Source organism: Tepidamorphus gemmatus, assembly GCF_004346195.1.
GTDB classification, from domain to species: domain Bacteria; phylum Pseudomonadota; class Alphaproteobacteria; order Rhizobiales; family Tepidamorphaceae; genus Tepidamorphus; species Tepidamorphus gemmatus.
Genome location: NZ_SMAK01000004.1, coordinates 114013 through 170340, shown reverse-complemented (window position 1 = coordinate 170340; position 56328 = coordinate 114013). Strand labels below are relative to the sequence as shown.

The window sequence follows — 56328 nt, the reverse complement described above, 5'->3', positions numbered from 1 at the left end:
TCGCCGTTGTCGCGTTTCTCCTCTACGAGGCCATCTCGAACGCTGCCGAGAATCTGCGGCGTGCCAATATCGCCTCGGGATTCGGCTTCCTGAACGCGACGGCCGGATTTTCCATCAACCAGAAGCTCATCGAATATTCGGAAACCTCGACCTACGGGCGGGCCTTCCTCGTCGGGCTGCTGAACACGCTGATCGTCGCCGCGATCGGCATCCTTCTCGCGACGATCCTCGGGTTCATCATCGGAATCGCGCGGCTGTCACGCAACTTCATCATCAACCGCATGGCCTATGTCTATGTTGAGGTCGTGCGCAACCTGCCGCTGCTCCTGCAGCTGCTGTTCTGGTACAATGCGGTGTTGACCCCGCTGCCGGCGCCTCGCAACAGCATCGAGCTGCCCGGTGGCATCTTCCTCAACAACCGCGGAATCGTCATGCCGACGCCGGTGCTTGAGTCGGCGATGGCGATCGTCGCGGCGGTAATCCTGGCAGGCGTGGTGGCCGCGTTCGCCTATCGGTCGTGGGCGCGCAGGCGGCAGCTCGAAACCGGGATGCAGTATCCTGTTTTTCGGGTGGCGCTGCTTCTGGTGATCGGGCTGCCCGCGCTGGCGCTGGTACTGACCGGGTTCCCGATCAGCTTCGAGGTGCCCGAACTGCGCGGCTTCAACTTTGCCGGCGGCACGCCGATCTATCCGGAATTCTTCGCGTTGCTGATTGGCCTCGTCACCTATACCGCCGCCTTCATCGCCGAGATCGTCCGGGCCGGTATCCTGGCCGTCAGTCACGGCCAGACCGAGGCGGGGGCGGCGCTCGGCTTCCGTCAGGGAAAGATCCTCAGGCTGATCGTGATCCCGCAGGCCATGCGGGTGATCATCCCGCCGCTGACCAGCCAGTATCTCAACCTGACCAAGAATTCGTCGCTGGCGGTGGCGATCGGCTATCCCGACCTTGTGCAGGTGTTCGCCGGGACGGTCCTCAACCAGACCGGCCAGGCGGTGGAGGTGATCCTGATCACCATGGGCGTCTATCTGACGATCAGTCTCGTCACCTCCGCCTTCATGAACTGGTACAACCGGCGCGTCGCGCTGACGGAACGATAGGGGCGCGCGATGGACAGGAGCCGTTACGCCTACGTCCGTACCGAACCGGCGCAGACACTGCCGCCGCCTCCCAGCAGTACCGGTGTCATCGGCTGGCTGCACCGCAACCTGTTCGGCAGCTGGCTGGACACGGTGCTGACGTTGGTGGCCCTGTACATAATCTGGCTGGTGGTGCCGCCGATCGTCAATTTCGCCTTCGTCGACGCGGTGTGGACGGGCACGAACCGCGAGGCCTGCCTCGGCCCTGAGGTCGGCGCTTGCTGGGCCTTCGTCAAGGCTCGGCTCGGCTATTTCATCTACGGGCTCTACCCGGTCGAGGAGCGCTGGCGTCCGGACCTGGTGTTCCTGCTTGGCGCCATCGGCATAGCCTGGCTGCTCTGGCAGAATGCGCCGAAGCGCGCCTGGGGTGCGGCATTCTTCTTCCTCATCTATCCGGTGGTCGCCTATTTCCTGCTCACCGGATTGCCGGCGCTGGGACTGCCGGTCGTCGAGACCAGCCGCTGGGGCGGGATCCTGGTCACGCTGGTCTGCTCGGTGGTCGGCATCGTCTTCTCGCTGCCGTTGGGGATCGTGCTCGCGCTCGGCCGGCGCTCCAGGATGCCCGTCGCCCGACTGGTCTCGATCACCTTCATCGAGTTCGTCCGCGGCGTCCCGCTGATCACCGTGCTGTTCATGGCCTCGGTGATGCTTCCCCTGTTCATGCCGGGCGGGGTGACCATCGACAAGCTGCTGAGGGCGCTGATCGGGATTGCCCTGTTCGCCTCCGCCTACATGGCCGAAGTGGTGCGCGGCGGGCTGCAGGCGCTGCCCAAGGGACAGTACGAGGCCGCCCAGGCGCTCGGGCTGAGCTACTGGAAGATGATGGTGTTCGTCATCCTGCCGCAGGCCCTGACCATCGTCATTCCGGGCATCGTCAATACCTTCATCGGCCTGTTCAAGGATACCACGCTGGTGTTCATCGTCGGTATCTTCGACCTTCTGAAGACGATTGATGCGAGCCTGACCGATCCGGCCTGGGCGACGCCGGTGACACGCTACTCCGGCTATGCCTTCGCGGCGGTGTTCTATTTCGTGTTCTGCTTCGGGATGTCCCGATATTCGATCTACATGGAGAAGCGGCTCAGTGCGGGCCGCAGACGTTGAGGTGCCGAGACATGGCTGATCCGACGACCGCGGGCCCCACAGTGCCGCCCATTCCCGCCGACGAGCCGATGGCCCATATCCATGTCGATTCCTCGAAGATGCAGATTGGCGACGAGGTCGCCATCGAGATGATCGATGTCCACAAATGGTACGGTGACTTCCACGTGCTCAAGGATATCAATCTCAAGGTCCATCGTGGCGAACGCATCGTGATCTGCGGACCGTCCGGCTCGGGCAAGTCGACGTTGATCCGCTGCATCAACCGGCTCGAGGAACATCAGCGCGGCAAGATCATTGTGGACGGCATCGAGCTGACCAACGATCTCAAGAAGATCGACGAGATCCGACGCGAGGTCGGCATGGTCTTCCAGCACTTCAATCTGTTTCCTCATCTGACCATCCTCGAGAACTGTACGCTCGCCCCGATCTGGGTCCGCAAGATGCCCAAGAAGGAGGCGGACGAGCTGGCCATGCACTTCCTCACGCGGGTGAAGATTCCGGAGCAGGCGCACAAGTATCCAGGCCAGCTTTCCGGCGGCCAGCAGCAGCGCGTCGCCATCGCCCGTGCCCTGTGCATGCGCCCGAAGATCATGCTGTTCGACGAGCCGACCTCGGCTCTCGATCCCGAGATGGTCAAGGAGGTGCTCGACACCATGGTCAGTCTCGCAGAGGACGGCATGACCATGATCTGCGTCACCCATGAGATGGGCTTCGCCCGGCAGGTGGCGAATCGGGTGATCTTCATGGATGTGGGCCAGATCATCGAGCAGAACGAGCCCGAAGCCTTCTTCGGCGACCCGCAGCACGAGCGCACCAAGCTGTTCCTGAGCCAGATCCTGCACTGAGCATCGCGGCCGGCGGGGCTGCCTCGGACGAAGATCACGGCGTCGCGGCAGTCGGGCTGACGACCGATCAAGAGGGTGCTTCCGACACGGCGCCGGTCGGGGCTGCTATTCGCGGCCGGTCGCCACCGGCAGGTCGTCGCGGCCGCCCCATTCGGCCCACGAGCCGTCATAGACGGCGGCCTGGCGATGTCCGGCCGCGTTGAGCGCCAGGACCAGGATGGCGGCGGAGACGCCCGATCCGCAGGAGGCGATCACCGGCTTGCTGCGACCGACTCCGATCCGGTCCATGAGGGCGAGGATCTCCTCACCGTCCTTCATCGTGCCGTCGGCCCGCAGCAGTTCCGACCATGGCAGATTGATCGCTCCCGGCATGTGACCGGCGCGCAGTCCAGGCCGGGGCTCGGGCTCCGTTCCCTCGAAGCGTTCGGCGCTGCGGACGTCGATCACCGCCTCGTAGCCATTGCGCAGCGCGCGCATCACGTCGTCAGCATCGCGCACGGCGCCATGGTCGAGCCGGGCCGTGAAGTGGCGCTCGAGTCGGCTGACCCGCCCCGACTCAAGTGGCCGGTTCTCCGCGATCCATTTCGGCAGGCCGCCGTCGAGGACGGCGACGTCCTTCACCCCCATTGCACGGAACATCCACCAGACGCGCGGCGCCGAGAACATGCCGGCGCCGTCGTAGACGACGATCCGCTGACCGTCGCCGATGCCGAGCTTGCGCATCCGGGACGCGAATTTCTCCGGCCGCGGCAGCATGTGCGGCAGCGGGCTGTCGGTGTCGGAAACATCGTCGATGTCGAAGCGCACCGCGCCGGGGATGTGTCCGTCGAGATATTCCGCCTCCGGGTCGCGGTTCATCGCGGGCAGGTACCATGACCCGTCGACCACAACGAGATCAGGCGCGGCCAGCTGATCCTCCAGGGACTGCGTCGATACGAGAAAATCCGATCGTGCGCCTGCCATGCCTTGGCTCTCTCGATACTTGTCCAGCGACGTCTATCTCTACCCCGTCATCCGGCAAACCGCGAAGCGGTAATCGCGGGCGCTGTGCCGGCGGTCGGCCGGACTTGTCCTGGCACTGCGCCTCTCTGGCGCCGGAATGCCCGCCGATCGGCAGATGCGAGCCTCAGGGACATCAGTCCCTCAGTGAAAGCCCACGATTGGCGTGCCAGTCTTCGATCGACTCGTCCGGATATTCGGGGAACGCGGTATCGAACTGCCGAATGTCGGGTTCGACCCAGCTTGCCTTGTGGTCGAGCATGATGTGTACCCGTTCCGGTGGCACTGGCAGATCGGTATCGATCGCAGAAGCGTGCGGGTGGACCAGCTCCGGCCAGCGCGGATCCCACAGCCACAGCGCGCTGCCGCATCGGCTGCAGAAGCGGCGCTCGGCCGGGCTGCGCTCGCCGTCGATCATGGCGTGGTAGATTGCGATCGACGCCTCGCCCTCGATGCGCAGGCTGGCCGCGTCTCCCATCAGGTTGATGGCGTAGCCGCCGCCGCCGGCGGTCTTGCGGCAGACCGAGCAATAGCAACGCAGGTAGGGATAGGGCGTCCGCGACTCGACCTTGAATCGCACGGCTCCACAATGACAGGAGCCTTCGAGCAGCATGGTCAGGCTCCGTCCGCGAACGCGATGCGAACGCGCTTGTTGCGGGCACCTTTCGACTCGATGCGGGAGACGATCATGCGGCCGATCTCGCCGGTGCGCGCCACATGGGTGCCACCGCACGGCTGCAGATCGACGTCGCCGATCCGGATCAGCCGGACCCGTCCGCTGCCGCGCGGCGGCTGGACGCGCATTGTCTTGACGAGTCCCGGGTTGGCGTCGAGTTCGGCATCGGTGATCCATTCGCTGGACACCACATGGTCGCCGTCGATCAGGGCCTGAAGGCGGGCCGTGAGTTCCTCCCGGTCGGGCATGGTGCCGTCGACATCGAAATCGAGGCGGCCGTAGTCGTCGGCGATCTGGCCGCCAGTGACGGGGAAGGGCATGGCGACGGAGAGAAGGTGCAGGGCGGTGTGGATGCGCATCCTCCGGTGGCGCAGCCGCCAGTCGATGACCGCCTCTACCTCATCGCCTGGCGCCGGCATGGCAGTCGCGGCCTCCGACGCCGGGACGTGAATGATTTCCCCAGGCGTCTCCCCCTTGACCGCCGTTGCGATGTCGATCTCCGCTCCTGCGTGACGAAGCACGCCGCTGTCGCCGGGCTGACCGCCGCCGGTGGCGTAGAAGACGGTCCGGTCGAGCACGATGCCTCCGCGCTCGGTGATGGCGGCGACGCGTCCTGTGGTGGTGCGCTGATAGGCGTCGGCTAGGAACAGCGGCTCGGTGACGGGCACCTCAGGCTCCTTGGGCGACGAAGGGGATGTCAATCTCCGTCCGCCGTTCCAGCCAGTCCGGCACGGGCAGGTTCCTGGAGCGCAGGAACTGCGGATTGAACAGTTTCGACTGGTATCGGGTGCCGTAGTCGCACAGGATCGTGACGATGGTGTGCCCCGGTCCCATCTCCTTGGCCAGGCGGATCGCGCCGGCGACGTTGACACCACTCGATCCGCCGAGACAGAGGCCTTCGTGCTGGAGAAGATCGAACACCACCGGAATTGCCTCCGAATCCTCGATCAGATAGGCGGTATCGACGGTGATGTCCTCGATGATCGGGGTCACACGTCCAAGACCGATTCCCTCGGTGATGGAACCGCCCTCGCTGGCCTTGGCTTCCCCGGTGGTGAACAGCGAGTACATCGCCGCCCCGCGCGGATCCGCGCAGCCGATCCTGATCCTCGGGTTCTTCTCCTTCAGATAGAGCGAGGTTCCGGCGAGTGTCCCCCCCGTGCCGACCGCGCAGATGAACCCGTCGATCCGGCCGCCGGTCTGTGACCAGATTTCAGGCCCGGTGGTCAGGAAATGCGCCTTGCGGTTGTCGAGATTGTTCCACTGGTCAGCGAACAGGACGCCGTTGGGTTCGCTCTCGCGCAACCTGTCGGCGAGGCGGCGCGCGACATGCTGATAGTTGTTCGGGTTGGCGTAGGTGACTGCCGGCACCTCGATCAGTTCCGCCCCCGCAAGCCGGAGCATGTCCTTCTTTTCCTGGCTCTGGGTATCCGGGATGACGATGACCGTCCGGTAGCCGCGAGCGTTGGCTACCAGGGCGAGGCCGATGCCGGTATTGCCGGCCGTGCCCTCCACGACTAGCCCTCCCGGTTCGATCTCGCCGCGCTTCTCCGCCTCCAGGATGATCTGGCGCGCAGGCCGATCCTTGACCGATTGGCCAGGGTTCAGAAATTCTGCCTTGCCGAGAATCGTGCAGCCGGTCGCTTCAGAGGCGCGCTTCAGCTTGATCAGCGGGGTATTGCCGATCGAATCGACGATTCCGTCGCGAACATCCATGTCAGCGGGACTCCCCTGATTGGCGCCGGCAGCGTCCGGAGAACCTAGCGGGGCCCCCGGGTGGGTTCAAGCAGCCGATCCGTCGCGACGCGTCCTCGTCCTGACTGAGGCGCGTTGCGCGGGCAGGGCCAATGCCTGTAAGAGCATCTACGAAGCTTGAGGAGGAAAGTCCGAATGCTGTTGCGCCAGTTCGCTCTTGCAACCGTCTTGGCCACGGCCCCGCTCATGTTCACCTCCGCCGGCGTCCGCGCCCAGTCGGCCGGCGACGAGCCGCGCTACATCACCGGTACGATCGACTGCCGGGTCGCCATCCGGCCCTACGAATCGACCGTCTGCTCGAACGGCGTGCTGGCGGCGATGGACCTGCAGATGCAGACCCTCTACCAGGTCGTCCAGCAGCTGGTGCAGCCCCAAGTCGCAGCTCAATTGGCTGCCGGCCAGCAGGCGTTCTTCAGGGTGCGGGAGGCCTGTGCCGATGATGCCACCTGCATCGGCCAGAGCTATGCGTCGCGGATCCAGGAAATCGACGCTGTTCTGCAGGAGCTTATCGCCCGCGGACCCTACTGATACCGCCGGCTCTCGCGGCACTGGCGCGAAAGAACGGGGCGGCGCAAGACCGCCCTAGTCTAGACGCACCAACGGAGGGAGGTTGGACGTCGCGCAATTTGCACCACTCCTTGCGCGCGGCTGGCGCTGTGATCCGTACTCTGCGATCGCGAGGATCGTTCCTGTAAGCGTGATGACGGCGCCCCGAAACCTCCGTATGTCACTGTGATCCGATTCGTCGGCTGAGTAATGCCCGGATTGGCGGATGTTCACGGATTGCAGGTCCTGTGGCCGGCCAGCCACAGATCGAAGGTTCTGGACGGCCAGCTACTGGAAGGCGGTCTCCGCAAAGCTGCGCAGCTTTCGCGAATGAAGCCGCTCGCGCTCTTGCGTCCGCAACCGCTCGATGGCCGCCAGACCGATGTCGAGATGCTGGCCGACCCTCTGACGGTAGAACTCCCCGGCCATTCCAGCGAGCTTCAATTCACCGTGCAGGGGCTTGTCGGAAACGCACAGCAGGGTTCCATAGGGAACGCGGAACCGGAATCCGTTCGCCGCGATCGCCGCCGATTCCATGTCAAGCGCGACGGCGCGGGACTGGGATAGCCGGCGGATGATCGCTCCCTGGTCGCTCAGCTCCCAGTTGCGGTTGTCGACACTGGCCACGGTTCCCGTCCGCATCACGCGCTTGAGTTCGTAGCCGCTCAGCCCGGTCACCTCGGCAACCGCCTGTTCCAGCGCGACCTGCATCTCTGCCAGGGCCGGGATGGGCACCCAGACCGGCAGCTCCTCGTCCAGAACGTGATCCTCGCGCACATAGCCGTGGGCGAGCACATAGTCGCCGAGCTTCTGCGTGTTGCGAAGCCCTGCACAGTGGCTGAGCATCAGCCAGGCATGGGGCCTCAGCACGGCCACGTGGTCGGTGATGGTGCGGGCGTTGGACGGACCGACCCCGATGTTGATCAGCGTGATGCCGCTATGGTCGGGTGCGACCAGATGATAGGCCGGCATCTGGGGAAGGCGCTCGAGGCCACCGGGCTGCTCGGGTTTGCCAAGCCGGGCATTCCAGGTGATTGCCTCTCCCGGCTCGACGAAGCAGTCATAGGCGTCGTGGCCGTCCGCCATCCAGCGGCGTGCGGTTTTCGCGAAGGCTTCCACGTAGAACTGGTAGTTGGTGAAGATCACGAAATTCTGGAAGTGCTCCGGCCGGGTGCCGGTGTAGTGCGTCAGCCGGTGCAGCGAATAGTCGATGCGCGCTGCCCGGAACAGCGCGAGCGGGGCCGGCCGACCCGGCTGCGGGTGATACGTGCCGTTGACGATGGCATCGTCCATGGCGCCCAGATCCGGGGTGTCGAAGACGTCGCGCAGCGGCGTGTCGGGCATGGCTGCGCGATGCGCGAGATCTGCCTCGATGTTGATGTCGCGGCGATAGGCGAAATGCAGCGGGATCGGCTCGTCCGATTCGCCGATCTCGACCGGCTGACCGTGATTGGCGATCAGCAGGCCGATCTGTTCGATCAGGTAGTCCTCGAACAGGTCCGGGCGCGTCACTGTCGTCTCGTAGACACCGGGGCTGGCGACGAAGCCGTAGGAGAGCCGGGAGTCCACCCGCACGTGGCTGTCGTTGCGGATCCGTACATAGGGGTAGGTCGCGCGCACCCGCCGCTGCGGGATGTCACCGTCGAGATAGGACTGGAAATGGGATCTCAGGAAGCCGGTGTTGCGGTCATAGAGCCATTGCAGCTGCGAAACGGCAGCGCGCGCGTCGGTGAAGGCGCGCGGCCCCGACGGCTCTGGCGTCAGCGGTGGGACGTCGAGTTGCATGGCGCCGAGGATGGTCGGGGCGGGCGGCAAGTCAAGCCGCCAGGGGTGCGGGCGCCCGTCAGTCGGCCGGGGCAGGGGGCTGCGCGGCGAGCCAGCGCTGCTCGTCGAAGCGGTAGATCTGCCCGTTGCGGGTCGTCTCCGGCAGAACGGTCGCCACGATCGCCGGGGCGACGTCGGCCGGCGTCGGCAGACCGGACAGGTCCTGGCCGGGAAAGGCGTCCTTCTGCATCCGTGTCTGCACACGTCCGGGACTGAACAGGTTGGCCCGCATGTTGGTCTGGCCGATTTCGGCGGCCCAGGTCCGAACGAGCATTTCCAGCGCCGCCTTGGTCACCGCATAGCCACCCCAGTAGGGCGTCGCCTTGTGGGCAGCACCTGACGTCAGGAACACGGCGCGACCGGCGTCGGAGCGGCGCAGCAGCGGGTCGAGAGAGCGTATCAGGCGCCAGTTTGCGGTGAGATTCACCTCGATGAGTTCGTTCCACTGGCGGCTGCGGATGTGGCCCACCGGGGTCAGCGGTCCCAGAACGCCGGCATTGCCGACAAGGATGTCCAGCTTGCCCCAGCGCTCGTGAATGGCGCCGCCGAGGCGGTCGATCGCTTCCAGGTCGCTGAGCTTGAATGGGACCAGCGTCGCGGTGCCGCCCAAAGCCCTGATCTCGTCGTCGAGTTCCTCGAGCGCACCCGTCGTGCGTCCGAGCGCCAGCACATGCGCTCCCTCGCGGGCCAGTTCCAGCGCCACCGCCCGGCCAATTCCGCGTGAGGCGCCCGTGACGACCGCGATACGGTCCTGCAATCTGCGTGTCATGGCACTCGTCTATGCGGTCTCGGCCAGCAGCGAGAGATGGTGGTCGCCCTCGGACCCGGCGAGGTCGGTGAGCGGCGTCGGGTAGTCGCCGGTGAAGCAGTGATCGGTATATTGCGGATGGTCCGGATCGCGGCGATTGTGGCCCATTGCCCGGTAGATTCCTTCGACCGACAGGAAGGCGAGGGAGTCGGCACCGATGAAGGCCCGCATCTCGTCGAGATTCATGTTGGCCGCAAGCAGCTTGTCTCGCTCCGGGGTATCGATCCCGTAGTAGTCGGGATGGGTGATGGGCGGGCTGGCGATCCGCATGTGCACCTCGCGCGCGCCCGCATCGCGCATCATCTGCACGATCTTCACGGAGGTCGTTCCCCTGACCAGGCTGTCGTCGATCAGGACGATCCGCTTGCCCGCGACCTGGCTGCGGTTGGCGTTGTGCTTCAGCTTGACGCCGAGCGCCCGGATCTGCTGGGTCGGCTCGATGAAGGTCCGACCGACATAGTGGTTGCGGATGATGCCAAGCTCGAACGGCGTCCCGGACGCCTGGGCGAAACCGATTGCGGCGGGCACGCCGGAATCCGGTACCGGCACGACGACGTCGCAATCGGCGGGCGACTCGTGGGCCAGTTCCTGGCCCATCCGCTTGCGGACCTCGTACACGCTGCGCCCGCCGACGACCGAATCCGGTCGGGCGAAATAGATGTACTCGAAGATGCAGGGTCGGGCTGCCTGCTGCGGGAAGGGTCGGTGCGATTCGATCCCGTCCCGGGAGATCACGACCACCTCGCCGTTGCCGATGTCGCGCACGTAGCGGGCGCCGATGATGTCGAGCGCGCACGTCTCCGAGGCAAGGATCGGCGTGCCGTTGAGGTCGCCGAGTACAAGGGGCCGGATGCCAAGGGGATCGCGGGCGCCGATCAGTTTCTTGTTGCTCAGGGCGACGAGGGAGTAGGCGCCTTCGATCTGCTGCAGCGCGTCGATGAAGCGCTCCACCAGCTTCTGCTTCGGCGAGCGGGCGATCAGGTGCAGGATCACCTCTGTGTCCGACGTCGATTGGCAGATCGCTCCCTCGCGGATCAGCCGCCGTCGCAGCGTCAGCGCGTTGGTCAGGTTGCCGTTGTGGCAGACGGCGATGCCACCGCCGGCGAGGTCGGCATAGAGCGGCTGGACGTTGCGCAGGATCGTCGCGCCCGTCGTTGCATAGCGGCAATGGCCGATTGCGGAGTCGCCCGCGAGCCGCTCGATCACCGAACCGCGTGAGAAATGGTCGCCGACAAGGCCCATCCGGCGCTCGGTGTGGAAGTGACGGCCGTCGAAGGAGACTATGCCGGCTGCCTCCTGCCCGCGATGCTGCAGGGCATGCAGGCCGAGCGCCGTCAGCGCGGCGGCGTCACGATGGCCGAACACGCCGAACACGCCGCACTTCTCGCGAAGCACGTCGCCCTCGGTGTCATCAATCGCAGAACTGAGATAGTCGATCGTGCCCGTGTCGGGGATAGGCATCCGCTGCTCCGGTCGGGTCCGCACCACGTGGCGCGGGTCACGCGGTCAGTTATCGCTGCCGCGGGTCGTGTCAAGCAACTGGTTCAGGCCCTGCCGTTCCGATGGCTGGTAGCTCTGCTCGGTGTCTTCCTCGACCGGTGGTTCCTCCGTGCCGCCGGGCGCGGGTGCGTCCGCCCCGCCGTTGCGATTGCGGATCCGGTCTAGGATCGCCTTCTCGGGATCTTCCGGCAACATGGCAATGATCGCATCGCCGGTCTGCTTCAGGATCGGCTTCGATCGCGCCCCGCGGATCCAGTCGGGCTGGTTTTCTTCGGGCACCAGCCAGGCCAGGAACATGTAGGCGATGACCACCAGCAGCAGGCCGCGCGCCAGCCCGAATATGAAGCCGAGCGTCCTGTCGATCGCGCCGATGCGGCTGTCGAGGATGAAGTCGGAGATCCGCATCGTGATGAACGACACCACGATCAGCGTGATCAGGAAGATGCCGACGGCCAGCGAGATGTCGGCCAGCCAGTTCGGCTGCAGCATCTCGCGCACCTGACCCTGGAAGCGCGGAAAGAAGTACAGTGTCGCGACCGCCGCCGCCACCCACGAGGCGATCGACAGCACCTCCCGGGTGAGCCCGCGCACCATGGCGAGCAACGCCGAGATCAGCATCACTGCGATGACGATGAAATCGAGCCCCGTTACCACCATAGCGTCGGGGAGCCTCCGTTGCGGGCCGATAGAGCCGCGGCTAGTTAATCCGAATCATCGGCCGGCGCAAACGACTCCTTGAGCGCGATCACCGGAAATTCGGCGAGGCGATGCCGCGCTGCGACAAGGCCGGATCAGGTTTTGCCGGTGCTGCGGCCGGCGGCGATCCGCGCCACGAGACCGGCGAGCGTGTCGACGCAGACGAGGCTGACGCCGCCCGCTCCCGCCTCCGCCTGATTGCCGACCGGTGCCACGGCTTCCGCGAAGCCGAGCTTGTGGGCCTCCCTGAGCCGCGCCGCCCCGTGCGGCACGGCCCTTACGGCGCCCGACAGCGACACTTCGCCGAAGAACACGGCTTCGGGCGGCAACGGCGCCTGGGCGAGGGAGGAGACCAGCGCCGCGGCCGCGGCCAGATCGGCCGCAGGCTCGATGATCCGCAATCCGCCGGCGACGTTGAGATAGACATCGTGGCCGCCGAGCTTCAGCCCGCAATGGGCATCGAGCACGGCGAGCAGCATCGACAGCCGGCTCGCATCCCATCCTACCACCGCCCGGCGCGGGGTGCCGAGCGGGGATGGCGCGACGAGGGCCTGGAACTCGACCAGCACCGGTCGGGTGCCCTCAATGCCGGCGAATACCGCCGATCCCGGTGTCCGCGAATCGCGGTCGCCGAGAAACAGGGCGGACGGGTTCGGCACCTCGATCAGCCCCTTGCCGGACATTTCGAAGACGCCGATCTCGTCGGTCGGCCCGAACCGGTTCTTCACCGCCCTCAGAATGCGGAAGCGGTGGGCGCCATCGCCTTCGAAGTAGAGCACCGCATCGACCATGTGCTCGACGACGCGCGGTCCGGCGATCTGGCCGTCCTTGGTGACATGGCCTACCAGCACCACGGTCGTGCCCATCCGCTTGGCGAACCGGATCAGCGCCTGCGCGGCGCCGCGGATCTGGGTGACGGTGCCGGGTGTCGATTCGACCTGGTCGGTCCACATCGTCTGGATCGAGTCGATGATCATCAGGTCGGGCGGGGCACCTGCGGAGACCGTCGCAACGATGTCCTCGATGCGGGTCTCGGCCGCGAGCGCGACGGGGGCATCGGACAGGCCGAGACGCGCAGCGCGCAGCCGAACCTGGCCGACCGCCTCCTCGCCGGAGACGTAGACGACCCGCCGACCAGCTTGCGCAACCGCGGCCGCCGCCTGGATCAGGAGCGTTGACTTGCCGATGCCGGGGTCGCCGCCGATCAGTATCGCCGAGCCGCGCACGAAGCCGCCGCCCGTGACCCGATCGAGTTCGCCGATGCCGGCGAGTGTGCGTGGCGCATCCTCGCTTGTGCCGGCAAGCGCGACGAGTTCGATAACCCGGCCCTTGGCGAACGGCCTGGCCGGTGCCGCCAGCACCCCGCCGCCGCCTTCCTCCACCAGGCTGTTCCAGGTTCCGCAGGCTTCGCAGCGGCCGGTCCATTTCGTGCTGATCGCGCCGCAGGACTGACAGACGAACTGCGCCGACCGACGCGCCATGGCTTGCTCCTCAGGCCTCGATATAGTCGCGGCGATAGCGGTGGCCGAGGCCCGTCAGGATCTCGTAGCCGATGGTGCCGGCCCGTGCCGCGAGATCGTCCACGGTGAATCGATCTCCGAGCAATTCCGCCCAACTTCCTGCCACGATTCGATCTTCCGGGATGTCGGTAACGTCGGCTGCGATCAGATCCATGGAGATCCGGCCGACCAGCGGCGCGGCATCCTCGCCGAAATAGACCGTCGCGCCCGCCCTCAGGTCGGTGCTGCCGGCAGCGCGCATGTAGCCGTCCGCATAACCGGCCGACAGGATCGCCAGCCGGGTGTCGCGCCGCACCGTCTGCGCGGCGCCGTAGCCGACGGACGAACCGGCGGAAATCGTGCGCAGCTGAACGACGCGTGCCTCCAGTCTGACGACAGGTCGCATCGGGTTGGGCCGCCCGGTGACCGCGAGGCCGCCATAAATCGCGATGCCGGGCCGCGTCATGTCGTAGTGCAGCGCCGGATCGCTCAGCAGTCCGGCGGAATTGGCCAGGGATGCTGGTGCCGGTGGCAGCCGGTGGCGGAGGATCTCGAACCGGTCGCGCTGCTCGCGTGTCAGCGGATGGTTCGGCGTGTCGGCGCAGGCCAGGTGGCTCATCACGAGCGACACTTCGAAGACGCGGGCAAGATCGTCCGGCGGGGGCAGGGCGAGGCACTCCTCGCGGCTCAGCCCGAGCCGGTTCATGCCCGTGTCGATGTGCACCGCTGCCGGCAAGCGCGCGCCGGCGGTGCGGCAGAATCCGGCCCAGTCGGAAATCTCGGCAAGCGAGCCGAGGACCGGCCGGGCACCGGTCTCGACATAGGCCGGACCCGTGTGCGGATGGAAGCCGCCGAGCACGTAGATCGTCGCGTCGGGAGCCGCGGCCCGGACCCGCCGCGCCTCGGCGAGCAGCGCGACAAAGAACGTGCGGCACCCGGCCGCGGTCAGCGCGGGGACGACCGCGTCGATGCCCAGGCCGTAGGCATCCGCCTTGACGCAGGCCGCGGTCTCGGCGCCACGTGCGCGCGCCGCCAGATTGCGCCAGTTGTCGGTGATCGCGGCAAGGTCGATCGTCAGACGCCCGGCCGCTTCGAGCGCCTCGGCCGGCCAGGACGCGCGGCCGGCAGGCATTCTCATCCGAACCGTTCCGGCAGCCGGGCGTCGTTCGCCAGGTTGTCGAAGCGTGTGAACTCGGCGAGGAAGGCCAGATTGACGGTTCCCGTAGGGCCATGCCGCTGCTTGCCGATGATCACCTCGGCGAGTCCGTGGGCGCGGGCCATCTCATCCTGCCAGGTCTCGAACTCCGGGGTGCCCTCGCGCGGCTTCTTGTTCTTCAGGTAGTACTCCTCGCGATAGACGAAGAGCACCACGTCGGCGTCCTGTTCGATGGATCCGGATTCGCGCAGGTCGGCGAGCTGCGGCCGCTTGTCCTCGCGCGCTTCGACCTGGCGGGAGAGCTGCGACAGCGCCAGAATCGGTACATTCAGTTCCTTCGCCAACGCCTTGAGACCGGTGGTGATCTCGGTGATTTCCTGGACCCGGCTGTCGCTTGCCCGCTTGCTGCTGCCGGTGAGCAACTGGAGATAGTCGATCACCAGCATGTCGAGGCCCTTTTGCCGCTTCAGCCGGCGCGCCCGCGCGGCGAGCTGGGCGATCGACAGGCCGCCGGTGGCGTCGATGTAGAGCGGCACGGACTGCAGGCGTTGAGCGACATCGACCAGCCGGTCAAACTCCTCGCGGGTGGTCTTGCCGCGTCGGATGTTCTCGGAGGAGACGGCCGCCTGTTCCGAGATGATGCGCGTCGCGAGCTGTTCGGCCGACATTTCCAGCGAGAAGAAGCCGACGATACCGCCATCGATGGTCTCGACGCGGCCGTCGGGCAGCTGCCGTCCCTTGTATCTTGAGGCGATGTGGAAGGCGATGTTGGTGGCGAGCGCGGTCTTTCCCATGGCCGGCCGGCCGGCCAGGATGATCAGGTCGGAGGGCTGGAGCCCGCCCATCAGGTCATCGAGATCGCGCAGCCCGGTGGCGATGCCGGAGAGATGGCCGTCGCGCTGATAGGCCTTGCTGGCCATGTCGATGGCATCCTTGAGCGCTTCTCCGAAGCGCAGGAATCCCGAACCGTACTTGCCGGTCTCGGCCAGCTCGAACAGGCGCTGTTCGGTGATCTCGATCTGCTTGGCAGGGGTCATCTCGACGCCCGCATCATAGGCCGTGTTCACCATGTCCTCGCCGATCGCGATCAGGCGGCGGCGCGTGGCGAGATCGTAGATCGTGCGGCCGTAGTCCTCGGCATTGATCACTGTGGTGGCAGCGCTGGCGAGCCGGGCGAGATAGGCGGGCACCGAAAGCTCGCCGATAGGCTCTTCCCGCTCGAGGAACGTCTTCAGCGTGACCGGTGTCGCCGTCTTGTTCGCCCGGATCAGGCGTGACACCACGTCGAAGATGCGCTGGTGGACGGGATCGAAGAAATGCTCCGGCACCAGGAAATCCGAGACCCGGTAGAACGCTTCGTTGTTGACCAGGATGGCGCCCAACAGGGCTTGCTCGGCCTCGATGTTGTGCGGGACCGTGCGGAAATCGGCGTCGGGCCGCTGATCGAGCGGACGGGACAGGGCTTGGATCGTCATGGCTCTGAACTATGGGATGCTGCGCCGTGGCGCGAATCCCGCATGCGCAGTTTGCGCGGTTTCCAGCTTCGTTAACAGATCGTCAAGACTGTCGAACGCGACTCTTGACGTCTACTCAGCGGCCTGCGAACGGCCGGGAATCAGCGGCCCGTCGCGCAGCCGCAGGGCATTCTCCGCCTGTTCCATGTAGCCGCGCGTCAGCGGCAGGGCGTTCTGATTCTTCACGAGCTGGATCTGGAAGTTCATCATCCCCTGATGCCGGAAGGAGATCTCCGAGCCGGCAAGATAGAATTCCCACATCCGGCAGAACCGTTCGTCATACAGCCTCATGGCCTCGTCGCGATGCGCCATGAAGCGCCGGCGCCACTCCCGGAGCGTTTCGGCATAGTGAAGGCGCAGTATCTCTATATCGGTAACCTTTAGGCCGGCCCGCTCAATGGCCGGCATCACCTCCGACAGGGCAGGGATATAGCCGCCGGGAAAGATGTATTTCTGGATCCAGGAGTTGGTGTCGCCTGGCCGGCCGAACCGGCCGATCGAATGCAGCACCATCACGCCGTCATCGGCGAGGAGGTCGCGCACCTTGCGGAAGAACTCGTCATAGTGGCCGACGCCGACATGCTCGAACATGCCCACGGAGATGATCCGGTCGAACCGCTCGTCGAGCTTGCGATAGTCGGACAGGCGGAACTCCACACGGTCCGCCATGGCCTTGCTGCGGGCCCGCTCGTTGCTGACCGCATGCTGCTCGGTGCTGAGCGTCACGCCGACGACCGAGACCGGGTGCGTCTCGGCGATGTAGAGGCCGAGACCGCCCCATCCCGAACCGATGTCAAGGACCCGCTGGCCGGGGGAAAGCGCGAGCTTGGAAACCAGATGCCGCTTCTTCGCGAGCTGCGCCTCTTCCAGCGTTGTGGTCGCCGTCTCGAAGTAGGCACACGAATATTGCAGGTCGGGATCGAGAAACAGCCGATAGAGCCGTCCGTCGAGATCGTAGTGATGCGCGACGTTGCGGCGCGCCCGACCGGTCGGATTGAACTGGCGCAGCCGGCGCGTGAGATACCGCATTCCGCGCAGGGCCAGCACCCACCAGGGCAGCGCGCCGGTTTCCTCGTGCCGCAGAACGATATCGAGGAAGTCGTAGATCGTCCCTTCCTCGACGACGAAGGTGCCATCCATGAAGCATTCGCCGAGCCGCAGCTCGGGGTTCATCAGCACCGATCGTTCGGCCGCGGCGGACGTGAAGCGGACGTGGACCGGGGTGCCGGTGCCGTCGCCGAAGCTATGCGTGATGCCAGCATGGTCGGTAACGCGGAGGTTTCCCTCACGCACCACCTTCGACAACGCATATTCGAGCAGGCTGCCCATGTCCGATCCGCCGCTTCCCCCAGAGTCCCAGCGGTTGCGGATTAAAGCATCAAGCGCCCCGGACGTTCAATCGGCCAGGGCGCTCGGATGTCGTCAACGCCACGTAGACCTGCCGGTGTTCCCGTCGGAACAGGCGGGTGTCGGCGAGGCTAGGCGGAGTCCTCGTTGCTGGCCGTCTCCTCGAAGAAGGCTTCCTCTTCGATCGGCGCCTCAACGTCGTCGGTCTCGGGAAGCGTCACGTCCTCGCCGCGCGCCTGGCGCTCGGCCTCTTCCGGGGTGCGGGCGACGTTGATCCTTACCACCGCCTCGACTTCGGGGTGAAGGCGGACCGGCACCTCGAAGACGCCGAGATTCTTGATCGGGGTGTGCAGCACGACCTGGCTTCGCGCGACGCTGAAGCCTGCCTCGGTCAGCGCCTCGGCGATGTCGCGCGTCGAGACGGAACCGTAGAGCTGTCCGCGCTCGCCGGCCGAACGGATCATCACCACCGTCTGGCCGTCGAGACGGGTCGCGACGCTCTGGGCCTCGCTCCTGAGTTCGAGATTGCGCGCCTCGAGCTGGGCACGCTGCGACTCGAACAGCTTCCGGTTCGCCTCGGTGGCACGCAGCGCCTTGCGCTGCGGCAGCAGATAGTTGCGCGCATAGCCGGCGCGAACGCGCACCTCGTCGCCCATCTGGCCCAGCTTGGGGATGCGCTCGAGCAGGATGACTTGCATTTCGGTCTCCTTGGGGAATGACTAGAGGTCTCGGAGAGTGGCTGGACGCGCCATGCCGCCCCGTGGAGTGCGCCTCCGCGGGGCCTCAGCGATAGCGATGGCCGGGTCGATGTCTCTCGTCATCGTCTCAGCTGTCCCGCCTGATCTGGCGGTTAGAGCCGGCTCCCGGAGACGGGCCGGCCCAACCGGCCGCACGGCAACTGCCGTGCGGGCTCACTTCACGACGTACGGCAACAGGCCCAGGAAGCGGGCGCGCTTGATCGCCTTGGCGAGCTCGCGCTGCTTCTTCGCCGAGACCGCGGTGATGCGGCTCGGCACGATCTTGCCACGCTCGGAAATGTAGCGCTGCAGCAGCCGGACGTCCTTGTAGTCGATCTTCGGGGCGTCGGCGCCGGAGAACGGACAGGTCTTGCGGCGGCGGTGGAAGGGCCGGCGGACCGGCAGCTGCGCGATGTTCGGGATGCTCATGGTTCAATTCCCCCTTCGCGGCCGGCCTCGTCACGGAACCGGGAGGGGCGGCGGTCGCCGCGATCCCCGCGGTCGCCCCTGTCGCTCCGGAAGCCGCCCGGCCTGTCGCCCCGATCGCCGCGGCGCTCGCCGCGGTCATCGCGATCACGCCGGGCCAGAATGGCCGACGGCCCCTCCTCGTGCTCCTCGACGCGGACCGTCATGAAGCGAAGGATGTCGTCGCTGAGGCTCATCTGCCGCTCCATCTCGGCGACCGCGCTGTGCGGCGCGTCGATGTTCAGCAGCGAATAGTGGGCCTTGCGGTTCTTCTTGATACGGAACGTCAATGGGCGGACGCCCCAGTATTCGGTCTTGGCGACCTTGCCGCCACCCTGCTCCAGGATCGACTTCAACTGCTCCGTCAGCGCCTCGACCTGCTGCGCCGACATGTCCTGGCGCGCCAGGAACACGTGCTCGTAGAGTGGCATCTTTCATCCTTTCCGTTTCGATCGGCCGCCTAAGGCGCAAAGCCTCTTCGAAGCCTCCGGAAAGGCGTTCGACAAGGATCTCGAGAGCGGAGACACGGGAAGCCGGGCACCATGCCCTGCCGCCCATCAGGGGACGGCCTTCCGTTCAGCCTCCGGCCACAGGTCGACCGGATCGCGCTGATATACGGCAATCGCGTCAAAAGGCAAGCATCGCGTTCAGCGACGCGCGTCACTGCGGGGCGGGGAGTGGCGTCGGGTCGACGGTAGACACGACGCGCTCGGCGCTTGACATGTGCAGCCTGCCGTTGTCTGTGCGCCCCGGTTCGGGTTCATGTCCCCGTTCGGGGCCGGGGCACCCGCGGACATCATGACGAGATCGACGACGTCGGGACCGCTTCCATGAGCATTGCTTTCGTCTTTCCCGGGCAGGGCAGCCAGACCGTCGGCATGGGGCGGGCGCTGGCCGAAGCCTATCCGGCCGCGCGCGCGGTGTTCGACGAGGTCGACGAGGCATTGGGCGAGCGCTTGTCGGCGGTGATCTGGGAGGGGCCTGAGGACCGGCTGACCCTTACCGAGAATGCCCAGCCGGCCTTGATGGCGGTCAGCATGGCCGTCGTCCGGGCGCTGGAGGCCGAGGGCGTGCGGCTCGCCGACACTGCCACCTTCGTAGCCGGCCATTCGCTCGGCGAATATTCGGCGCTGGCCGCCGCGGGCGCGATCGAGCTGGCCGATGCCGCGCGACTGTTGCGCACCCGCGGCCGCGCGATGCAGGCGGCCGTTCCGGTCGGCGAGGGGGCGATGGCGGCGCTGCTCGGTCTCGACTACGAGACCGCGCTGACCGTTGCCGAGGAGGCCGCGCAGGGCGAGGTCTGCCAGGCCGCCAACGACAATGCCCCGGGCCAGGTGGTCGTCAGCGGCGCGAAGGCGGCGGTCGAGCGCGCCTGCGAGATCGCGCGCGGCAAGGGTGCTATGAAGGCGATGCTGCTGCCGGTAAGCGCGCCCTTCCATTGTGCCCTGATGGCGCCGGCCGCCGAGGTGATGCGCGCGGCGCTGGCGGCAACGGCGGTCAGCGCGCCGGCGGTCCCGGTGGTCTGCAATGTGCTGGCCGCACCGATCCGCGATCCGGAGGAGATCCGGCGCCGGCTTGTCGAGCAGGTCACGGGTACCGTCCGCTGGCGCGAGAGCGTCCTGTGGATGGCGGCAAACGGCGTCAGCGAACTCAAGGAGATCGGTGCCGGCCGGGTGCTGACGGGTCTTACCAAACGGATCGACCGGTCGGTTGCCGCCGCTGCGGTCGGTACGCCGGAGGATGTCGCGGCGCTCGTCGCGTCGCGCTGCTGAACGCTGTATCGTCGGTCCCGAGTCGTCGGTCCGGAGCGGATTGGAGGTTCGATGTTCGATCTGAGCGGCAAATGCGCGCTGGTCACCGGTGCAACCGGGGGCATCGGCGGCGCCATCGCCCGGGCCCTGCATGCGCGTGGTGCCACGGTGGCGGTCTCGGGAACGCGCGCGGATGCGCTCGCCTCGCTCGCCGCCGAGCTCGACGGGCGGGTTCACGTCCTGCCCTGCGATCTCCGCGATCCGGCGGCCGTCGACGCACTCGCCGGCGAGGCCGAGGAGACGATGGGTCGCCTCGATATCCTGGTGAACAATGCCGGGATCACGCGTGACAACATCTTCATGCGGATGAAGGACGAGGAGTGGGACACCGTGCTGGCCGTCAACCTGACCGCCGGCTTCCGCCTTGCGCGTGCCGCCGTGCGCGGCATGATGCGACGTCGCTCCGGTCGCATCATCGGCATCACCTCGATCGTCGGCGTCACCGGCAATCCGGGCCAGGGCAACTATGCGGCCGCCAAGGCTGGCATGATCGGCATGTCGAAGGCGCTCGCGCTCGAGGTCGCCTCGCGCGGGATCACGGTCAACTGTGTGGCGCCCGGCTTCATCGAGACCGCGATGACCGATGCGCTGAACGACAAGCAGCGCGAGGCGGCGCTGTCGCGGGTCCCGGCCGGCCGGCTCGGACTGCCGGCCGAGATCGCCGCGGCCGTCGTCTATCTTGCCAGCGACGAGGCCGCCTACGTCACCGGGCAGACGCTCCATGTGAACGGCGGAATGGCAATGATTTGAACAGTTTCGGGAATCGAGCCGGAGCCCGGCAACGGAGCCGGGGCGTTCTGGTCAATGCCGGGAAAGTGTGCTACTAGCCGCGAACTTCCGGCAGGGCGAATACCGTCAGCCGGACCGGGATCGAAGGACGGATGCGGCACCCGCCGGAGGCTCTGTCCACCTCGCACGCTTCCCGACAAACTGAATGATGAGACGTAATCGACCGCTAGATCGGGGATGACAGGATGAGCGACATTGCGGAACGGGTGAAGAAGATCGTCGTGGAGCACCTCGGCGTCGAGGCCGACAAGGTCACCGAGAACGCCAGCTTCATCGACGACCTGGGGGCCGACAGCCTCGACACGGTCGAGCTGGTGATGGCCTTCGAGGAGGAGTTCGGCTGCGAGATCCCGGACGACGCGGCAGAGACAATCCTCACCGTCGGCGATGCGGTGAAGTTCCTCGAGAAGAACGCGTCCTAACGGGTCGACGCCGTCCGCGGAGGTCTCCTGTGCAGGGCCCGAGGCGCGGCACCCGATCAGCTGGATCGTCTGAAATGCGTCGTGTTGTCATCACCGGCCTCGGCCTGGTCACGCCGCTCGGCTGCGGCGTCGAGGAGACTTGGTCGCGGCTCATCGCCGGCGAGAACGGAGCCGTCAAGGTCGACGATTTCGACGTCTCCGACATCGCCTGCAAGATAGCCTGCCGGATTCCGCGCGGCGACGGCACCGACGGGACCTATAATCCCGACCAGTGGATGGAGCCGAAGGAGCAGCGCAAGGTCGACGACTTCATCGTCTTCGCCATGGCGGCCGCGACCCAGGCGCTCAATGATGCCGGCTGGGCGCCGACCGCGCGGGAGGACCAGATCCGCACCGGCGTGCTGGTGGGTTCCGGCATCGGCGGCCTGCAGGGCATTGAGGAAGGCGCCATGGTGCTGCGCGACAAGGGCGCGCGGCGGATGAGCCCGTTCTTCATTCCCGGACGCCTTATCAATCTCGCCTCGGGCTACATCTCGATCCGGCATGGCCTCAAGGGACCCAACAGCGCGGTCGTCACCGCCTGCTCGACGGGTGCGCACGCCATCGGCGATGCCGCGCGCATGATTGCGCTGGGCGATGCAGACGTGATGGTCGCCGGCGGCACCGAAGGCGGCGTCTGCCGCCTGGCGCTTGCCGGCTTCTCCGCCTGCCGGGCCTTGTCGACCAATTTCAACGACGAACCGAAGCGCGCCTCGCGTCCCTACGATCGCGACCGCGACGGATTCGTGATGGGAGAGGGGGCCGGCATCGTCGTCCTCGAGGAGCTCGACCACGCCAGGGCACGCGGCGCCCGCATCTATGCCGAACTGATCGGCTACGGGCTCTCCGGCGATGCCTATCACATCACCGCGCCGGCGGCTGACGGGGACGGAGCCTTCCGTTGCATGCAGGCCGCCGTTCAGCGGGCGGGCATCGACGTGTCCGAGATCGATTACGTCAACGCGCACGGCACGTCTACGCCGCTTGGCGACGAGATCGAACTGGGGGCCGTGGCGCGGCTGGTCGGCAACGCGGCTGGCAGGATCTCGATGTCGTCGACCAAGTCGGCCATCGGGCACCTGCTCGGGGCGGCAGGAGCCGTGGAGGCGATCTTCTCGACACTTGCAATTCGCGACAACGTGGCACCGCCGACCCTCAATCTCGACAATCCGTCGGTGGATACGCCGATCGATCTGGTTCCGCATGTGGCGCGGCGCAGGGAAATCAATACGGTCCTGTCGAATTCATTCGGATTCGGCGGCACCAATGCCTCCCTGATCCTCAGGAGGTTCGACGCCTGAACCGGCTGACCGTCGAAAGCCCGCCGGTTCACGCTTTCGCCCAAATGCGCGATACTCTGGCGCCGACGCTTGGTCGCAGCCCGCAGGGAGACTGGACAGGGTGAGCGAGGAACATCGCGACGACCGCACCGTAGGCCGGCGGTTTGCTCCCCGCAGCGCCCGGGAGGCCCTGCAGCCCGAACCTGCTCCGCCTCCGCCACCTTCGCGACGGGCCAAGAGCTCGATCGTCGTGGCACTGAGCGGGATCTTCACCTTCCTGATGCTCGTTGTCATCGCGCTCGGGGCCTTGCTGGTCATCGGCAAGATGCAGTTCGAGGGCAAGGGGCCGCTCGAGACGGCTCGCACCATCACGGTGGCGAAGGGGCAGGGTCTGCGCGAGATTGCCCGCCAGCTCGAACGCGAGGGGGTGATCAGTCAGTATTGGGTGTTCGTCGGCGGGGTCGCGCTGCACAAGCAGCAGAATCAGCTGAAGGCCGGCGAGTATGTCATCCCCGAACACGCCAGCATGGCCGACATCATGGACATCCTGGTCGAGGGCAAGGCGATCCTTCACCAGGTGACCATTCCCGAGGGGCATACCAGCGAACAGGTTGTCGCGCGGCTGCTCGAGGATCCGATCCTGATCGGGGAGATCGACGAGATCCCGGCAGAGGGCTCCTTGCTGCCCGAGACCTACAAGTTCGACCGAGGCACCACGCGGATGCAGCTGATCCAGCGCATGCAGCGGGCGCAGGCGGCTGCACTCGAGGAGATCTGGAAGCGCAGGTTGCCGGACCTTCCGATCCAGACGCCCGAGGAACTGGTGATCCTAGCGTCGATCGTCGAGAAGGAAACCGGCAGGGCTGACGAACGGCCGCGCGTCGCAGCGGTCTTCATCAACCGCCTGAAGAAGGGCATGCGGCTGCAGTCCGACCCGACCATCCTCTATGGCCTGTATGGCGGTCGCGCCTTCCTGGAATACCGGACGATCACGCGCAGCGAACTCGACGCCCCGAACAAGTACAATACTTACCAGATCAGCGGTCTGCCGCCGACGCCGATCGGCAATCCGGGGCGTGCGGCCATGGAAGCGGTCGCCAATCCGTCGCGCACGGACGAACTGTACTTCGTCGCCGATGGCACTGGCGGCCATATCTTCGCGGCCACGCTCGACGAACACAACCGCAATGTCGCGAAGTGGCGTGCGCTCGAACGGCAACGGCGCGAGCGCGATGCCGCCCGCGCCCGCGAGGCCGAGGCCGCTGCCGACGGCAAGGCGGCGGACATCGGGGAGGGCGACGACGGCGGTGCTGCGACCGGCACCCTACGCGGGCTCAATCTCAATGTGACACAGTAGCGGTCGGGCTTCCGACTGCCAGCTTGAGAGGCATCCGTCCTCGGGCTAAGGTCCGCCCGCTTTGCGGAAGCGGCAGGTGCCCGGGCGCCTGCGATATCCTGGACATAAGATCCGATGTCGGTATCGAGCATGACCGGTTTCGCCCGCGTCGACGGCGCGGGCGAGACGGAGAGGTGGCACTGGGAGATCCGTTCGGTGAATGGCCGCGGGCTCGATCTGAGAATGCGGCTACCCGCCGGATTCGAGCGCCTCGAGCCCGTCGTGCGGGAAAGGACCAAGGCGCGGATCGATCGCGGGTCGCTGTCGGTGTCGCTGTCGGTACAGCGACTTGCCTCGGCGGCCGGCGTCAGGGTCAACGAGGCCGTGCTGACCGCGCTGTTGGCCGCCTGTGACACGATGACTGCCTCGGCAAGGGTCGCACCGCCACGCGCCGATGGTCTGCTGGCACTGCGGGGCGTTCTGGAATCCGACGACGATCTGGCCGACGAGCAGACCCGGCTCGACCTTGATTCGCGCCTCATCGCCGGACTCGACGAGGCGCTCGACGAGCTCGTCCGGATGCGTCGCGCTGAAGGGGCGCAGCTGGCCGCGATTCTCGAATCGCGTCTTGCCCGGATCGCCGACCTGGTGACGGAGGCCGAGCAGGTGCCCTCGCTTCGCCCCGAGGCCATCGCAGCGAGGCTCGCCCAGCAGGTCGCGCAGCTCGTCGAGGCCGCTCCCGCTCTGGATCCGGGTCGGCTGCATCAGGAGGCGGTGCTGCTGGCGACGAAGGCTGACATTCGCGAGGAGCTCGATCGTCTGGCCGCGCATATCGCCGCCGCCCGAGATCTGATCGCCACGGGCGGACCGATCGGTCGCAAGCTCGAGTTCCTGACGCAGGAATTCAACCGCGAGGCCAACACATTGTGCTCGAAGTCGAATGACGTGGCATTGACGCGGATCGGCCTCGAGCTGAAATCGGTGGTCGACCAGCTCCGGGAGCAGGTCCAGAATGTCGAATGACGCAATGGGGGCCGGCGGCATCGCCCGACGCGGATTGATCCTGATCCTGTCGTCGCCGTCCGGGGCCGGCAAGACCTCGATCTCGCGGTACTTGCTGCAGGAGGAGAACGAAGCGCAGCCGGGCGCGATGCATCTGTCCGTCTCGGTGACGACCCGCCCCCGCCGCCCCAGCGAAGTGGATGGTGTGCATTACCGGTTCCTGACCGTTCGCCAGTTCGAAACCCTCCGGGACCAGGGGGAACTGCTCGAATGGGCGGAGGTTCACGGCAATTTCTACGGGACGCCGCGCGAACCGGTCGAAGCGGCTCTGGCGGCCGGCCGCGACGTGCTGTTCGATATCGACTGGCAGGGAACGCTGCAGGTTCTGGGCAAGATGCGCGAGGACGTGGTGGCGGTGTTCATTCTGCCGCCGTCGGCCGCCGAACAGCGCGCGCGGCTGGAACGCCGGGCCGAGGACAGTGCCGAGGTGATCCGGCGGCGGCTCGCCAACGCCCGCACCGAGATCGCCCATTGGCCGGACTACGATTACGCCATCATCAACCGCGACCTCGACGAGAGCGTCAAGCAGGTGAGGGCGATCCTGCGGGCCGAACGGGTCCGATGCAGGCGGCTGTCTGGCCTTGCGGATTTCATCCGGACGCTTGACCAGGAGCTGGCCGCCCAGCTCGACTGAGAGCGGCCGCCAGCGCCACATAGCCTCCGACCGGCACGTCCTCGGCGCGTTGCGCGGCATCGATGCCGACGGCCTGCAGCACCATGTCCGGATCCTCGACCAGCGGCCGCAGGCTGGAGCGCAGCATCTTGCGTCGCTGCCCGAATGCTGCGGTTGTTACCCGTTCCAGGACCCGCGGAACGACATTCGGGGGGGCATCCAGCGGCTCGATCCGCACTACCGAGGAGGTCACCTTCGGCGGCGGCGTGAAGGCGCGCCGATCCACGTCGAACAGGATCCGGGACCGCGTTCGCCATTGCGCAAGCACCGACAACCGTCCGTAGATCTTCGACCCGTGCCGGGCGACGATCCGCTCGGCGACCTCGCGCTGGAACATCAGTGTCAGCGAGTCCCACCACGGCGGCCAGGTCTCGCTGCCGAGCCAGCCGGCGAGCAGCACCGTCGCGACATTGTAGGGGAGATTGGCCACGATGCGGGCAGGACCTTCGACCAAGGTCGCGGCGTCGAGCTCGGTCGCATCGGCCTCGATGATCTCTAGCCTGCCGGGAAATGCGGCCGCCAGCTCGAGGAGGGCCGCAACGCACCGCCGATCCTTCTCGATGGCCACCACCCTTGCCGCCCCCTCGAGCAGCAGGGCGCGTGTCAAGCCCCCGGGACCGGGGCCGACCTCGACAACGGTAACGCCTTCGAGGGCACCTGAGGCGCGGGCGATGCGGCGCGTGAGATTGATGTCGAGAAGGAAGTTCTGGCCGAGCGACTTGCGCGCGGCAAGCCCATGGGCGGCGATGACCTCGCGCAGCGGGGGCAGATCCGGAAGGCCACTCATCCGCCGCGGTCCGCCATCTCCGCGGCCATGCGGATCGCGCAGATCAGGCTGGTCGGGTCGGCCTTGCCGGTCCCGGCCAGCTGCAGTGCCGTGCCGTGATCGGGAGAGGTGCGCACGAAGGGCAGGCCCAGTGTGACATTCACCGCGGTGTCGAAGGCAATGGTCTTGATCGGGATCAGGGCCTGGTCGTGGTACATCGCCAGCACGGCGTCGTAGCCGGTGCGAGCGACGGGATGGAACAGCGTGTCGGCCGAATGCGGCCCGCTCGCTGCAATTCCCGCCGCGATCAGCCGATCGACGGCCGGCACGATGACGTCGCGATCCTCCGTCCCGATTTGTCCGCCTTCCCCGGCGTGGGGATTGAGCCCGCAGACCGCCAGCCTTGGCGCCGGGATGGCGAACCGCCGTGCAAGATCGGTGGCGGCGATCATCCCGGTCGAGACGATCAGATCGGTCGTCAGAAGCCGAGGCACGTCGGCGAGCGGCACGTGTACGGTGACCGGAACAACCCGCAGCTGCGCACTGGCCAGCATCATCACCGCCACTGCCGGACCGCCGCGCCGCGCCGCGAGCTGTCCCAGCAGTTCCGTATGTCCGGGAAACCGGAAACCGGACAGATAGAGCGTCTCCTTCTGCACCGGTGATGTGACGAGCGCCCGGCACGCACCATCCTGGACCAGCGCAACCGCGGTGTGGATGGCCTCCAGCACCGCCGGGCAGTCGGCGACGTCGGGACGTCCTGGTTCCCCACTTGCCACGGGCGAATCGAGCGATAACACGGGCAGGGCATCCGCGAAGCGGAGCCCAGCTTCCGGGACTGCGTCGATCTCGACGATCGGGACGTCGATTCCGGCCGCGCGCAACCGTCTGTGAAGGAAACGGGGATCGGCGAGGCAGACGAATCGGCATTGTGCGTCATGGCGCAATATGCGCCAGGCCATGCCGACAAGCTCGGGTCCGATCCCCGCGGGCTCGCCCATCGTCACGGCCAGCGGCCGTTGCTCATGCATCGTCGTGACAGCCGGTCAGCGGTATTCGATGACTGCGGTCTGCCTCAGGTCGATGAGCAACCGGCGGGCAAGTCGCTCGCCCTGCTCGTTCATCATCTGCGACTCGATCTGCTGACGCGCGGCGGCGTTGCTCTGGATCTCCTTGCGATCGCAGACGCCGATCATCTCCACGGCGTTGGCCGTCCTGTTCGGGGCCGACGTCTTTCCGACCGGCACGGACTTGAGCATCTCGGCAACGGCCGGCGGCAGCTCGGTCGAGGCGCGGCGGACATTGTCCTTGACGACGATGTCGCGATAGTTGCGGGCAAGCTCCCTTGCGGTATCGCAGCCGCTGTACTTTGCCCGGAAATCCTCCGCATCGCGGGTCCGTTGGCGAATGAAGTCGTTGGAACTGCCGGAGGGGATGATGAATAGCACCTGCTGCAGCACCATCTCGTGGGCGGCGGTGGTCGCCGCCTCGCCCTTCTTCGCAAGTGCGGTCTCGATATCGCGGTCGCGGATGCGCACCTCCCGCTGGAATCGCGCCCGAACCACGTCCGACCAGGCGATGTCGGCTTCGAGGCGCTTCTTCAGCGTTGCCGGGTTGATCCCCATCTGGTTCAGGGCCTGGGAGAACTGGGCAGGAGACATGTTGACGCGCGAAGCGATGGTGTTGAACGCATTGTCGACCGCGCTGGCCGGAGCGGAGATGCCCAGGCGCCGCGCCTCCTGAATCTTCAGCTTCTCGTCGATCAGTTCGTCGATCGCCGCCTTCTGGACGTTGCCGCTGCGGTTGCCTGTGGCATTCAGCAACTTGACGCGTTGGCTGATGTCGTACTCGGTGATCGGGGAATCGTTGACGAGAACCTTGATCGCGCTGGCGGTGGCGGGCTGCCCGACAACCACGGGGCCCGTCAGTGCGACCGCGCAGACCACGGCGACCAGTCCGGTCCGAAGCCGCCGCGCAGCAGAATTGATCCTGTTCATCGCCCTATCCTGAGTTCACCAGGCGCTTGCCGGTGCATTATGGCAGACGTATGGCCCAGTCCGCCACGAGCTGCCGGCGACGGTCCTGCACGCCTAACGGCTGGGGTCGGAGGCGACGGTCGTCCGGAACCTGCCCTCAGTCAGCGTGCGCAGCGCGAACTGGAACATGATCCGCTCGTCGGGCAGCAGTTCCTGATCGCGGATGTACTGGCGTTCGTAGCCGATCGCGAGGGTCACGCACTCGTTCTCGTACCCGAAGCCGAAGCTCGTGGAGATCCACTGCGGAGAGGTCTGCGGAAGGTTGGACGACTGCGAGCCGGAGATCTCGTAACGACCGCCGGCCCAGATCTTCCAGTTCGGATTGAGGCGCAGGGTGCCGAGGCCCTGGATCTCCTCGCGATCGTCGATGATTCCCTGCTGGGGGTCGGCCGCGATGTTCGAATAGATCACGCTGGACTGCAGCATGCCCACTGTCCCGCTGACCTCGAGATCGTAGCGCTTGGTGGACAGGTCGGTATTGTCCAGACGGAGCCGGTTGACGATCTGCAACGAGGAAATCGGCGAGAAATAGAGGGCAGTCACGAAGTCCGACGCATCTGTCTCAAGGCCGGATCCGACAGGATAGGGGTTCTCGCCGGCGAGGTGATACGACTGCCCGAAGACGGCTCCGATCTGCATGCCGTTATTGGTATGGGTGGTATATTTGACACCGACATTTGCGCGAGTGCCACCGTCCATGCGGTCATAGCCTGAGAATTTGTCGACTTCGAAGAGATTCGTGTCGTCGAAGACGAAGCTCAGTGCATCGTTGTTCGGAATGTCGACATTGTGCTGCGCGTCGGGACGGGCATAGATCTGCGCGATCGGCTCGAATACCTGATATCCCCAGTCGCCCGTCACGAGGATCGGATAGCGGTACTCCAGACCGACAGCCGCCATGCCGCGCACATAGGTATTCTCCCCGTCCGGCAGGAAACGGTCCAGAACCGGCGTGGTGGTGAAGGAACCGTCCAGATATGGATCGTCGACGTCTACCGAATAGACATCGCCACGCAACGAAGCGAACGGCTTGAAAATCTGTCCGCTGTCGTGGACGAAGGTCCGCTCCCAGCTCGTTTCGGCAATCAGCCGCGTGCTCGTTCCCGGCGTGCCGACGAGGCTGCAGGCATAAGGATTGATCTTGCGGGCGATCTGATCGTAGAACACCGGGTTCACGCGGGCGAACAGGTTCAGATTGTTGGCCAGGCCGTACGGGCAGTACTCGGCGGTATTCGAGCTGACACCCTGGAAATTCGGCGCGAACTCCGCGTCGGTCCGGGTCAGGCTGTAGAAGTTGGTATCGAATGACAGCTGCCCGCCGAGAACCGGTTCTCCGAAGATGTAGTTGTAGTCGACGACCGGATGCACGAACGGCTGCGCATTGTCGTTGATCTGCCACTGGTCCGAGAAGATCTGATAGTGGAGGAGGCGCGCGTCGAACCAGTTTCGTGCGCTCTGTCCCGTCAGATACAGCTGGTCGCGGGTCTCCAGATCATCGGTCAGATTGTAGGTGCGCAGGAATGTCTCGTCGGACATCAGCGTACCTTGCCAGCCCCACTTCCAGAAGCTGTTGATCTCGAACCTGCCGGTTGTCTGCAGCGCGCCGCGATTCTCGACCTCGGCGTCAATGGGCTGCAAGGGGTTGAGAACCCCCTTGTTGTAGAGCAGGAAGGCGTCGGGATCGAGCTGGTGGATGCCGGCCCCGACGATTTCGTAGCTGCCCTTTTCGAAGCGCTGTCGCCACTGGAACGAGCCGAGCGGTCCTTGCCGCGTGTACGGCGTGACGGCGACGGTCAGGTCGTAGTCCGGCGCGAGAGCAAAGTAGTACGGGATCTTGACCCCGAGCCCCAGATCCTCGTCATAGATGCTGGTCGGCCGGAGAAATCCTGACCGCTGCTTCACCGTTGGATCCGGATGGCTGAAGTAGGGCAGATAGGCGATCGGCAGTCCGAACAGCTCGAACGACGCGTCCTCGTAGTAGACGGTCTGTTCCTGCTTGTTGTGTATGATCTTCTTCGCTTTGATTTGCCAGAACGGAGGCCGACTTGGATCTTCCTCGCATGGCGCGCAGGCGGTGTAGACACCCCGGTTGAAGACGGTCACGTTGTCGTCGAAGCGCTCGGCCGAGCGCGCGGCGAACCGTGCGTCCTCGGTGGTTACCAGCGTCAGCTCCGTGACGAAGCCGTCGCGGAAATCGTCGGTCAGCTCGACCTCATCGGCATAGATGACGTTGCCGTCCGGCTGGGTCAGCTTGACGTTGCCGCGCGCGAAGACGCGGCCGCTGCGCTGGTCGTAGTCGACACGATCGGTCTCGATCGTGTAGCCGCGATAGTAGATGTCGACCGAGCCGGCAGCTGAGACGATGTCGTTGTCGATATCGTAGATGAGCTCGTCGGCCTCCAGAAGCATGCGTGCATCCGGATCGCTTGCGACCGCCTGATCGAAGGGGGTCATTCCGATCGACTGGGCATGCACCGGCGCGCCTGCCACGAGCAGGCCCGACAGCATGGCCACCGACGCGGCCAAGACGAGGCTGCGCGGCCTGGCGATGATCTGACGGTCGTCGATACGCTGACCGGAGGCCATCTAGCCGTCTTCCTGATACAACAACACTGTCGTCCCCAGCAGCATGGTCACAAGAGCCGGCGTCCATGCAGCCGCTACCGGCGTGACCGCCCCCGCGGTCCCGAGGTCCCTCACGAAGTTGGAAACCACATAAAGCACGAAGCCCGCGACCACGCCACCCAGAATCATCCGCCCGATATTGCCGAAACGGAACACTCGGAGCGATACCGTGGCCGCGATAAGCACCATCGCGCACAGGAGTAAAGGCCGTGCTAAGAGCGACTGGTACTGCAGCCGGTACTGGACGGCCGGCAGGCCGGCCCGTTGCGCGATCTCGATCTGGCTGGGCAGGTCCCAGAACGAGATCGACTGCGCAGATGCCAGCCGCTCCGACACCTGCTCGCGGGTGAGATAGGTGCTGAGCAGATAGGACTTGTGGTACTCCGGCGGCCGGCCGGGCTGGATCAGCCAAGCCGCATTCAGGCGCCAGCGTCCCTCCTCCAGAACCGCGTTGCGCGCCTCGACGCGCTCGGCGAAGCCGCCATTGCTGTCGAAGACGATGGCGGTGACGTGCCGCAGCTTCAGTCCGTCGGCCGAGGCGCGGCGCGCGCGCAGCACCGACTGCCCGTCGACACCATCCTGGCGCAGCCACAACGAGACCCCGGCGCCGCCGAACGGAACCGCCGAATCGCCGAAGGCCTCCTCGAACAACGCCTCGTGCCGTGCCTTGAAGTTGGCGGCGAGGGGATTGTAGAGCGTCGTGGCGGCGATGCCGACGATGAGGGTGATGAAGACAACCGGTGCACTGAACTGCCACACCGACACGCCGACCGAGCGCGCGACGACCAGTTCCAGGGACTTCGTCAGCATCAGGAAGGTCGCCATCGCGGCGAACAGCACGGCAAAGGGCAGCACAAGCTCCGAGAGCGAGGGGAGCCGGTAGAGAGACAGCAGCAGAACCGTGCCGAAGCTCACGTCATGGTTGCCCGCCCGGCGCAGGTTCTCCACCGAATCGATCAGGAAGATGAGTGCGAGGCAGGTTCCGAACACACCGGCCAGATTGAGCACGTAGCGCCGCGACACGTAGCGCATCATCGTGCTGGTGCTCATCGCGCCGCCCTCCCTTCGCGCAGCGGAGCAAACCGCTGGACGGCGCGCGCGACGGCGCCCGCCATCGCGCGGATGTTGCGCATGGCGCCCGACCACGTGAAGTCCTCGGCGCCGAGCCGCATGTTGGGCAGCGACTCGAGCAAGCGGGTGAGGGAGCGCCCGTGACCGAAGGCCATCCAAGCGGCCAGCACGATCGCGGCGGCAGGCAGCGCGTACATCGGCACGACCGCCCAGGCCTCGCGGGCCGCGAGGTTGCTGGCGCCGAAGCCCACGGTACGCAGGGCCGACACCGCGATGATCGCAACCAGTATCGAATGGCCGCGCCCGGTCCGGTTGGTGCGCGGATGACCGAGCGTCGCCAGGGAAATGAAGACGAAGGCCAGCGGATAGAGGATGCTGGAGAGCCGCTCGTGGATCTCGGCACGGAATTTCCCCGGAAACCGCTGATAGTAGCTGTCCTCGGGATTGGGCGAGAGCAGCTCCGACATGCGCATCTCGCGCGGCCGGTATTCGACCGTGCCGCTGCCGACCGTCAGTTCCGACAGGTCGAAGACATACCGGTCGAACCGGATGACCGTTATCTCTTCGGGGCTGCCTTCCTGTTGCTGCATGCTGCCATTGAGCATGACCAGATAGGCCCGCTCGCCGGTGCGGACGATGCGGCCTTCCTCGGCGAGGTACGTCATCATCCGGGCCGGATTGCGTTCGTCGTTGACCAGCAGTCCGAGCAGTGTGCCGTCCGGCGCGCGTGCGCGGATGTGGAAGGTCAACCCCTGCTCGACGCTGGTGAACAGCCCCTCGACGACGATGTAGGTCAGGACGTCGGCGCGGATGTTGGCGATCGTGCTGCGCAGCGCTCGGGCGCTCTCCGGCATCACCACGAGACTGATGCTGCCGGTCAGCAGCGTGACGATCAGGCCGAGGATGATGAACGGCTTGTAGATGACCTTGGGTGAGGCGCCGGCGGCGTTCACGACAACGAGTTCACTGTCCGCATTGATCCGGTTGAGCGCATAGACGCACGCGATGAACAGCGCCACCGGAGCGATCACCATGATCAGTGCCGGCAGCGCCAGCACCGTCATGTAGAGGAACAGCCACAGCGTCTGGCCCTTGGTGGTGATGAGGTCGATCTCCCTCAGGGCCTGGGTCACCCAGACGACGCCGGTCAGCACGGCAAGCGAGATCACGAACGCTCCCGCGACGATCCTGAAGATGTATCTTCCGATCGTGTTCATCGCTGCCTTCGTGTCTCTTCATCCGGCCGCCGCCTGGCGGCGGCCGGCATCGCTATCGGCAGTTGGTGGCGAGAATTGGCCCGAAGCGTGGCCAATCCTGCCGGCGCGACCCTCGCTCCGATCCCCCGAATGGTGTATGGGGGGACACGGACGCGATCAAGTGCTTGAAAGAACCTGTAACATAATTGAACCGTAGGTACCAATCCGAGGCGTGCTCGAAATGGCTGAACTGCCCAGAATGAGCTTTGAGAAGCCGGCCCTGCCGGCAACCGGCATCGTCGTGGTGCTCGCGGGGGACGGCGCGGCGTTCGGACCGTTCGGCCGTGCCCTGGACGAGGCCGCCGGCGGCAGTCTGGGCCGGGCGGCGCAGGCTGCCGACTTCAAGGGCAAGTCGAAGAGCTTCGTCGATATCTATGCGCCGACGGGACTCACCGTCGACAGGGTGCTGATCGCCGGCCTCGGAGATCCCGCGAAACTGACCGACGCGGAGTGGAGCGCGCTCGGCGGCGCGGTCTGCGCGCGCCTCGCCGACAGCGCCGAGCTGGCGACCGTGCTGATCGAACGTCCCGATGGTGAAGAGGTCGGCCCCGATGCCGCAGCGGCCTTCGCCTGCGGCGCCAAGCTCGGCGCCTACCGTTTCGACAAGTACAAGAGCCGACGCAGCGACGATGACACGCCGAAGAGGGCCCCGCGCCGGATCATCATCGCCACGGCAGATCCTCGCAGGGCGAAGAAGGCCTTCGCGGTTCTGGACGCCGTCAGCGACGGCACGCTGCTGGCCCGCGATCTAGTCAACGAACCTGCCAATGTGCTCGGGCCGCAAGAGTTCGCCGCAAGGGCGAAGGAACTTGCCGCGCTGGGCGTTGACGTCACCGTGCTCACCGAGAAGGACATGGCACGGCGTGGCATGAATGCGCTGCTGGCCGTCGGTCAGGGGAGCGAGCGCGGGAGCCGCCTGGTCGTGATGCGCTGGAACGGCGCGGGCAAGGGATCGAAGAAGAAGCCCGTCGTGTTCGTCGGCAAGGGCGTCGTCTTCGATACCGGCGGAATATCGATCAAGCCGGCGGCGGGCATGGAGGACATGAAGGGCGACATGGCCGGTGCCGCCTGCGTCGTCGGTCTCATGCATGCGCTTGCCGCCCGCAAGGCCAAGGTCGACGCGGTCGGGGTCATCGGGATCGTCGAGAACATGCCCGACGGCAAGGCGCAGCGGCCGGGCGATATCGTTACCTCGATGTCGAAGCAGACGATCGAGGTGATCAACACCGACGCGGAAGGCCGGCTCGTCCTTGCCGATGTGCTCACCTACGTGCAGAAGGAGTTCAAGCCGGCCTTCATTGTCGATCTGGCGACCCTCACCGGCGCGATCATCGTCGCGCTCGGCCATCATTATGCGGGCCTTTTCTCCAACGACGATGAGCTCGCCGCGCGCCTCACGGCCGCCGGCGAGGCGACCGGCGAGAGGGTGTGGCGAATGCCGCTCGCCAGGGAATACGACAAGCTGATCGACTCGAAGTTCGCCGACATGAAGAACACCGGCGGGCGCTGGGCCGGTTCGATCACCGCTGCCCAGTTCCTGCAACGCTTCATTCAGGAGGGAGTAGCCTGGGCACATCTCGACATTGCCGGAACGGCGATGGAGTCGCCCCAGACCGACACCAACAAGAGTTGGGCTTCCGGTTTCGGCGTTCGCCTGCTCGACAGGCTGGTCGCTGACCACTACGAGGGGTAGTCGCGCCGGGCGCCCTCTGCGGCGCACTCCCGGGGCGGCCGCGGCGGCTCGCCGCCCATCGCGGTGGCAGCCTGCACAGGAGGCCGTGCGATGGCCGAAGTCTGGTTCTATCACCTCGAGCGCAGGCCACTGGAAGCGGTACTGCCGTCACTCCTGGAGAAGTGCCTCGCGCGCGGCTGGAAGGCGGTCGTGCAGGTCGGTTCGGCCGAGCGCCTGGAGGTTCTCGACGGTCATCTGTGGACCTACCGCAAGGACTCGTTCCTGCCGCATGGAACGGTCGCCGACGGCGACGCCCACCGGCAGCCGGTCTATCTGACCACCGGACCGGAGAACCCCAACGAGGCCACGGTGCGGTTCCTCGTCGACCGGGCCGATCCGCCCGATCTCGCGGGCTACCTGCGGGTCGTCTTCGTTTTCGACGGCCGCGACGCCGAGGCGCTTGCCGAAGCGCGCGAGCACTGGAAGCGGGCGAAGGCCGCGGGGCACGAGGTCTCCTACTGGCAGCTGTCCGACACAGGCAGGTGGGAGCGCAAGGTCTAACCCCGCCAGCACGCTATCCGCCGGCCAGTTCCTCGAGCGCAGCGCCGGCGGCGAGCCACTCCTCTTCCGCCCTGGCCAGGGCTGCCGCCGACCGCGCCCGCTCCCGGGCGAGTTCCGCGCCCTTCTCCGGGTCGCGTGCGAAAAGGGTCGGGTCGGCCAACCGCCGGTCCAGGTCCTCGAGCTTCTTTGTGTACGCTTCGACGGCCTTCTCGGCCGATTTCACGCGCTGGCGCAGCGGTTCGAGCTCGCTGCGTCGCTGCGCGGCGCTGCGCCGGCGCGCGGCGGCGTCGATCGGCGCCGACGCCGCGGTCTTGCGCGGTGGTCTGCCGGGTTGCTGGTCGATCTCACCGGACAGGACCAGCCGGCGGTAATCCTCGAGGTCTCCGTCATAGGGCCTGACGGTGCCGCCCGCGACCAGCCACAGCCTGTCGGCGGTCGTCTCGATCAGGTGCCGGTCGTGGCTGATCAGGATGACCGCGCCTTCATATTCGGCAAGCGCCCTGACCAGCGCCTCGCGAGCGTCGACGTCGAGATGGTTGGTCGGCTCGTCCAGGATCAGCAGGTGTGGCGCATCGTGCGTCGCCAGCCCCAGCATCAGGCGTGCCTTTTCGCCGCCCGACAGGTTGCGTGCCGGCACATCCGCCTTGTCGGCCCCGAACCCGAACTGCGCCACCTTGGAGCGCACCACGGACTCGGCAGCCTGCGGCATGATGCGGCGGACGTGGTCGTAGGGCGTCAGATCGGGCGACACCTCGTCGAGCTGGTGCTGGGCGAAGTAGCCGACCTTCATCTTTTCCGCGGCGACGATCCTGCCGCCGCTTGCCTTCAGCCGCTTCGACAGGAGCTTGGCAAAGGTGCTCTTGCCATTGCCGTTGGCGCCAAGCAGGCCGATCCGGTCGTCATGATCGAGCCGGAGATCGAGACGGGTCAGGACCGGCGGCCCGCCATAGCCGACCTCGACACGATCCAGCACGATCAGCGGCGAGGCGAGCGGCTTCTCCGGCGAGGGAAACCTGAAGGGCTGCACGTGCTCGTCAATGATCGCGGCGACCGGCTCGAGCCTTGCCAGCGCCTTCAGCCGGCTCTGCGCCTGACGCGCCTTCGAGGCCTTGTAGCGGAAGCGGTCGATGAAGGCCTGCATGTGTCTGCGCTGTTCGTCAAGCTTGCGGGCCTGCTTCTCGGCCAGCACCTGCTTCTCCCGGCGCTGCCGCTCGAACTGGTCGTACGAGCCGCGATAGGGAACGAGCTTGCCTTGGTCGAGATGGATGATCGTGTCCACGGCCGTGTTGAGCAGATCGCGGTCGTGGCTGATGACGATCAGCGTGTGCGGGTAGCGCGACAGGTAGGTCTCGAGCCACAGCGTGCCCTCGAGGTCGAGATAGTTGGTCGGCTCGTCGAGGAGCAGCAGGTCAGGCTCGGTGAACAGCACGGCAGCGAGCGCCACGCGCATCCGCCAGCCGCCGGAGAAGCTGTGCAGCGGCCGCTTCTGTGCGGCATCATCGAAGCCCAGCCCCGACAGGATGCGCGCCGCGCGCGCCTCCGCCGAATAGGCGTCGATCTCCGCGAGGCGCGCGTGGATTTCGCCGATCCGCGCACCGTCGGCGGTCGTCTCCGCCTCTGCGAGCAGTCGCGCCCGTTCGGTGTCGGCCGACAGCACAAAGTCGATCAGGCGGGTCGGCCCTTCCGGCGCCTCCTGCTCGACGCTGCAGATCCGCGCGCGAACCGGCAAGGATATCGACCCGGATTCCGCCGAGATCTGCCCCTTCAGCAACCCGAAGAGCGTCGTCTTTCCCGTGCCGTTACGGCCGACCAGGCCCGCGCGCGTCCCGGTCGGCAAGGTGATGGAGGCCTTGTCGAACAGGGTGCGTCCGGCGATCCGGTAGGTGAGGTCGGTGATCTGCAGCATGTGCGTGTTTTGCCGTCCAACGGGGACGACGGCAAGGGCGACGCGTCGCGGGTCGATCCGTATGGAGCGGATCGTGTCTGTGGTAGTGTCCTTCCCCATCGGCACGCGCCGGTAATAGCACCGACACGGCACAGAAAGGGGATCGGTCCGATGTGTGTTCCAGGATGCCATGACGTGGTGATGCGCCGCTTGAGCCGGCGCGGCTTCTTCAAGGGGATCGGCGCGGCCGCCGCGGCGGCGGCCACCGTGCCGCTCGCCACTGCGCCGGCCCGTGCTGTGCCGATCAGCTTCGAGCGGGTGGTAGATCTGACGCATCCGCTGCCGCCGGATTTTCCGACCTTTTTCGGCGAGCCGCAGCTCGAGATCGAGAAGATGGCGACCTTCGACCCCGACGGCTACAACATGAACCGCTGGCATCTGGTAGAGCATACCGGCACCCACATGGACGCGCCGATCCACTTTTCCGCTGACGGTGCCGACGCCTCGTCGATCGAGATCGAGAAGCTGGTGGTGCCGCTGGCCATCATCGACGTGAAGGCGAAGGCGGCCGAGAATGCCGACTACCAGGTCACGCCGGACGACATCGCAGCCTGGGAAAGCGCTCACGGCCGGCTTCCCGACGGCTGCTGCGTCGCCATGAATTCCGGCTGGGGGCCGCTGGTGGGATCCGCCAAGTTCCGCAATGCCGACAGCGAGGGAAAGTTGCACTTCCCCGGGTTCCATGCCGAGGCCGCCGACATGATGATCCGCGACCGCAACGTTGTCGGCATGGCGGTCGACACGCTGTCGCTCGATTACGGCGGGTCCCCCGACTTCAAGACCCACTACACCTGGCTGCCGAGCGGCCGCTGGGGGATGGAATGCGTCGCCAACCTCGATGCGCTGCCGGCCGTCGGCGCCACGCTGGTGGTCGGATCACCGAAAATTGTCGGAGCGACCGGCGGTCCGAGTCGTCTGATCGCGCTCGTCTGACGTAGACGGGATCGGCGGGCAATCCCGCCGGTCCTGTTACCCGCGGCTGTGGGGAGCTGCGTTTCCGGAAGGATACGAGAGATGCGACGTGCGACACTTGTGATCCTTGTCCTGGCAGCTGTCCTCGCCGCGCCTGCGAGCGCCGCAGGTCCGGGCAGTTTCGCCCGCCTGTACGGCCCTTATGGCGGGCCGATACGCCTGGATGCCAATTTCCATGCCTCCGACACCTGCCAGGCTGCGCTGGAGGCCCATCAGGCGGCGCCGGCGGGTCAGAGAGTTCCACCCTTCGTTGTTCCCGTGACGATCGTGATCGGACCCAATCCGCTCGGTTGCACCGACACGCGTATCGTGCGACGTATCGTCACCGTCGGTGGCGCCGGCGTCGATCAGATGATCCGGATCTTCTTCGTCAACCCGTCCGGACGTATCCTCAAGACCGAGAATGTCGCCGTCCAGAGCCAGTGACGGTGCCCGCATGACGCTGCGTCGCCGCACTCGTGGCGCACCGCGAGTCATGGCATAGTCTCGCCGCCTGCATCGGGAGTTTGCGCAGATGTCATTGAAGTGGTTGACCGGAACCCTGGTCGCGGCCGCCGCCGTTGTCATTGGCGGGGTTGTCATTGGCGGGTCCGTCGAGGCGGGGCCACCATTCTGGGGGGCCACTCATGCCTTTGTGATCGGCCCCGATGATCCGGCTGGCATGACGGGCGGCCGCCCGGTCCATGTTGCCGCGCTGATGCCTCCCGAGCTCACCTGCTGGGGCCTTGCCGGTGCGCGGCTCGATGACCCACCGCCCTATCCGCGGGTCATCGATTCCCTGCGGGCGGCGCGGGTCGTCGTGTCGATCACCCCGGGTGCATGTCCGCCGACAGGCAAGGACAACTGGCTCAGGTTCACCGTCGCTCATCCCTACCAGGCCGACATTCTGCAGCTTGTCTATGTCGGCCCGGACGGCAGGGTCATGGGCGGCGAGAAGGTCTCGATTGCAAGCGGCGCCGGCGGTCCACAGGGTCGCTGAGCGGCGGTGCGCCCGGGCCTGATCACCTGAGGCCCACACCGGTCTCCCGCTGGAAGAAGATCAGGTCGAGCTCCGGTGCCTTGCCGACAAGCTGCGTCATCAGGCAGTGCACCTGACCGCGGTGGTGGGTCTGGTGGTTGAAGAAGTGCGTCAACGCTGGAGCCAGCGGCTGCTCGATCTCGGTCGGTCGCGAGATGGTGCGATAGCGGAAGCGCCCCGCGAGGGCGGCGTCGTCGAGGCTTTCCACATAGGCGATGATGCGGGCATCCTCGGCGCGGCGGGCCTCCGCCAGAGCGGGCAGGGTATCGTGCAGCACCGCATCGAGCCGGTCAGGCGCCTCGCCGGTGCCGGTGAATCGCTTCATCCAGATCCGGTCGGCCCCCAGCAGATGATTCAGCGTGCGGTGCACCGACCCGAAGAAGGCTCCGTATTCGCGCCGGTAGTCTTCCTCGGGCATCTCTGCGGCGGCAGCATAGAGCCGCTGATTGGCCCAGGCGTTGTAGCCCGACATCATGCGGAAGTGGGCGTGCATGGCGTGTCCTCCAGGTCGATCCCGCTGATTAGGTCAGCAATACTGACATAAATGTCGATCCTCGCAAGGTCCGCGGAGCGGGCCGGCACCGGCCATGGCCGCGCTGCGAGCATGACTCGCGGTTCGGGGCTCGTTGTCCCGCCCGGCGGCGGCATGGCTGGCGCCCGGCGCTGACGCGGCAGTCCGGCTTGCTCGCCCCGGGCGCAGCGGGCTATAAGCCCGCCGAACCGCCCAGGGCGGAAATCCCGCAAGCAACAGCAACGAACAGAAGGAAGGTCGAGCCGCCATGGCGATCGAACGCACCTTGTCCATCATCAAGCCTGACGCCACCGCCCGCAACATCACCGGCAAGATCATCGCGAAGCTGGAGGAGGCCGGCCTCAGGATCATCGCCCAGAAGCGCATCCGCTGGTCGAAGGCCGAAGCCGAGGCGTTCTATGCCGTTCATAGGGAGCGTCCGTTCTTCAATGATCTCGTTGCCTTCATGACCTCCGGCCCGATCGTCGTGCAGGTGCTCGAGGGCGAGAATGCGGTGGCGAAGAACCGCGAGGTGATGGGCGCGACCAATCCGGCGAATGCCGCGCCGGGCACGATCCGCAGGGAGTTCGCCGAGAACATCGAGCGGAACTCGGTGCACGGCTCCGACAGCGCCGAGAACGCCGCCGCGGAGATTGCCCAGGTCTTCAAGCCGGAAGAACTGGTCGGCTGAGCGCGGCCGCCCGCCGTCCAATCGGCGTCATCGCGGCCGGAGCGGGTGCCCAATCGGCATCTTGGCGCATGGGGCGGGTTGCCGGTTTTGTCCTGGTCCCGGATCGGCCTGCGGCCGTCCGGGACGAACATGTGGGCAGGTCGCGGCTTACGCCAGCCTTTTCAATTCGGGTGTCGTGGCATACGGTCGCCCGTTATCCTTCGAGGAAGGGATGCCCGATGAATAGGCCGCTCGCCCCCCGGATCGGCTATTCCGCCTGTCCCCATGATTGCCCGTCCACCTGCGCGCTCGAGGTCGAGCTGATCGACGCCCGCACGATAGGCCGCGTGCGGGGCGCCAAGGACAACGCCTACACCGCCGGCGTCATCTGCGAGAAGGTCGCGCGCTACGCCGAGCGCATTCATCATCCCGAAAGGCTGCTCAGACCATTACGGCGCGTGGGGCCGAAGGGCAGCGGCCAATTCGCCCCGATTTCGTGGGACGAGGCGCTCGACATCGTCGCCGAGCAATTCCTGGCTGCCGAACGCCGCCACGGCGCCGAGACCGTCTGGCCCTACTACTACGCGGGAACCATGGGGCTGGTGCAGCGCGACGGCATCCACCGCCTGCGCCACGGGCGGCGCTACTCCGGCCAGTTCGACACGATCTGCACCAACATGGCCTGGACCGGCTACATCGCCGGTACCGGGCGGCTCGCCGGGCCCGATCCGCGCGAGATGGCCCTCGCCGACGTTGTGGTGATCTGGGGCACCAATCCGGTCGCGACCCAGGTCAACGTGATGACCCACGCAACGAAGGCGCGCAAGACGCGCGGCGCGAAGATCGTCGCGATCGACATCTACATGACGGAGACCATGCGGCAGGCTGACATGGCCCTGCTGCTGAAGCCGGGCACAGACGGCGCGCTGGCTTGCGCGGTCATGCATGTGCTGTTCCGCGATGGTTATGCGGACCGCGACTATCTCGCGAAATACGCCGACTGCCCCGATGAACTCGAGCAGCATCTCAAGTCGCGCAGCCCGGAGTGGGCGGCAGGGATCACCGGTCTGCCGGTCGCCGAGATCGAAGCTTTCGCCCGTCTGGTCGGTGAGAACCGCAAGACCTTCTTCCGTCTCGGCTACGGTTTCACCCGCAGCCGCAACGGGGCGGTCAACATGCACGCGGCCACCTGCATCGCGACGGTCAGCGGGGCCTGGCAGTATGAGGGGGGTGGCGCCTTCCACAACAACGGTGCGATCTACCGGCTGGACAAGTCGATGATCGAGGGCCACGACCTGCGCGATCCGTCGGTGCGCCTGCTCGACCAGTCGCGCATCGGCCAGGTGCTGACCGGCGATGCGGATGCCCTGCGCGGCGGGCCGCCGGTCACTGCGATGCTGATCCAGAACACCAATCCGGTTTCGGTTGCTCCCGAGCAGGAGAAGGTAAAGGCCGGCTTCGCACGGGAGGATCTGTTCGTCTGCGTCCATGAGCAGTTCATGACCGAAACGGCCCGCATGGCCGACATCGTGCTGCCCGCGACGATGTTCCTGGAGCATGACGATATCTACAAGGGCGGCGGTCACCAGTACCTGATCTATGGCCCGAAGCTGCTCGAGGCGCCCGGCGAGGCGCGCGAGAACCATGCCGTCCACATCGAGCTCGCCCGCCGCCTCGGCATCGAGCATCCCGGCTTCCGCATGTCGGCCCGCGAGCATATCGACTGGATGCTGAGGGCATCAGGGTACGGCACGTTGGACAAGCTGGCGGCGGATCGCTGGTCGGACCTCCAGCCCGATTTCGAAACCGCGCACTACCTGAACGGCTTCGGCTATCCGGACGGGAAGTTCCGCTTCCGTCCGGACTGGACCAGGGTCGCCGCCAGCAATAACGGCCCGATGGGGCCGTGGTCCTCGATGCCGGCACTGCCGGACCACTGGGCGGTGACCGAAGCGGCAACAGAGGCGTTTCCGTTCCGGCTTGCGACCTCGCCGGCGCGTGGCTTTCTCAACTCGACCTTCAACGAGACGCCAGGCTCACGGCGGCGGGAAGGGCGCCCGCAGGTGCTTGTCCATCCGGATGATGCGGTGGCGCTCGGTATCGGCGACGGGGAACGTGTGCGGATGGGCAACGCGCGGGGCGAGGTCGTCCTGCATGCCCGCCATTTCGACGGGGTTCGCCGCGGCGTCCTCGTCTCGGAAGGGATCTGGCCCAATGACGCCTTCGAGGACGGCCGTGGCATCAACACGCTGACCGGCGCCGATCCGGTCGCGCCCTATGGCGGCGCTGCCTTCCACGACAACCATGTTTGGCTTCGGCGGGCGGTTTGATATTGATCCCGTCGGAATTCTTCCCGCTGCAAAAGAGGGGTTTGACCGGATGTCGCGGTTCGGTTCGGGTATGTTCTTGCTGCGTTTCTGGCTGTTCGGCACGGCTGTGACTGTGTCGCTCGGGCTACTCGCAGGTGCGGGGGCGACGGCCCAGCCCGCGCCGCAACTACCGCTGGGCGAGGAGGCGCGCCTGGCGCTCATCGACTACTGCGTGATCGAGGGTAGCCGCATGGCCAGCCAGTATGCCAACATCACCTCTGGCTGCCGCTGCACCGTCGCGAAGATCATGCCGCAGATGAACGAGGACGAGATGCGTAGGGTCGTGCAGTGGCGCAAGCCGGTGGCGGCAATCAAGTCGCGCTGGGACGCTGCCGTCGAGGAGTGCAGATAGGAGACGACAAGCTGCCCGCCGCGCTTGGTTCCGCGCGCGGCCGCCTCCGGGTGCAGAGCGATCGATGCTGTTCACCGAAGACATCCTGTTCGTCCACGTCCCGAAGATGGCCGGGATGTCGATCACGCGGTTCCTGCTCAACAATCTGCGCGGCGATCTGCACATGTACCTGCCGGCCAGTGCCTTCGATCACGCCGTGCAGACGCTGGCCTTCGACGACGTGCGCGCCCGGCTGGAGCTGATCGAGGGCGCCCGGCACGAGGACATGCATGACGCGCGCGAGAAGCTCGCGCTGCGCGGGATCGGTCTGTCCTCCTTCAAGCTCGTTATCGCTGCGATCCGGGACCCGTACGACCTCGAAGTCTCCCATTGCGAGCATATGTGCGCCCGCCACGCCAAGAACGCGGTCCGAATCAGCCAGGCACAGCAGGAGTGTCTCGAGCGGCGTGATTTCGCGCAGTTCGTCGAGATCTTCCCGTTCTTCAAGCGGTCTGCGGACGAGTTCGAGCGCTTCTGGACGCGTGATGGCGTGGCGCCAGACAACCTGCGCAGGATAAGGTTCGAGAACCTGGGACCGGAACTGCACGACGCGGTTGCGCCCTACAGCCTTGCCCGTTACCAGCTCCCGCATGTCAATCGCAGCCGCCGGGAGGTGCCACTCGAGGGTTACCTGACACCCGCGATCGAGGCCGCGATCTATCGCAAATACGCCTATCTGTTCGATTTCTACGAACGGTGGCGCGCATGACCGGGGCTCGCCGGACGCTTCGACTTCTGCCGGAACAGCTCTAAACGGTCTTGCCGAGTTCATCTCCGACAGGGGCGAGTGTCGCGGGGAAGGGGGGCACCGAAAGCACCACCTGCGCGCACGGCTCATCGTCGATCAGCACTCGTTCCGCCAGAACACGTGCGCGCCCGGAGGCGACAAGGGCGAGTGCCAGCGGGTAAAGCTTGTGTTCGGCTGCCAACACCCTGGCGCCCAACGTCTGCGGCGTGTCGCGGCTGAGAACTGGGACGGCGGCCTGGGCGATGATCGGGCCATGGTCCATCTCTGCGCGCACGAAATGGACGGTGCAACCGGCGATCCTGACGCCGGCTTCGAGGGCCCGTTCATGGGTATGCAGGCCAGGGAAGGCGGGCAGCAGCGACGGGTGGATGTTAATCAGCCTGTCGCGCCAGCGATCGACGAAGGCCGGCGTCAGCAACCGCATGAAACCGGCAAGGCACACATAGTGGGCGCCCGCCTGTTCGATTGCCGCGCTTGCGGCCTCCTCGAAGGCAGCCCGACTGCCGGATCCGCGATAGTCGATGAAGGCGGTGGCGATGCCGGCCGCTGCGGCCGTCTCCAGCCCGGGGGCGGTTTCCTTGTTGGATATGACCAGCACGATCTCCGCCGGATAGGCCGGATCGCGGCTGGCCTCGATCAGGGCAGCCATGTTGCTGCCACGCCCCGAGATCATCACCGCGACCGGAACCCGCCCGCTCATGGCCGCAACTCTCCCGCATAGCGAACCGCCGCCCCGTCACGGCCGGCGACGAGTCTGCCGAGCCGGTGGACAGTTTCGCCCGCCTCGCGGAGGACGGCCTCGGTCGCGTCCGCCCGGCCGGGATCGGCGACCACAACCATGCCGATGCCGCAGTTGAAGGTGCGCAGCATCTCGGCGCCCTCGATGCCGGCCACATCGCGCAGCCAGGCGAACACCGGGGGCAGTGCGAAGCTTTCCAGGTCGATCTCGGCCGTCACATCCTCCGGCAACACCCGCGGCAGGTTCTCGGTCAGCCCGCCGCCGGTGATGTGGGCGAGCGCCTTGACGCCGTCAGGTGCCCGGGCGATCGCCGTCAGCACCGATTTCACATAGATCCGGGTCGGCTCGAGCAGGGCCCGGCCGAGCGGTGTGGCGGCATCGAAGGGGGCGGGATCCTGCCAGTGCAGTCCGCAATCGGCCACGATGCGGCGGACCAGCGAGTAGCCGTTCGAATGCACGCCAGAGGCGGCGAGGCCGAGCAGGACGTCTCCGGCTGCGATGTCACGGCGGGGCAGCAGCCGGTCGCGCTCGACGGCACCGACTGCGAAACCGGCAAGATCGTAGTCCCCTTCGGCGTAAAGTCCCGGCATTTCGGCGGTCTCGCCGCCGATCAGCGCGCAGCCGGCCTGCCGGCAGCCTTCGGCGATGCCGCGAACGATGTCCTCCCCGACCGACGGGTCGATCCGGCCGGTCGCGTAGTAGTCGAGGAAGAACAGCGGTTCGGCACCCTGGACGACGAGATCGTTGACGCACATCGCCACCAGGTCGATGCCGATCGTGTCGTGGATGCCGGTGTCGATTGCGATCTTGAGCTTGGTGCCGACGCCATCATTGGCCGCCACCAGCAGCGGGTCGTGGAAGCCTGCGGCCCTCAGATCGAAGATGCCGCCGAAGCCACCGATTTCGGTGTCGGCGCCAGGGCGCATCGTGGAACGCACCAGCGGCTTGATCGCCTCGACGAAGGCATTGCCGCGGCCGATGTCGACGCCGGCCTCGGCATAGGTGCGTGCGCCGCCGCGCGGCGTGCCGTGTCCGCTCACATGGGCCTCCCTCGCAGGCGGCCATTCAACCAGTCTGTCCGGCAAAGGCAAGGGGCGCGGCCCCGCCTATCCCCTGACAATTGTCCTGTCAGCGGCTCGTGATCCAGCGGCCACCAGCGATCAGCGTATAGGCGCCGAACAGCAGCGCCAGAGCGAGAGGCAGGCCATCGGGCGGCCAGGCGTCCATTGCCGCCCCGCCCATCGCCGGTCCGATCAGCATGCCGACCGAGTAGAGCATGACGAACAGCGCGTTGGCGCTGGCGAGCTCGGCACCGGTGAAGCGGGCACCGAGCTGGGTCAGTCCCACGGTGTAGAGCCCGGCGGCGACTCCGCCCCAGACGAAGATGATTGCGAAGGCGAGGGTGACGCTGTCGCTGGCCATCGGCAGCAGTCCTGCGCCGACGCTTGCGATGGCGCCGCACAGCGTCAGCACCATCGAGCGGTTGGCGCGGTCCGCAAGCATGCCGATCGGCACCTGGAAGAGAAGGTTGCCGAGCCCCGCCATGGTCAGGAGCAGCGCCGCCTCGGCCTCGGCGAAGCCGCTGCGCTGGCCCCACAGAGCTATGAAGGCAAGGGTCGTGGACTCGCCTGCGCCGAACACCAGCGCCGCAAGGATCGCAGCCGGGGCAACGAAAACGAGCGAGATCATCGGCAGCTTCGAGCGGCCCTCCACCTTCGGCACGACGTTGCCGGCGAGTGCCACCGGGATGGCAGCCAGGACGAAGCTGATCGTCGCGACCGCAAGCGGGATCGGGCTGGCGCTGCCGAAGATCGCCAGCACCGCCGGTCCGGCGGCGAAGCCCGCCGACAGCACCGAGGCATAGATGCCCATCACCAGGCCACGTTTGCCGTCGGGTGCGGTTGCGTTGATCCAGAATTCGCTGACGACGAACAGCACCGTGATCGCCCCCGTCAGGACGAACCGGATCGGGAACCACGCCCAGAACGGGGAGGGCGGCAACAGCAGCAGCGCCACGGCCCCGGCGGTCACCGCCGCGTAGAGCAGTCGAACGGTCCCGAACCTGCCGACTAGCCGTGGCACCACGGCAGCCGTCACCAGTGCCCCCAGCCCGGCAACGGCAGTGTTGAGCCCGATCCAAGTGTCGGAGATGCCGCGCGCCTCCAGCATCAGCGACAAGAGCGGGATGGTCAGCGCCAGCGCGAAGCCGACGATCGAGATGCAGCCGATCGCCGCCGCGATGCTGCGCCATCGGGCAGCCGGGTCAACGGCCGCCGCCGGAGACTCGCAAGGTCGTACGCTGTCCAAGGTCGCGCTCCGCGACTGCCGCTGCCAGGGGTGCCGGCGCTCGCCCGCGCCGATCCGGCTACAGAAGCTCGCGGAGGAATTTCTGCCGGATGGCGTGATAGTAGGGCACGGGCAGGTCGGCGGCGAGGCCCCCCGGCGCGGCGAGCCGGTCCTCGAGCTCGTTGAGCGCGACCTGGGTCACCGCGGGAATCTTCAGCGACCTGGCTTCCTCGATGGGTAGCCAGATCAGTTCGCCGAGTTCATCGCTCGGCCGCCGGCTGGCCGGAAGCTCGAGCGCGATGGCATCCGCCTCGACAGCAAAGAAGCGGTTGTCGAAGCGCCGCGGCCGGCGCGGCGGCGTGATGGCGCGCATGATGAAGGCGAGCCGCGACAGGTCGGGCAGCAGCCCGTGGCTCAGGAACAGCTGCCAGTCCGCCGGCGCGGACTTGTGCGGTTTTCCTGGACGTCCGATCAGGATGCCCGCCTCCTCGAAGGCCTCGCGGATCCCGGCGAGCGCGATGGCGCGGGCGCGGTGTTCGCTGGTGCGGCCCCGCATCCGGGTCAGCAGCCGCGTGCGCGTCGCCGGATCGAGGTCGCCGGCAAGCGGCGCGTGCCCGTCGCGCGGATCGACCCGGCCCCCGGGAAACACGAAGGCGCCCGGGTAGAAGACGTGCCGCTCGCTGCGCTTGCCCATCAGGACATAGGGAACGCCTGCGCGTCGGTCGACGATAATGAGCGAGGCGGAATCGCTCGGCCGAACGTTGGGATGCTCGAAGGTTCGGGTGGCTTCGTTGATAAGCTTCTCGTTGGCAGTCACGTCTTGGATCCGGTTGGCTGAACTCCGGTTCCGTCCCAGTCCTCCCGGCCGGAGGCATGCGGGTCGAAGCCGTGCATGTAGAGGGCCCATTGCAGGCCGACGAGCGCCCCCTTGATCATCGGCAGGGCCGCCAGCGCCATCAGCAGCGTCACCAGCGACCAGGCGGTGGCCTGAAGCCAGATCGGCGGGGCGTAGAGCTTTTCGACCGTCAGCACCAGCGGCACGACGATGTGGCCGACAAGCACGATGGTGAAGTAGGGCGGCGCGTCATCGGCACGGTGATGGTGCAGCGCCTCGCCGCAGGCCGGGCAGGCTTCGCTCACCTTCAGGTAGGCGCGATAGAGTCCGCCGGTTCCGCAGGCGGGGCATTTCAGCGTGGCGCCGCGCCGCATCGCCAGTACGAGCGGACGCCCCGGCCGCTCTGCCGTGCTGCGTCGCCAGGTGGTCTCGGGCTGTGTCATCGGCTTTCCGGTCTGCCGCGTCGCCCGGCCTTGCGCTCGGGGCTGCCGCGGCGTGGTCTTGGTCTCGAACGCGAACCTAGATAGGCGCCTTCGCTGAGAAGCTCAAACCGCAAGGCGCCGGCCAGCGGCACCGCTTCAACGAGTCGCACCTCGACCTCGTCTCCGAGCCTGTGGGTCTCGCCGGTCCGTTCGCCAACGACCCGCTGACTCGCCTCGTCGTGGAGATAGTAGTCGGCGCCGAGGCTCGACAGGGGAATGAACCCGTCGGCCCCAGTATCGTCAAGCCGAACGAACAGGCCGGATCGGGTCACTCCGGTGATCCGCCCGTGGAAGGTCGCCCCGATCCTGTCGGCAAGGTAGTCGGCGATGAGCCTGTCAACGGTCTCGCGCTCGGCCAGCATCGCGCGGCGCTCGGTCGCCGAGATATGGGCGGCGATCTCGTCGAGCTTGTCGATGGTGCGATCGTCGAGCCCGTCATTGCCGAGATCAAGCGCCCGGATCAGCGCCCGGTGGACGATCAGGTCGGCATAGCGCCGGATCGGCGAGGTGAAATGGGCGTAGCGGCGGAGATTGAGGCCGAAATGTCCGAAATTGCCGGCGGCGTATTCCGCCTGCGCCTGGCTGCGCAGTATCACCTCGTTGACCAGCCGTTCGTGCTCGCTGCCCTGGACGCGTCGGAGGATGCCGTTGAAGTGGCGCGGCAGCAGCACGCCGGCCTTGGGCAGCTTGAGGCCGATGGTCGCCAGGAAGTCCGACAGTGCGGCGAGCTTTTCCGGCGACGGTGCGTCGTGGACACGGTAGAGCAGGGGCATGCGCCGCTTCTCCAGCGTCTCCGCCGCGGCGACATTGGCGAGGATCATGAACGCCTCGATCAGCCGGTGGCTGTCGAGGCGCGGCGGCACCGTCACCTTCTTTACATGGCCGGCGCCATCGAGGACGAGCTTGCGCTCCGGAATCTCGAGTTCCAGCGGCTCACGCGCGTCGCGCGCCTTCGCCACGGCCGCGAAGGCCGCCCACAATGGCCTCAGCACCGTGTCGAGGATGGCGGCGGTGTCGCCGTCCGTCCGGCCGTCGATCGCATCCTGAGCGCGGACATAGTCGATGCCCGCCGCCACCCGAACCACCGCCCGAGAGAACCGGTGCCGGCGCATCCGGCCATTCGCATCGACGACAATCTCGGCGACGATTGCCGCGCGGTCCTCGCCGGCCCTTAGCGAGCACAGGTCCGACGACAGCTCCTCCGGTAGCATCGGCACCACGCGATCGGGGAAGTAGACCGAATTGCCGCGTTCGCGCGCCGATCTGTCGAGTGCGCTGCCCTGACGGACGTAGTGGGCGACGTCAGCGATCGCGACCGTGATGATGTGGCCGCCAGGGTTGGCGGGATCGGTATCGGGCGCCGCATGGACGGCATCGTCATGATCCTTGGCGTCCGATGGGTCGATGGTGACCAGCGGCAGGCGGCGCAGGTCCAGCCGCCCTTGCAGCCCGACCGGCTGCGCGGCTTGTGCCTCGGCGATCGCCTCGGCCGGGAATTCGTACGGGATGCCGTGGGTCAGGATGGCGATCAGACTGACCGCCTTCTCGCTCTTCAGATCGCCAACCACCTCGCGCACGACAGCGCGTGGCGGACCGAGCCGAACCGACTTGCGGATCTCGACGCGCACCAGGTTGCCGTCCTCGGCATTACCGCTGTCGCCCGGCGCAACGATCAGGTCGCGGCGGTCCTTCCTGTCAACCGACCGCACGACGCCTGCTCCGCCCGGCCGTTCCTCGAACACGCCGACGATGGTTGTTGGGCGTCGGTCGAGGATGCGGATCACCCTGCCTTCGTGCGCGATCCCGCCGTCCCGATCCGCGCGATCGCGGATGCGGGCGAGTATACGGTCGCCGACGCCCGGCGCCTGTAGCCGCGCCTTGCGGCCGCGCTCGGGCATGATGAGCACGCGCGGCGGCATTCCGTGCTCGGCCTCGTCCCAGTCGGTCGGGATGGCGACGACATCGCCCTCCGGCGTGCGCGACACCACCTCGAGTTCCTCGACGGCCGCGATGTGGCCAGGCCGCTTCAGCGCCTTGCGGCGCCGCTCGACAAGCCCCTCTTCGGCCATCTGCTTGAGCAGTGCCTTGAGGCCGATCCTGTCGGATGACGTGATGCCGAACGCTCGCGCGATCTCGCGCTTTCCGGCCTTGCCAGGATGGTCACGGATGAACTCGAGGATCGCCTCGCGGGTCGGAAGCGCAACCTTTCCCTCGCTGCGCCGGCCCTTCACCATCAGCTCTCCGGCGCGCCCTTCGGGGCGATCCGGCCCTTCCTTGCGACACTCGTCTTCGGGCTGCCGGCCTTGCCGGTCCTTGCAGTCTTGCTGGCCCTGCCGGTGGACCGCCCGGTTGTCTTGCCGGCCGTGGCCGACTTCCTGCCTCGCGCGGATTTGCCGCCGTCCCTCGCGGCCTTCGCCGTGAGCAGCTCCACCGCCTGCTCGAGGGTCAGCGTCTCCGGGTCCGATCCCCTTGGCAGCGTCGCGTTGATGCTGCCGTCGGTGACGTAGGGGCCGTAACGGCCAGCCTTGACCTCGATCGGGCCGCCGAAGTCGGCGTGCTCGCCGAGCGTCTTCAAGATTGCAGCGGCGCCGCGCCGTCCGGACTTCAGCTCCTTCTCGGCGATCAGCGTGACCGCCCGGTTGACGCCGACGGTGAAGATATCCTCGAAGGACTCGAGATTGGCGTAGGTCTTCTCGTGCTGCACGAACGGACCATACCGACCGAGACCTGCAAGGATTGGCTTGCCGGTCTCCGGGTGAATGCCGACCGTGCGCGGCAGGGAGAGAAGCTCCAGCGCCCGCTTGAGGGTGAGGGACTGCGGATCCATACCCTTCGGAAGCGACGCGCGCTTCGGCTTCTCGCCGTCACCGCCTTCGCCAAGCTGCAGATAGGGACCGAAGCGGCCGGTGCGCAGGCTCACCTCGAGGCCGCTCTCCGGATCAACGCCGATGATGCGGTTGCCGGTCGTCGCCACGTCGCCGGTCTCGCCGTTCGGCGCAGCGAGATCGCGGGTGTGGTTGCAGTCGGGATAGTTGGAGCAGCCGATGAACGGTCCGTTCTTGCCGCGCTTGATAGCCAGCCGGCCGGTTCCGCAGGTCGGACAGAGCCTCGGGTCTGCGCCGTCTGTGCGCGGCGGGAAGACGTACGGCGCGAGGATGTCGTTGAGTACCTCGAAGACCTCCGATGTCGTGAGATTCGCCGTCTTCTCCACCTCGGCAACGAAATCGCGCCAGAAGTCGCGCAACACCTCGCGCCAACCGATCTCGCCGGCCGAGACGCGATCCAGCTTTTCCTCCAGATCGGCGGTAAAGTCGTACTCGACGTAGCGCTTGAAGAAGCCCTCCAGGAAGGCCGTGACCAGCCGCCCTTTCGCTTCGGGCACGAGACGACGCTTGTCGAGCCGCACGTATTCGCGATCCTGCAGCACCTGCAATGTCGCGGCATAGGTCGAGGGGCGGCCGATGCCAAGTTCCTCAAGCCGCTTGATCAGCGTCGCCTCGCTGAACCGCGGCGGCGGTTCGGTGAAGTGCTGGCTTGCCCGGACCTCCTTCAGCCCGAGCGCCTCGCCCTCCTTCATTGGTGGCAGGCGCCGGCTCTCCTCGCTGTCGGCATCGTCGTCGGCTCCTTCCTGATAGAGCGCCAGGAATCCGTCAAAACGCTGCACTGTGCCGGTGGCGCGAAGCTGGTAGCGCTTGCCGTCGGCAGCCTGTGCCTCGATCTCCACGGTCGTGCGCTCCAGCTCGGCCGCCTCCATCTGGCTAGCCAGCGTGCGCTTCCAGATCAGCTCGTAGAGACGCTGCTGATCGCCCTCCAGGTAGCGCGCCGTCTCGTCCGGACGGCGGGCGATGTCGGTCGGCCTGATCGCCTCGTGCGCCTCCTGCGCGTTCTTCGCCTTGGTGCGATAGATGCGCGGGGCGCCGGGCAGGTAGCGGTCGCCGAAGTCGGCTTCGATCGTCCGCCGCGCTGCCTGGATCGCTTCCGGGACGATTTCCAGTCCGTCGGTGCGCATGTAGGTGATCAGACCGACCGTCTCGCCGCCGAGAGAGACGCCCTCGTAGAGCCGCTGGGCCGTGCGCATCGTGCGGTCGGCGGAGAAGCCGAGCTTGCGCGAGGCCTCCTGCTGCAGTGTCGACGTGGTGAAGGGCGGCGGCGGATTGCGGCGGACCGGCTTCTTCTCCACGGACTGCACGCGGTATGTCGCAGATTCGAGCACCGCTTTCAGCGCGTTCGCCCGCGCACCGTCGCCAATCGTCAGGCGGTCGATCCTCTCGCCGTCCGCCCCCACCAGGCGCGCCTCGAATCCTTCCGGACCGGCCAGCAGATCAGCCACGATCTGCCAGTACTCCCGCGGCACGAAGGTCTCGATCTCGGCTTCGCGGTCGCAGACGATCCTGAGCGCCACCGACTGCACCCGTCCGGCCGACCGCGCGCCGGGGACCTTGCGCCACAGCACCGGTGACAGCGTGAATCCGACGAGGTAGTCGAGCGCCCGGCGTGCCAGATAGGCCTCGACCAGCGGGCGGTCGATGTCGCGCGGATGGGCGAGTGCCTCGAGCACGGCCTGCTTGGTGACTGCATTGAACACCACTCGTTCGACCGGCTTGTCCTTCAGCACGCCCTTCTTCCGCAGCACCTCCAGGACATGCCACGAGATCGCCTCGCCTTCGCGGTCGGGGTCGGTGGCGAGGATGACGCGGTCGGCGCCTTTTACTGCGCTGGCGATCTCCGAGACCTGCTTGGATTTCTTCTGATCAACCTCCCAGACCATCTCGAAGTCGCGGTCCGGCTGCACAGACCCGTCCTTGGACGGCAGGTCGCGGATGTGGCCCAACGAGGCGATCACCCGATACCGGCTGCCGAGGTACTTGTTGATGGTCTTCGCTTTCGCCGGGGATTCGACGATGACGACATCCATGGGCGGGACGGTTGCCTCCAGATGATGCAGGCGCCGGCGGCCCGCAGGTGGCGCGGAACATGGTCAAAGCGCCGAGATGTGTCAAACACGAGTTGCACATCGGATCAGTTCGTACATACACGCTAAAAGTGTATTTCATTATTTCCGCGATCTATTAGTGTTGTTGCAGGCGCCCCGCGGCTTCCTGTGGCGCCACAGCGAGGGGCACGCACTCACATGAAGGGGTTGACCGGCAAGCGCTCCCGCCCTGCGACCGTCGATCCGCAACAACGTCTGGCGACCGCACAGTATCTGGCCACATTCCTGCCGGAACTGGTTCGTCTCGCCGATGCGGCGGGGATGGATCTGGTCGCCTATCTTCTGGAAATGGCGAGGGTCGAGGCTGCGGCGGAGGCGGGCACGCTGCCGGCACGACGCTGAAGGCCGGGGCTGCAGTCAAGTCAGCGAGACTCGGTTTCCCGCGTGCCGCTCGATGCGGCCAGCCAGTTCGAGTTCGATCAGTACGAGCATGACCTGGGCAGGCCTGAGGCCGGTCTGGCGGACGACGTCGTCCAGTTCGGTGGGCGTCGGGCTGAGGGCGTCGATGACGCGGCCGCGGTCGCTGTCGCCGACGTCGATCGGTTCCGCCTTCCCGTCGGCCTCCGGCTCCGTCAGCGGCGCCGGCGGGGGCCGCTGGCCCAGCATCGGGCGCAGCACCTCGAGAACGTCCGCGGCATCGCGAACCAGTGTCGCGCCGTTGCGGATCAGCCGGTTTGTACCCTCCGCTCTCGGGTCGAGCGGCGATCCGGGTACGGCGAATACCTCGCGTCCCTGTTCCAGTGCGAATCGCGCCGTGATCAGTGTTCCGGACCGCGCAGCAGCCTCGACCACCACCACGCCATAGGAAATGCCAGAGATGATGCGGTTGCGCCGGGGAAAATCCTGCGCCTTGGCGATGCGGTCGGGTGGCATCTCGGTGATCAGCAGGCCGTTATGGCGGATCGCGGCGGCAAGTTCGGCATGTTCAGGTGGATATAGCCGGCCGAGACCACCGGCCAGGACGGCGATCGTGGCCGTCGCCAGACTCGCCTCGTGCGCTGCCGCGTCGATGCCGCGAGCCAGCCCCGATGCGACGGCAAAGCCTTCGCGAGCAAGCTCGGCCGCCATGGTCGCGGCCATTCTGCGGCCGACGGCGGAGCAGTTGCGCGAGCCGACGATCGCGACGGCGGGCAGGGCGCTCGCGGCAAGCGAACCAGATACGTAGAGCAGCGGCGGCGCATCCTCGACGCGGGCCAACAGCGGCGGATAGCCAGGCTCGCCCCAGGCGACCAGCGCGCCCCCCAGACGCTCTGCCGCGGCAATCTCCCGTTCAGCCTCCTCGCGCGAGCAGATCCGGATCGGGCGGGACAGGCCGCCTCTCGCCGACAGGCCGGGCAGGGCGGCAAGCGCTTCGGCGGCGCCGCCATACCGGTTGATGAGGGCGCGGAAGGTAATCGGCCCGACATTCTCGCTGCGCAGCAGGCGCAACCAGTCCAGTTTCTGGGCCGCCGCGAGCACAGGCTGCGCCGGCGACGGCTCGAGGCTCACGACGCGGCCGGACCGCCGCCGATGCGCGTCTCCTCGCCGCGCATCAGCCGGCCGATATTGGCGCGATGAGCGATGAACAGCAGTACAGTCAGCACGGCGAACAGTTCGGCCGTCTGGAGCCTGTCGAACAGTACCAGAGCGACCGGAGTGGCCGCGCTGGCCACCAGGGCCGACAGCGAGGAGTAGCGGGTCAACCAGGCCATGGCGATCCACATGCCGGCGAAAATCAGTGCCGCCGGCCAGAACAACCCCAGCAGGATGCCGATATAGGTCGCGACACCCTTGCCGCCCCGGAACTTCAGCCAGACGGGAAACAGATGACCGAGAAAGGCGCCGAATCCGGCAACAAGCGCCGTATCGGGGCCCCAAAGATGACCGAACAGCACTACGGCGGTCGTGCCCTTCAGAGCGTCGCCGACAAGGGTCGCCGCCGCAAGCCCCTTGCGTCCGGTGCGCAGCACGTTGGTCGCGCCAATGTTGCCGGAGCCGATCGTCCTGACATCGCCGAGCCCGGCCATGCGGGTCAGGATCACGCCGAACGGAATCGAGCCGAGGAGATAACCGCCGGCGAGCGCGGCCAGCAGATAGGGCAGCGCGAGGCTGAAGCTCATCTGATCCGGCATCGGGCCACCCGTCCTTCAGCGTCAACCGCCAGCGTAGTCGTATACGGTGCGCCCGGCAACGACGGTGCGCAGCACCCGGCCCTGCAGGCGGGCATTCTCGAAGGCGGTATTCTTTGAGCGTGACGACAGCAGCGTGGCATCGACCACCCAGGGCAGGTTCGGATCGAAGAAGACGAGATCGGCAGGGTGGCCTGGCTCGAGCGACCCGGCATCGAGCCCCAGGATCGCCGCCGGACGGCTCGACAGCGCATC

The 56328-nt window shown here is 66.6% G+C and carries 54 protein-coding genes (2 of these 54 cut by a window edge); 21 read left to right on the top strand and 33 right to left on the bottom strand.

Features of this window, described 5'->3' with window-relative positions:
• The 3 genes from EDC22_RS08235 to EDC22_RS08225 form a co-directional block, all read left to right on the top strand.
• Positions 1 to 1097, top strand: the 3' portion of a protein-coding gene (locus EDC22_RS08235) for an amino acid ABC transporter permease (protein WP_132806164.1). It extends 94 nt beyond the left edge of the window; 1097 of the gene's 1191 nt are visible here — the last part of the coding sequence; its start codon lies off the left edge, out of view; the stop codon is at positions 1095 to 1097.
• Positions 1098 to 1106: 9 nt separating this feature from the next.
• On the top strand, positions 1107 to 2240 hold the full coding sequence (locus EDC22_RS08230) for an amino acid ABC transporter permease (RefSeq protein WP_132806163.1): 1134 nt from the start codon (positions 1107 to 1109) through the stop codon (positions 2238 to 2240).
• Between the two features lie 68 nt (positions 2241 to 2308).
• Positions 2309 to 3085: an amino acid ABC transporter ATP-binding protein gene (locus EDC22_RS08225; RefSeq protein ID WP_132806348.1), complete on the top strand. Its 777-nt coding sequence runs from the start codon at positions 2309 to 2311 to the stop codon at positions 3083 to 3085.
• A 105-nt stretch (positions 3086 to 3190) separates the two neighbouring features.
• Here the strand turns inward: EDC22_RS08225 and sseA are convergent, their stop codons facing one another.
• From sseA to EDC22_RS08205, 4 genes are all read right to left on the bottom strand, one after another.
• Entirely contained in the window at positions 3191 to 4048 is an 858-nt protein-coding gene (gene sseA, locus EDC22_RS08220; RefSeq protein ID WP_132806162.1) for a 3-mercaptopyruvate sulfurtransferase, read from the bottom strand.
• Between the two features lie 172 nt (positions 4049 to 4220).
• Complete coding sequence (locus EDC22_RS08215; RefSeq protein WP_207903740.1) at positions 4221 to 4703, bottom strand: GFA family protein; 483 nt, start codon at positions 4701 to 4703, stop codon at positions 4221 to 4223.
• Positions 4700 to 5428 carry an alanyl-tRNA editing protein gene (locus EDC22_RS08210; RefSeq protein ID WP_132806160.1) on the bottom strand — a complete coding sequence of 243 codons (729 nt, stop codon included), beginning with the start codon at positions 5426 to 5428 and terminating at the stop codon, positions 4700 to 4702. Before EDC22_RS08210 ends, EDC22_RS08215 begins: the two co-directional genes overlap by 4 nt.
• Position 5429: 1 nt before the next feature.
• Positions 5430 to 6476, bottom strand: coding sequence for a cysteine synthase A (locus EDC22_RS08205; RefSeq protein ID WP_132806159.1), 1047 nt, complete (start codon positions 6474 to 6476; stop codon positions 5430 to 5432).
• A 174-nt stretch (positions 6477 to 6650) separates the two neighbouring features.
• Between EDC22_RS08205 and EDC22_RS08200 the strand changes: the two genes are divergently transcribed.
• Complete coding sequence (locus EDC22_RS08200) at positions 6651 to 7043, top strand: lysozyme inhibitor LprI family protein (RefSeq protein WP_132806158.1); 393 nt, start codon at positions 6651 to 6653, stop codon at positions 7041 to 7043.
• A 306-nt stretch (positions 7044 to 7349) separates the two neighbouring features.
• Here the strand turns inward: EDC22_RS08200 and EDC22_RS08195 are convergent, their stop codons facing one another.
• The 11 genes from EDC22_RS08195 to rpsF all read right to left on the bottom strand — a co-directional run bounded on the left by EDC22_RS08195 (position 7350) and on the right by rpsF (position 19038).
• Complete coding sequence (locus tag EDC22_RS08195) at positions 7350 to 8846, bottom strand: AMP nucleosidase (RefSeq protein ID WP_132806347.1); 1497 nt, start codon at positions 8844 to 8846, stop codon at positions 7350 to 7352.
• A 58-nt stretch (positions 8847 to 8904) separates the two neighbouring features.
• A complete protein-coding gene (locus EDC22_RS08190) occupies positions 8905 to 9654 on the bottom strand; it encodes an SDR family NAD(P)-dependent oxidoreductase (protein ID WP_132806157.1) in 750 nt (249 codons plus the stop codon).
• Positions 9655 to 9663: 9 nt separating this feature from the next.
• Entirely contained in the window at positions 9664 to 11154 is a 1491-nt protein-coding gene (gene purF / locus EDC22_RS08185; protein ID WP_132806156.1) for an amidophosphoribosyltransferase, read from the bottom strand.
• A gap of 45 nt (positions 11155 to 11199) precedes the next feature.
• On the bottom strand, positions 11200 to 11850 hold the full coding sequence (locus EDC22_RS08180; protein WP_132806155.1) for a CvpA family protein: 651 nt from the start codon (positions 11848 to 11850) through the stop codon (positions 11200 to 11202).
• A 134-nt stretch (positions 11851 to 11984) separates the two neighbouring features.
• Positions 11985 to 13370: a DNA repair protein RadA gene (gene radA / locus EDC22_RS08175; RefSeq protein WP_132806154.1), complete on the bottom strand. Its 1386-nt coding sequence runs from the start codon at positions 13368 to 13370 to the stop codon at positions 11985 to 11987.
• 10 nt (positions 13371 to 13380) lie between these two features.
• Positions 13381 to 14526 (bottom strand): alanine racemase, encoded by a 1146-nt coding sequence (gene alr / locus EDC22_RS08170; RefSeq protein ID WP_245499681.1) that lies wholly within the window; start codon positions 14524 to 14526, stop codon positions 13381 to 13383.
• Positions 14523 to 16019 (bottom strand): replicative DNA helicase, encoded by a 1497-nt coding sequence (locus tag EDC22_RS08165; RefSeq protein WP_132806153.1) that lies wholly within the window; start codon positions 16017 to 16019, stop codon positions 14523 to 14525. Before EDC22_RS08165 ends, alr begins: the two co-directional genes overlap by 4 nt.
• A gap of 111 nt (positions 16020 to 16130) precedes the next feature.
• Positions 16131 to 17387, bottom strand: a complete 1257-nt coding sequence (locus EDC22_RS08160; protein WP_132806152.1) for a cyclopropane fatty acid synthase — start codon at positions 17385 to 17387, stop codon at positions 16131 to 16133.
• A 149-nt stretch (positions 17388 to 17536) separates the two neighbouring features.
• Positions 17537 to 18103 carry a 50S ribosomal protein L9 gene (gene rplI / locus EDC22_RS08155; protein WP_132806151.1) on the bottom strand — a complete coding sequence of 189 codons (567 nt, stop codon included), beginning with the start codon at positions 18101 to 18103 and terminating at the stop codon, positions 17537 to 17539.
• 213 nt (positions 18104 to 18316) lie between these two features.
• On the bottom strand, positions 18317 to 18571 hold the full coding sequence (gene rpsR, locus EDC22_RS08150; protein ID WP_132806150.1) for a 30S ribosomal protein S18: 255 nt from the start codon (positions 18569 to 18571) through the stop codon (positions 18317 to 18319).
• Entirely contained in the window at positions 18568 to 19038 is a 471-nt protein-coding gene (gene rpsF, locus EDC22_RS08145) for a 30S ribosomal protein S6 (protein ID WP_132806149.1), read from the bottom strand. Before rpsF ends, rpsR begins: the two co-directional genes overlap by 4 nt.
• A gap of 399 nt (positions 19039 to 19437) precedes the next feature.
• On the opposite strand from rpsF, the gene fabD reads away from it, so the two are divergent.
• The 7 genes from fabD (at position 19438) to gmk (ending at position 25980) form a co-directional block, all read left to right on the top strand.
• On the top strand, positions 19438 to 20379 hold the full coding sequence (fabD, locus tag EDC22_RS08140; RefSeq protein ID WP_132806148.1) for an ACP S-malonyltransferase: 942 nt from the start codon (positions 19438 to 19440) through the stop codon (positions 20377 to 20379).
• A gap of 51 nt (positions 20380 to 20430) precedes the next feature.
• Positions 20431 to 21168 carry a 3-oxoacyl-[acyl-carrier-protein] reductase gene (gene fabG / locus EDC22_RS08135; RefSeq protein WP_132806147.1) on the top strand — a complete coding sequence of 246 codons (738 nt, stop codon included), beginning with the start codon at positions 20431 to 20433 and terminating at the stop codon, positions 21166 to 21168.
• Between the two features lie 224 nt (positions 21169 to 21392).
• Complete coding sequence (locus EDC22_RS08130) at positions 21393 to 21629, top strand: acyl carrier protein (RefSeq protein WP_132806146.1); 237 nt, start codon at positions 21393 to 21395, stop codon at positions 21627 to 21629.
• 74 nt (positions 21630 to 21703) lie between these two features.
• Positions 21704 to 22969, top strand: coding sequence for a beta-ketoacyl-ACP synthase II (fabF, locus tag EDC22_RS08125; RefSeq protein WP_132806145.1), 1266 nt, complete (start codon positions 21704 to 21706; stop codon positions 22967 to 22969).
• 229 nt (positions 22970 to 23198) lie between these two features.
• Positions 23199 to 24305: an endolytic transglycosylase MltG gene (mltG, locus tag EDC22_RS08120; protein ID WP_245499680.1), complete on the top strand. Its 1107-nt coding sequence runs from the start codon at positions 23199 to 23201 to the stop codon at positions 24303 to 24305.
• A 114-nt stretch (positions 24306 to 24419) separates the two neighbouring features.
• Positions 24420 to 25307 (top strand): YicC/YloC family endoribonuclease, encoded by an 888-nt coding sequence (locus tag EDC22_RS08115; protein WP_132806143.1) that lies wholly within the window; start codon positions 24420 to 24422, stop codon positions 25305 to 25307.
• Positions 25297 to 25980, top strand: a complete 684-nt coding sequence (gmk, locus tag EDC22_RS08110; protein WP_132806142.1) for a guanylate kinase — start codon at positions 25297 to 25299, stop codon at positions 25978 to 25980. The genes EDC22_RS08115 and gmk overlap by 11 nt, the downstream gene beginning before the upstream one ends.
• Here gmk and rsmA read toward each other — a convergent pair.
• The 6 genes from rsmA to lptF all read right to left on the bottom strand — a co-directional run bounded on the left by rsmA (position 25937) and on the right by lptF (position 33734).
• Entirely contained in the window at positions 25937 to 26806 is an 870-nt protein-coding gene (rsmA, locus tag EDC22_RS08105) for a 16S rRNA (adenine(1518)-N(6)/adenine(1519)-N(6))-dimethyltransferase RsmA (RefSeq protein WP_132806141.1), read from the bottom strand. The genes gmk and rsmA overlap by 44 nt on opposite strands.
• A complete protein-coding gene (pdxA, locus tag EDC22_RS08100; protein WP_342635142.1) occupies positions 26803 to 27786 on the bottom strand; it encodes a 4-hydroxythreonine-4-phosphate dehydrogenase PdxA in 984 nt (327 codons plus the stop codon). Before pdxA ends, rsmA begins: the two co-directional genes overlap by 4 nt.
• 45 nt (positions 27787 to 27831) lie before the next feature.
• On the bottom strand, positions 27832 to 28782 hold the full coding sequence (locus EDC22_RS08095) for a SurA N-terminal domain-containing protein (RefSeq protein WP_132806139.1): 951 nt from the start codon (positions 28780 to 28782) through the stop codon (positions 27832 to 27834).
• A 93-nt stretch (positions 28783 to 28875) separates the two neighbouring features.
• The gene (locus EDC22_RS08090) at positions 28876 to 31407 is read right to left on the bottom strand and encodes an LPS-assembly protein LptD (RefSeq protein WP_132806138.1); all 2532 of its coding nucleotides are present in this window, start codon (positions 31405 to 31407) and stop codon (positions 28876 to 28878) included.
• Positions 31408 to 32496, bottom strand: coding sequence for an LPS export ABC transporter permease LptG (gene lptG / locus EDC22_RS08085; protein WP_132806137.1), 1089 nt, complete (start codon positions 32494 to 32496; stop codon positions 31408 to 31410). It lies immediately after the preceding gene.
• Positions 32493 to 33734, bottom strand: coding sequence for an LPS export ABC transporter permease LptF (gene lptF, locus EDC22_RS08080; protein WP_132806136.1), 1242 nt, complete (start codon positions 33732 to 33734; stop codon positions 32493 to 32495). The genes lptG and lptF overlap by 4 nt, the downstream gene beginning before the upstream one ends.
• Positions 33735 to 33954: 220 nt before the next feature.
• On the opposite strand from lptF, the gene EDC22_RS08075 reads away from it, so the two are divergent.
• Together EDC22_RS08075 and EDC22_RS08070 are read left to right on the top strand one after the other, a co-directional pair.
• Entirely contained in the window at positions 33955 to 35466 is a 1512-nt protein-coding gene (locus tag EDC22_RS08075) for a leucyl aminopeptidase (RefSeq protein WP_132806135.1), read from the top strand.
• Between the two features lie 90 nt (positions 35467 to 35556).
• The gene (locus EDC22_RS08070; RefSeq protein ID WP_132806134.1) at positions 35557 to 36006 is read left to right on the top strand and encodes a DNA polymerase III subunit chi; all 450 of its coding nucleotides are present in this window, start codon (positions 35557 to 35559) and stop codon (positions 36004 to 36006) included.
• Positions 36007 to 36019: 13 nt separating this feature from the next.
• Here the strand turns inward: EDC22_RS08070 and EDC22_RS08065 are convergent, their stop codons facing one another.
• Complete coding sequence (locus EDC22_RS08065) at positions 36020 to 37912, bottom strand: ABC-F family ATP-binding cassette domain-containing protein (RefSeq protein ID WP_132806133.1); 1893 nt, start codon at positions 37910 to 37912, stop codon at positions 36020 to 36022.
• Positions 37913 to 38062: 150 nt separating this feature from the next.
• On the opposite strand from EDC22_RS08065, the gene EDC22_RS08060 reads away from it, so the two are divergent.
• The 3 genes from EDC22_RS08060 to EDC22_RS08050 all read left to right on the top strand — a co-directional run bounded on the left by EDC22_RS08060 (position 38063) and on the right by EDC22_RS08050 (position 39902).
• Positions 38063 to 38884: a cyclase family protein gene (locus EDC22_RS08060; RefSeq protein ID WP_132806132.1), complete on the top strand. Its 822-nt coding sequence runs from the start codon at positions 38063 to 38065 to the stop codon at positions 38882 to 38884.
• A gap of 81 nt (positions 38885 to 38965) precedes the next feature.
• Positions 38966 to 39349: a hypothetical protein gene (locus EDC22_RS08055; RefSeq protein WP_132806131.1), complete on the top strand. Its 384-nt coding sequence runs from the start codon at positions 38966 to 38968 to the stop codon at positions 39347 to 39349.
• 88 nt (positions 39350 to 39437) lie between these two features.
• The gene (locus EDC22_RS08050; protein ID WP_132806130.1) at positions 39438 to 39902 is read left to right on the top strand and encodes a hypothetical protein; all 465 of its coding nucleotides are present in this window, start codon (positions 39438 to 39440) and stop codon (positions 39900 to 39902) included.
• 22 nt (positions 39903 to 39924) lie between these two features.
• Here EDC22_RS08050 and EDC22_RS08045 read toward each other — a convergent pair whose 3' ends face one another.
• Positions 39925 to 40434, bottom strand: coding sequence for a DinB family protein (locus tag EDC22_RS08045; RefSeq protein ID WP_132806129.1), 510 nt, complete (start codon positions 40432 to 40434; stop codon positions 39925 to 39927).
• A 286-nt stretch (positions 40435 to 40720) separates the two neighbouring features.
• Between EDC22_RS08045 and ndk the strand changes: the two genes are divergently transcribed.
• The 4 genes from ndk (at position 40721) to EDC22_RS08025 (ending at position 44591) form a co-directional block, all read left to right on the top strand.
• Positions 40721 to 41143: a nucleoside-diphosphate kinase gene (gene ndk / locus EDC22_RS08040; protein WP_132806128.1), complete on the top strand. Its 423-nt coding sequence runs from the start codon at positions 40721 to 40723 to the stop codon at positions 41141 to 41143.
• A gap of 218 nt (positions 41144 to 41361) precedes the next feature.
• Positions 41362 to 43452, top strand: coding sequence for a molybdopterin oxidoreductase family protein (locus EDC22_RS08035; RefSeq protein ID WP_132806127.1), 2091 nt, complete (start codon positions 41362 to 41364; stop codon positions 43450 to 43452).
• Positions 43427 to 43843: a hypothetical protein gene (locus EDC22_RS08030; protein ID WP_132806126.1), complete on the top strand. Its 417-nt coding sequence runs from the start codon at positions 43427 to 43429 to the stop codon at positions 43841 to 43843. The genes EDC22_RS08035 and EDC22_RS08030 overlap by 26 nt, the downstream gene beginning before the upstream one ends.
• A gap of 64 nt (positions 43844 to 43907) precedes the next feature.
• Positions 43908 to 44591: a hypothetical protein gene (locus EDC22_RS08025; protein WP_132806125.1), complete on the top strand. Its 684-nt coding sequence runs from the start codon at positions 43908 to 43910 to the stop codon at positions 44589 to 44591.
• Between the two features lie 40 nt (positions 44592 to 44631).
• On the opposite strand, the gene purN is transcribed toward EDC22_RS08025, so the two are convergent.
• The 7 genes from purN to topA form a co-directional block, all read right to left on the bottom strand.
• Positions 44632 to 45330 (bottom strand): phosphoribosylglycinamide formyltransferase, encoded by a 699-nt coding sequence (gene purN / locus EDC22_RS08020; RefSeq protein WP_132806124.1) that lies wholly within the window; start codon positions 45328 to 45330, stop codon positions 44632 to 44634.
• Entirely contained in the window at positions 45327 to 46409 is a 1083-nt protein-coding gene (gene purM / locus EDC22_RS08015) for a phosphoribosylformylglycinamidine cyclo-ligase (RefSeq protein ID WP_132806123.1), read from the bottom strand. Before purM ends, purN begins: the two co-directional genes overlap by 4 nt.
• A gap of 88 nt (positions 46410 to 46497) precedes the next feature.
• Positions 46498 to 47676, bottom strand: coding sequence for an MFS transporter (locus EDC22_RS08010; protein WP_165926836.1), 1179 nt, complete (start codon positions 47674 to 47676; stop codon positions 46498 to 46500).
• Positions 47677 to 47734: 58 nt separating this feature from the next.
• Positions 47735 to 48472, bottom strand: coding sequence for an NUDIX hydrolase (locus tag EDC22_RS08005; protein WP_132806121.1), 738 nt, complete (start codon positions 48470 to 48472; stop codon positions 47735 to 47737).
• The gene (locus EDC22_RS08000) at positions 48469 to 48933 is read right to left on the bottom strand and encodes a DUF983 domain-containing protein (RefSeq protein ID WP_132806120.1); all 465 of its coding nucleotides are present in this window, start codon (positions 48931 to 48933) and stop codon (positions 48469 to 48471) included. The genes EDC22_RS08005 and EDC22_RS08000 overlap by 4 nt, the downstream gene beginning before the upstream one ends.
• Entirely contained in the window at positions 48930 to 51206 is a 2277-nt protein-coding gene (rnr, locus tag EDC22_RS07995; RefSeq protein ID WP_132806119.1) for a ribonuclease R, read from the bottom strand. Before rnr ends, EDC22_RS08000 begins: the two co-directional genes overlap by 4 nt.
• Positions 51206 to 53887, bottom strand: a complete 2682-nt coding sequence (gene topA / locus EDC22_RS07990; RefSeq protein WP_132806118.1) for a type I DNA topoisomerase — start codon at positions 53885 to 53887, stop codon at positions 51206 to 51208. The genes rnr and topA overlap by 1 nt, the downstream gene beginning before the upstream one ends.
• Before the next feature lie 216 nt (positions 53888 to 54103).
• On the opposite strand from topA, the gene EDC22_RS07985 reads away from it, so the two are divergent.
• Positions 54104 to 54307 (top strand): hypothetical protein, encoded by a 204-nt coding sequence (locus tag EDC22_RS07985; RefSeq protein ID WP_132806117.1) that lies wholly within the window; start codon positions 54104 to 54106, stop codon positions 54305 to 54307.
• Positions 54308 to 54322: 15 nt separating this feature from the next.
• On the opposite strand, the gene dprA is transcribed toward EDC22_RS07985, so the two are convergent.
• The 3 genes in view from dprA to EDC22_RS07970 are tightly spaced (at most 21 nt apart) and all read right to left on the bottom strand, a layout consistent with a single transcriptional unit that may run on beyond the window.
• Positions 54323 to 55453: a DNA-processing protein DprA gene (gene dprA, locus EDC22_RS07980; RefSeq protein ID WP_132806116.1), complete on the bottom strand. Its 1131-nt coding sequence runs from the start codon at positions 55451 to 55453 to the stop codon at positions 54323 to 54325.
• Positions 55450 to 56076: a glycerol-3-phosphate 1-O-acyltransferase PlsY gene (gene plsY / locus EDC22_RS07975; protein WP_132806115.1), complete on the bottom strand. Its 627-nt coding sequence runs from the start codon at positions 56074 to 56076 to the stop codon at positions 55450 to 55452. Before plsY ends, dprA begins: the two co-directional genes overlap by 4 nt.
• A 21-nt stretch (positions 56077 to 56097) precedes the next feature.
• Positions 56098 to 56328, bottom strand: the end of a protein-coding gene (locus EDC22_RS07970) for a dihydroorotase (RefSeq protein WP_132806114.1). The gene runs 1107 nt beyond the window's last position; 231 of the gene's 1338 nt are visible here — the last part of the coding sequence; its start codon lies off the right edge, out of view; the stop codon is at positions 56098 to 56100.

Excerpts from the sequence above, each read along its gene's own strand:
- EDC22_RS08230 (WP_132806163.1), top strand. The coding sequence starts at position 1,107 with ATGGACAGGAGCCGTTACGCCTACGTCCGTACCGAACCGGCGCAGACA.
- EDC22_RS08225 (WP_132806348.1), top strand. The coding sequence starts at position 2,309 with ATGGCCCATATCCATGTCGATTCCTCGAAGATGCAGATTGGCGACGAG.
- sseA (WP_132806162.1), bottom strand. The coding sequence starts at position 4,048 with ATGGCAGGCGCACGATCGGATTTTCTCGTATCGACGCAGTCCCTGGAG.
- EDC22_RS08205 (WP_132806159.1), bottom strand. The coding sequence starts at position 6,476 with ATGGATGTTCGCGACGGAATCGTCGATTCGATCGGCAATACCCCGCTG.
- EDC22_RS08200 (WP_132806158.1), top strand. The coding sequence starts at position 6,651 with ATGCTGTTGCGCCAGTTCGCTCTTGCAACCGTCTTGGCCACGGCCCCG.
- EDC22_RS08195 (WP_132806347.1), bottom strand. The coding sequence starts at position 8,846 with ATGCAACTCGACGTCCCACCGCTGACGCCAGAGCCGTCGGGGCCGCGC.
- EDC22_RS08190 (WP_132806157.1), bottom strand. The coding sequence starts at position 9,654 with ATGACACGCAGATTGCAGGACCGTATCGCGGTCGTCACGGGCGCCTCA.
- purF (WP_132806156.1), bottom strand. The coding sequence starts at position 11,154 with ATGCCTATCCCCGACACGGGCACGATCGACTATCTCAGTTCTGCGATT.
- EDC22_RS08180 (WP_132806155.1), bottom strand. The coding sequence starts at position 11,850 with ATGGTGGTAACGGGGCTCGATTTCATCGTCATCGCAGTGATGCTGATC.
- radA (WP_132806154.1), bottom strand. The coding sequence starts at position 13,370 with ATGGCGCGTCGGTCGGCGCAGTTCGTCTGTCAGTCCTGCGGCGCGATC.
- alr (WP_245499681.1), bottom strand. The coding sequence starts at position 14,526 with ATGAGAATGCCTGCCGGCCGCGCGTCCTGGCCGGCCGAGGCGCTCGAA.
- EDC22_RS08165 (WP_132806153.1), bottom strand. The coding sequence starts at position 16,019 with ATGACGATCCAAGCCCTGTCCCGTCCGCTCGATCAGCGGCCCGACGCC.
- EDC22_RS08160 (WP_132806152.1), bottom strand. The coding sequence starts at position 17,387 with ATGGGCAGCCTGCTCGAATATGCGTTGTCGAAGGTGGTGCGTGAGGGA.
- rplI (WP_132806151.1), bottom strand. The coding sequence starts at position 18,103 with ATGCAAGTCATCCTGCTCGAGCGCATCCCCAAGCTGGGCCAGATGGGC.
- rpsR (WP_132806150.1), bottom strand. The coding sequence starts at position 18,571 with ATGAGCATCCCGAACATCGCGCAGCTGCCGGTCCGCCGGCCCTTCCAC.
- rpsF (WP_132806149.1), bottom strand. The coding sequence starts at position 19,038 with ATGCCACTCTACGAGCACGTGTTCCTGGCGCGCCAGGACATGTCGGCG.
- fabD (WP_132806148.1), top strand. The coding sequence starts at position 19,438 with ATGAGCATTGCTTTCGTCTTTCCCGGGCAGGGCAGCCAGACCGTCGGC.
- fabG (WP_132806147.1), top strand. The coding sequence starts at position 20,431 with ATGTTCGATCTGAGCGGCAAATGCGCGCTGGTCACCGGTGCAACCGGG.
- EDC22_RS08130 (WP_132806146.1), top strand. The coding sequence starts at position 21,393 with ATGAGCGACATTGCGGAACGGGTGAAGAAGATCGTCGTGGAGCACCTC.
- fabF (WP_132806145.1), top strand. The coding sequence starts at position 21,704 with ATGCGTCGTGTTGTCATCACCGGCCTCGGCCTGGTCACGCCGCTCGGC.
- EDC22_RS08115 (WP_132806143.1), top strand. The coding sequence starts at position 24,420 with ATGTCGGTATCGAGCATGACCGGTTTCGCCCGCGTCGACGGCGCGGGC.
- gmk (WP_132806142.1), top strand. The coding sequence starts at position 25,297 with ATGTCGAATGACGCAATGGGGGCCGGCGGCATCGCCCGACGCGGATTG.
- rsmA (WP_132806141.1), bottom strand. The coding sequence starts at position 26,806 with ATGAGTGGCCTTCCGGATCTGCCCCCGCTGCGCGAGGTCATCGCCGCC.
- pdxA (WP_342635142.1), bottom strand. The coding sequence starts at position 27,786 with ATGGGCGAGCCCGCGGGGATCGGACCCGAGCTTGTCGGCATGGCCTGG.
- EDC22_RS08095 (WP_132806139.1), bottom strand. The coding sequence starts at position 28,782 with ATGAACAGGATCAATTCTGCTGCGCGGCGGCTTCGGACCGGACTGGTC.
- EDC22_RS08090 (WP_132806138.1), bottom strand. The coding sequence starts at position 31,407 with ATGGCCTCCGGTCAGCGTATCGACGACCGTCAGATCATCGCCAGGCCG.
- lptG (WP_132806137.1), bottom strand. The coding sequence starts at position 32,496 with ATGAGCACCAGCACGATGATGCGCTACGTGTCGCGGCGCTACGTGCTC.
- lptF (WP_132806136.1), bottom strand. The coding sequence starts at position 33,734 with ATGAACACGATCGGAAGATACATCTTCAGGATCGTCGCGGGAGCGTTC.
- EDC22_RS08075 (WP_132806135.1), top strand. The coding sequence starts at position 33,955 with ATGGCTGAACTGCCCAGAATGAGCTTTGAGAAGCCGGCCCTGCCGGCA.
- EDC22_RS08070 (WP_132806134.1), top strand. The coding sequence starts at position 35,557 with ATGGCCGAAGTCTGGTTCTATCACCTCGAGCGCAGGCCACTGGAAGCG.
- EDC22_RS08065 (WP_132806133.1), bottom strand. The coding sequence starts at position 37,912 with ATGCTGCAGATCACCGACCTCACCTACCGGATCGCCGGACGCACCCTG.
- EDC22_RS08060 (WP_132806132.1), top strand. The coding sequence starts at position 38,063 with ATGTGTGTTCCAGGATGCCATGACGTGGTGATGCGCCGCTTGAGCCGG.
- EDC22_RS08055 (WP_132806131.1), top strand. The coding sequence starts at position 38,966 with ATGCGACGTGCGACACTTGTGATCCTTGTCCTGGCAGCTGTCCTCGCC.
- EDC22_RS08050 (WP_132806130.1), top strand. The coding sequence starts at position 39,438 with ATGTCATTGAAGTGGTTGACCGGAACCCTGGTCGCGGCCGCCGCCGTT.
- EDC22_RS08045 (WP_132806129.1), bottom strand. The coding sequence starts at position 40,434 with ATGCACGCCCACTTCCGCATGATGTCGGGCTACAACGCCTGGGCCAAT.
- ndk (WP_132806128.1), top strand. The coding sequence starts at position 40,721 with ATGGCGATCGAACGCACCTTGTCCATCATCAAGCCTGACGCCACCGCC.
- EDC22_RS08035 (WP_132806127.1), top strand. The coding sequence starts at position 41,362 with ATGAATAGGCCGCTCGCCCCCCGGATCGGCTATTCCGCCTGTCCCCAT.
- EDC22_RS08030 (WP_132806126.1), top strand. The coding sequence starts at position 43,427 with ATGTTTGGCTTCGGCGGGCGGTTTGATATTGATCCCGTCGGAATTCTT.
- EDC22_RS08025 (WP_132806125.1), top strand. The coding sequence starts at position 43,908 with ATGCTGTTCACCGAAGACATCCTGTTCGTCCACGTCCCGAAGATGGCC.
- purN (WP_132806124.1), bottom strand. The coding sequence starts at position 45,330 with ATGAGCGGGCGGGTTCCGGTCGCGGTGATGATCTCGGGGCGTGGCAGC.
- EDC22_RS08000 (WP_132806120.1), bottom strand. The coding sequence starts at position 48,933 with ATGACACAGCCCGAGACCACCTGGCGACGCAGCACGGCAGAGCGGCCG.
- rnr (WP_132806119.1), bottom strand. The coding sequence starts at position 51,206 with ATGGTGAAGGGCCGGCGCAGCGAGGGAAAGGTTGCGCTTCCGACCCGC.
- topA (WP_132806118.1), bottom strand. The coding sequence starts at position 53,887 with ATGGATGTCGTCATCGTCGAATCCCCGGCGAAAGCGAAGACCATCAAC.
- EDC22_RS07985 (WP_132806117.1), top strand. The coding sequence starts at position 54,104 with ATGAAGGGGTTGACCGGCAAGCGCTCCCGCCCTGCGACCGTCGATCCG.
- plsY (WP_132806115.1), bottom strand. The coding sequence starts at position 56,076 with ATGCCGGATCAGATGAGCTTCAGCCTCGCGCTGCCCTATCTGCTGGCC.